This window comes from Parabacteroides acidifaciens (assembly GCF_003363715.1).
GTDB classification, from domain to species: Bacteria; Bacteroidota; Bacteroidia; order Bacteroidales; family Tannerellaceae; genus Parabacteroides; species Parabacteroides acidifaciens.
Genome location: NZ_QREV01000019.1, coordinates 1 through 57,671 on the forward strand (window position 1 = coordinate 1; position 57,671 = coordinate 57,671).

Sequence of the window (57,671 nt, forward strand, 5' to 3'; positions counted from 1 at the left end):
TAGCCCGAGACTTTCTTATCGCAAAGGAAAGGATTGATACGTCTGAAGGATTGATGATGAGAGTCATCAATAAGCTCAGAAATAAAAGTTACGAGACTCCAAAATGGAGTTGTCCAGTCAAAAATCTTAATATAAGGTATTAAGGTGGTTATAGCGTTGGGGATCCACCTCTTCCCATTCCGAACAGAGAAGTTAAGCCCAACCACGTCGATGGTACTGCGTAAAAGTGGGAGAGTAGATAGCCGCCGTTTTAAAAGTAAGCATATGCTGAAAAGAATGAAGGAATCAGTCGAAAGATTGGTTCCTTTTTCTGTTTATAGAAGTTAGCAAGTATGATTTTGAATCTTCTTTTGTGGATATTGTAGAATAATTCTACAATTGAGTTTTGTTGTGCTGGTAACGGACTCTTTTATTGTAATGTTATTGTGTTAATAATTAGCTATGTAATGTTTTTTAACGCCTTAATCGCAACAATGGTACGATTATTTCATTCTTATTTTAGAGATAGACGTATAGTAAGTTGAATAGTGAATTATAGATATTAGAAGATGGTAGGAGAAAGATTGGTTAAAGGGGCTGTGTCTTTACTGGCCTTAATGGTATTAACAACGGGATGTCGGCATAAGGATGAGCCTTTTAAACCACTTGTCATAGTGGATAAACCGGCGAAGGAAGATGTACAGATTTTTGGTGAATACGTGGGGCGCATCCGTGCTGCTCGTTTTGTGGAGGTACATGCCCGTGTAGAAGGTTATCTGGAAAAGATGTTGTTTGTGGAGGGGAAAGAAGTGACACAGAATGAGCCTCTTTTTATTATTAATTCGGCTCTTTATAAAGCTAAGGTGGAAAAGGCCAAAGCTCAGCTAAAGAAAAACGAAGCGCAGGCGGCGAAAGCTAAACGTGATGTGGAGCGTTTACAACCCTTGTATGAACAGCATGCTGCCAGCCAGTTGGATCTGGATAACGCATTGGCTTCTTTAGGAGATGCAGAAGCCAATATCGCAATGAGCAAGGCGGATCTGGACCAGGCGCAACTTGAATTGAGTTATACGACGGTCACATCTCCGTTGGCCGGATATATAAGTGAGCGTTTTGTCGATGTGGGTGCTTTGGTTGGACCCGGTGTTAACTCTAAGTTGGCGGCTGTTGTGAAAAGTGATACAGTGTTGGTCGACTTCAAGATGACAGCTTTAGACTATCTGCGTGCCGAACGTCGTAACGTCAAGTTCGGTGAGCAGGATTCTACCCGTTCCTGGCAGCCGACCGTAACTGTTACCTTAGCGGATGATTCCGAATATCCGGTGAAAGGTATTGTCGATTTTGCCGATCCGATCGTCGATCCGCAAACCGGAACCTTCGGTGTTCGTGCCGAACTTCCTAATCCGAACCGGAAGCTCCTTCCCGGTCAGTTTACCAAGGTCAAATTATTGTTGGATGTACGCGAACGTGCTATTGTTGTACCCCGTAAAGCGATTTCTATCGAAAAGGGAGGAGCTTTTATCTATGTGGTCCGCCGGGATAACGTTGCTGAGAAACGCTTTGTACAGACAGGGCCGGAAATCGGTAATAATATTGTTATAGAACGTGGTTTGGGAGAGAATGAGAAAGTCGTAATCGAAGGCTATCATAAGTTAGTCCCCGGAATGTTGGTACAACCGATACAGGCCGGTGACGATAAAGCTATTGAAGCATTAAGAGCAGAGGAGGAAGGAGAATGAAACCGGGATTCTTTATAGACCGCCCCGTTTTCTCGACAGTACTTTCATTGGTGATCGTTATTGTCGGGATAATCGGATTGGTGATGTTGCCGGTGGATCAGTATCCGCAGATCACACCGCCGGTAGTGAAGATTAGTGCGACTTATCCGGGAGCAAGTGCCATGACCGTCTCGCAAGCAGTTGCCACTCCTATCGAACAAGAGTTGAACGGTACGCCGGGAATGATTTATATGCAGAGTAGCAGCTCCAATTCCGGAGGTTTGACTATTACTGTAACCTTTGATGTGAATGCCAACCCTGACCTTTCGGCAGTGGAAATCCAGAACCGTGTGAAGCTGGCCGAATCCCGTTTGCCGGTCGACGTTGTTCAGAACGGTATTACGGTAGAGAAACAATCCGCCAGCCAGTTAATGACACTTAGCTTGCTATCTGACGATCCCCGTTTCGATGAAATATACTTGAGTAATTTTGCTACTATCAACGTATTGGATGTCCTTCGCCGTATTCCCGGTGTAGGTCGCGTCTCGAATATCGGTAGCCGCTACTATGGCATGCAGATTTGGGTGTATCCGGACAGGCTCGCCAATATGGGCCTGACAGTGAAGGATCTGCAGAATGCTTTGAAAGAACAAAACAGTGAATCCGCAGCTGGCGAGCTTGGTAAACAGCCCGTCTTGGATGTCGATATAACATTGCCGGTTACAGCCCGGGGGCGTCTCTCTACGGTCAAGGAGTTTGAGGATATTGTTGTGCGTGCCAATCCCGACGGTTCGATCGTCCGCATCCGTGATGTGGCACGTGTGTCGTTGGAGGCTTCTTCCTATTCGACTGAGAGCGGACTGAATGGAAAGAATGCGGCTATCCTCGGTATTTATATGCTGCCGGGAGCGAATGCCCTGGATGTGGCAAAGAATATCAAGGACGCCATGAAGGAAATCAGCCAGAATTTCCCGGAAGGGCTGGAGTACAAGTTTCCCTTCGATGCAACCGAATATATTTCCCAATCTATACATGAGGTCTATAAGACTTTGTTCGAAGCGTTGTTTCTTGTTGTCCTGGTTGTCTTCCTGTCCCTGCAGAACTGGCGCGCCGCATTGATTCCTACGATAGCCGTCCCGATCTCTCTGATCGGGACATTCGGTTTCATGCTGATAATGGGCTTCTCGCTCAATATGCTGACACTGTTAGGTTTGATCCTGGCAATCGGTATAGTGGTTGACGATGCGATCGTTGTCGTCGAGAATGTGGAACGCCTGATGAATGAAGAACACCTGACCGCACGGGAGGCGACACATAAGGCCATGCGCGAACTGTCGGGTGCCTTGATCGCAACTTCTATGGTGTTGGCAGCTGTCTTTGTTCCCGTTAGCTTCCTTAGTGGGATCACCGGAGCTTTGTACCGTCAGTTTTCAGTCACTATCGTGGTCTCTGTTTTGCTGTCGACAGTCGTGGCATTGACGTTAAGCCCGGCTATGTGTGCTATTATCTTGCGGCCGAGCAAGAAGAAAAAGAATATTGTCTTTCGTAAGATCAACATTTGCTTGGGTAAGGGAAACAATAAGTACGGCCATTTACTGGAAAAGGCTATTACCAATCCAAAGCGTATCCTCGCCGGCTTCGGCATGGTGATTGTCTTTATATTTGTCCTGAACAGGGTGATCCCGACCAGCTTTATTCCGGAAGAAGACCAGGGCTTCTTCACCGTCGAACTGGTCATGCCCGAAGGTGCTACGTTGGAACGTACCCGTAAAGTGACGGACCGCGCTATCGCTTTCCTCGAAAACCTGCCTGCCGTAGCCTATGTGCAGAATGTGACCGGAAGCAGTACCCGTGTCGGTACGTCACAAAGCCGTTCTACTCTGACGGTTATTCTGAAACCTTGGGAAGAGCGTAAATCCTCCGGCATGGGAGTAGAAGACGTCATGAAGCAATGCCGCAAGGAGTTTCTTTATTATCCCGAGATACTTGCCTATTTGAACCGTCCTCCCGTTATCCCGGGGTTGGGCGAGAGCGGCGGTCTCGAAATGCAGCTCGAAGCACGCGGTGATGCCAGTTGGGAGAACCTCGTGGCGGCGACAGACACATTTATGCTCTATGCCTCGAAAGCGCCCGAACTGACCGGTGTCTCCTCCGCTTTACAGTCGGAGATCCCGCAACTCTACTTCAATGTAGACCGCGATCGTGCCAAGTTCCTCGGCATCCCCCTGACGGATATCTTCTCGACCATGAAGGCCTATTTAGGTTCCGTCTATGTGAACGACTTCAATATGTTCAACCGTATATACAAGGTCTATATCCAGGCCGAAGCCCCTTACCGGGCTACGCGTGAGAATCTGGGCCTCTTTTTTGTCCGTGCGCAGAACGGTTCGATGGTGCCGCTGACCGCTCTCGGAACGACCAGCTACACAACAGGACCGGGTACGATCAAGCGTTTCAATATGTTCACCACTGCCGCCATCAGTGCTGTAGCCGCTCCCGGATACAGCTCCGGTGAAGCGATGGCCGCCATGCAACAGATTGCCCGTGATCACCTGCCAGAGAACATCGGCCTGGAATGGAGTGGACTCTCTTATCAGGAGAAGAAAGCCGGAGGTCAGACGGGATTCGTATTGGCATTGGTTTTCCTTTTCGTCTTCCTCTTTCTTGCCGCGCTGTATGAAAGTTGGATTGTGCCGGTTGCCGTCTTGCTCTCTTTGCCGGTAGCGACCTTGGGTGCTTACTTGGGAATATGGGTGACGGGGCTCCACAATGATGTGTATTTCCAGATCGGCTTAGTGACGCTGATCGGTCTGGCAGCAAAGAATGCAATCCTGATCGTCGAGTTTGCCAAGGTACAGGTCGATAGCGGTGTGGATGTCGTCAAAGCGGCCCTGCATGCAGCCCGGATGCGTTTCCGTCCGATCCTGATGACTTCGCTTGCCTTTGTCCTCGGTATGCTTCCGATGGTGCTTGCGAGTGGTCCCGGTTCCGCTTCCCGTCATAGCATTGGAACAGGTGTATTCTTCGGAATGCTTGTTGCCATTACAATCGGGATTGTTTTGGTTCCCTTCTTTTTCGTTCTTGTTTATAAGATGAAAGGTAAGGTGAGAATGGAACGTATCCTTCGTCGAACCAAGACCCTTCCGGTTTTGTTCGTTGTCTTCTTGCTGGCCTTCTCGTCCTGCAAGATCGGGAAGAAGTACGTTCGTCCGGAGCTGGACTTACCTGCTGAGATTGTGGCAGGAGCTGACACTGCCTCCATCGACGATATTCCCTGGCAGAGCCTCTATGCCGACAGCACTTTGCAGCATCTTATCACCGTTGCTCTTGAAAACAATAAAGATATGAAGATTGCAGCCGCTAAGATCAAAGAGATGATTGCCGCCAAACGCATCACCTTCGCCGACCAGTTTCCTGAGATCGGTGCCCGCATATACGGACAAAAGGAACGCCTGAATTACGGTGGAGACAATCCGAAGCCCGATCCCGAGTTCGGTGCCAAATTGACACTGTCGTGGGAACTGGATCTCTGGGGAAACCTCCGTTGGGCGAATGAGGCAGGGATCGCCGCCTATATGCAGTCTGTCGAGGCGCGTCGTGCCCTGCAGATGACTTTGGTTGCCGAGGTGGCTGCCGCTTACTATCAACTCTGCGCGCTCGACCAGGAGTTGGACATCGTCCGCCATACCCTTGCCGCTCGCCGCGAAGGTCTTCGTTTGGCGAAACTGCGTTTTGAGGGCGGTTTGACCTCCGAGACCTCTTATAGCCAGGCACAGGTGGAGTTGGCGCGTACCGAAACGTTGGTTCCTTCCCTTGAAGGCAAGATCAAGATCAAGGAGAGCGACCTTTCCTTCCTGCTCGGACAGTATGCAGGGGATATCCCCCGCGGATTGCCGTTGCGGGAACAACACTTGCCGGGAACCCTGCCCGTCGGATTGCCTTCCGCCCTGTTGGAACGCCGTCCGGATATGCGGGGGGCCGAACAACGCTTGCGCGAAGCAAACGCAAAGGTCGGCGTTGCCCAGACCGATCTTTTTCCGAAGATCAGTCTTACCGGAAACTTGGGTTTCGAGAGCGAGGAACTGGGGAACTTCATCAAGAGCCCTGCCTGGTTTCTTGCCGGCGACCTTTTGCAGCCTCTTTTTGCAATGGGAAAGAACAAAGCGAAGTTGAAAGCCGCCCGCGCCCGTTACGAACAGGAAGTGTATGCCTACCAGAAGAGCGTCCTCGGCGCCTTTAAGGAAGTCAACAACGCAATCGTCACGATCCGGACCGCCAAAGAGGTGCGCCAGTCTTACGAGAGACTCCTTACCTCCGCCAATACTTATGTAGAGTTGGCGCAACTGCAATATATCAACGGTGTCACCAGCTACATGGACGTTCTCGACGCCCAGCGTGGGCAACTCGACGCCCAGATTAGCCTTAACCGGGCCATGCTCGATGAACTGCTGTCGGCGGTGTATTTGTATAAGGCGTTAGGAGGCGGATATAATAACTAACGAACTATCTATTTAAGGTGATAAAAGGGCGGGCCTGTATAGGTCTGCCCTTTTTAAATATTATTCGTATCTTTGTCCTCAACTAACAAACAAGAATCGGATATGCCTTTAAACCTACAGAAGAATTTACCAGCCGTTGAGCTGTTGAAGAAGGAGCACATCTTTGTGATGGACTCTTTGCGTGCATCCGAACAGGACATCCGCCCGCTGAGGGTTGTCGTGCTGAACCTGATGCCGTTGAAGATTACGACGGAAACGGACCTTGTCCGCCTGTTGAGTAATACACCGTTGCAGGTGGAACTCGACTTTATGAAGATAAAAGGGCATACGCCCAAGAATACGCCGATCGAGCATATGCAGGAGTTTTACAAGGACTTCGACGAGATGAAGAACGATTTCTACGATGGCATGATCATTACGGGAGCGCCGGTGGAACAGATGCCTTTCGAGGAAGTGAGCTATTGGGACGAGGTGACCGAGATATTCGACTGGGCGCGTACGCATGTGACTTCTACTTTATATATCTGTTGGGCAGCGCAGGCGGGGTTGTACCATTTCTATGGCGTGCCTAAGTACGACTTGCCGGCTAAGATGTTCGGCGTGTTCCGTCATACCCTGCGTGAACCGTATGTGCCGATCTTCCGGGGTTTCGACGATGAGTTCTTTGTACCGCACAGCCGGCATACGGAGATACGCCGCGAAGACATCCGCAAAGTGCCTGAACTGACGCTGCTTTCCGAGAGTGAAGAATCGGGCGTCTATATGGCGATGGCGCGCGGAGGACGCGAGTTCTTCATTACCGGGCACTCCGAGTATTCGCCTTATACGTTGAACGACGAGTATATGCGTGATGTGAACAAGGGATTGCCGATCTCCGTTCCCCGTAACTATTACCGTAACAATAATCCGGCCCTCGGCCCGGTGGTGCGTTGGCGCGGGCATGCCAATCTGCTGTTCACCAACTGGCTGAACTATTACGTCTACCAGGAAACCCCGTTCCGGATTGAGGATATCGAACGATTAAAAGATTTATGAAACAATCTCCCCGAAGAATAGAACTCCTTTCTCCCGCCAAGGATCTGCAATGCGGTATCGAGGCAATCAATCATGGAGCCGACGCCGTCTATATCGGTGCCCCGAAGTTCGGCGCCCGGGCGGCTGCCGGCAACTCGCTCGAGGATATACGCGAGCTTTGCGAGTACGCACATCTCTATGGTGCCCGTATTTACGTTACGCTTAACACGATCCTGAAAGAGGAAGAGTTGCAGGAGGCCGAACAGATGATCTGGGATCTCTGGCGTGCCGGAACCGATGCCCTGATCGTTCAGGATATGGGGATTACCGGACTGAATCTGCCGCCTATCCCGCTTCATGCCAGTACGCAGACCGATAACCGCACGCCGGAGAAGGTGAAGTTTCTCGAGTCGGCCGGCTTCACGCAAGTGGTGCTGGCACGCGAACTCTCGCTGAACGAGATATGCCGGATTTCGGAAGCGGTGACTGTCCCGTTAGAGGTATTCGTGCATGGCGCCCTGTGTGTCAGCTATAGCGGACAATGTTATTTGAGTGCCGCCCTGAGCGGGCGAAGTGCCAATCGGGGAGAATGTGCCCAGTACTGCCGCCTTCCTTATACAATGGTGGATGCCGCCGGGACAGAGATTGTCAGCAATAAACACCTTCTTTCACTGAAAGATATGAATCGCGCCGACCAGTTGGAAGCCCTGCTGGATGCCGGCGTCTCTTCGCTGAAGATAGAAGGGCGGCTGAAAGATGTCGCCTACGTCAAGAATATTACGGCTTATTACCGCAAGAAATTAGACGCTGTCCTGGCACACCGTCCGGAATATAGCCGGGCTTCCGCCGGGCGGAGCACCTATACTTTCGAGCCGGTAGCCGAAAAGAGCTTTAATCGCGGTTTCACTCCTTTCCTTTTAGAGGGGCGAACAGCCGATATCACCGCTTTCGATACGCCTAAGTCATTGGGTGAACCTGTCGGAACGGTCAAGGAGATAAAAGGAAATTCGTTCACTGTCGCCGGACTGAAACAGTTGAACAACGGAGACGGACTTGTCTTCTTCAACCGGCGCGGCGAATTGGAAGGATTCCGTGTGAACAGGGTAGAGGCAAACCGGGTTTTCCCGTTGGAGATGCCCGCGTTGCTGCCTAAGACCCCGCTTTACCGCAATTTTGACCAGGTTTTCGAGAAAGAGCTTGCCAAGCCTTCCGCCGAACGGCGGTTGTCCGTGCGGATCGAGTTCTTAGACAATCCTTTCGGCTTTACGCTCTGCATGGAGGATGAGACAGGTGCCCGCATCATGCTGACCCAACCGTTTGAGAAAGAATTGGCACGCCGTGACCAGCAAGACAATATCCGTACGCAGCTTTCTAAGCTCGGGAATACGCCTTTCGAGGCATCTGAAGTGACGGTGAGTATGTCCGAAAACTGGTTTGTCCCTTCTTCCCTGTTGGCTGATATGCGCCGGGCAGGAGTGGAGAAGCTGTTGGAAGCCCGCCGTGTGCGTTATCCGCGTGAGCTTGTCCGTCGTGTGCAGCCGGCGGAGGTCGTACCTTTCCCGGAGCGGCAGTTGAGCTATTTAGGGAATGTCGCCAACGGGAAAGCCCGCTCTTTCTACCAGGATCATGGCGTGGAACAGGTGGAGGCTGCCTTTGAACTGGCCCCTCGGAAGGATGTCCCGTTGATGTTCACCAAACACTGCCTGCGCTACAGCATGGGTTGGTGTCCTACTTATCAGAAGAAGAGCTCTCCTTACCGCGAGCCCTATTATCTTCTTTATAAAGAGACGCGTCTCAGGCTGCACTTTGACTGTAAACGCTGTCAGATGCAGGTGTTTCAGGAAGTATGAATCAAAAGATATATGTTATGAAAACACAACTGCTTTTACTTTGTGTGGCTTTGTTAGCCTTGGTATCGTGTGCGGAAAAGCCGCTGGACCCGAATAAGCCGGTTTACGTGACGGTTAGTACTTCTATGGGCGATGTGACTGTCCTGCTGTATGACGATACGCCCCTTCACCGTGATAACTTCATCAAACTTTGCCAGTCCGGCGAGTACAAAGGGATGCTGTTCCATCGTATCATCAAGGACTTTGTCGTGCAAGGCGGCGATCCGGAGAGCAAGGCGCATGAGCCGGGTGTCCTTTATGGCGACGGTGACGGCGGCTATACGGTTCCGGCCGAGATATTGCCGAACCATTTCAACAAACGCGGCGCCCTGATTGATGCCAAGGAGACCGACGATGTGAACATTGAGCGCGCTTCCGCCGGAACACAGTTCTGCTTCGTGCAGGGGAAGAAGCTGACGGATGAAGAGCTGGCGCAGAAAGAAGCCCGCATCAACGAGATACGCCGCAACTGGCTATTTTATACTTTTCAGGACAGATTGAAGAAACAAGAGCCCGTGCTGGCTGCCGACTCGATGAAGGCGGAGTTGGAGAACCGTGCACTTGTCCTGCTGGAAGATACCCTCGATGTGCTGGGTTATTACACTATCCCTGCCGATCGGCGCGAGATATACAAGACAGTCGGAGGTGTTCCGCACTTGGACGGTTCGGTTACGATCTTCGGCGAAGTGGTGGACGGCTTCGATATTGTCGAGAAAATGTCGCTTGTCAAAACGGATAAGAACGACCGCCCCCTGAAAGACGTGATGATAAGATCGACTAAAGTGTTCCAGAAATAGCCTTTGTCAATATCTCCATATATGCCCTTACCGCTTCCGTCTCTTCCGGAGCCGGGCTCCAGGGTGCAAAATGATCCGCAGCGAGCGGGACGAAAGGACCTTCCTTGATCTCATAGATAACAGAACCGGATTCCAGGACCAGGAGGCTGTGCCAGGTTCCGGCCTTTATTTCCGCGCCATATATTCCTTCTTTGGGGTCGAGTATCTGCATTCCGCTGATATTTCCATCGTTCTCGAAAAGGAATACGGCTACCCGGCCGCGAAGCAAAAGGAATATCTCGTCCTTATCGGGGTCGAGGTGGCGGTGCGGCCTTATGTACGTATCCGGTTCCAGTGCATTAAGCATCCGGTTGACAGGGTCGTCCAGGCGCTCATGGAAATTATGGTTCATACGCAGGCGGGGCGATTGTTTCGCCCGCTCGGTCGTCTCGTTCAGTAAAGCTTCGTTTATGAGTATCATGTGAATAATTGATTTGTCGGACTGCTAATGTACGAAATAATTATTGGCTGGTATGCCATTTCTACGTACATTTGCACAAACCTGTAAACAAAAAACAATGAGACAAGCTCTTACTTATTACGTTTTGTTGCTCTTGCTTCTGGCATTCTGCTTTTCCTGCAGGACAGAGCCGAAGGAGAAGAAATACGTTATCGGCGTCTCGCAGTGTACGCTTGAAGGTTCGTGGCGCAGGTCTATGTTGCTGGATATGAAGGTGCAGGCTTCCGAATATCCGAACCTTTCCCTGTTGGTCGAGGATGCTGCGGACAGTAGTTTGTTGCAGGTGGAGCAGATCCGCAGCCTGGTCAAACGGAAAGTGGACCTGCTGATAATTTCAGCGAACGAATCTGAACCTATAACTCCTGCCGCCATAGAGGCCTATCGCGCCGGCATTCCGACTATTCTGGTAGACCGGAAGATCGATTCGGATGAATATACGACTTATATCGGTGGTAATAATTATGAGATCGGACGCCTGGCTGGTTTCTTCGTGAACCGGCTGGTGAGAGATCAGTGCCCGACTGTCTTGGAAATATTGGGCTTGAAAGGCTCTTCGCCGGCAAAAGACCGGCATCGGGGATTTCATGATGTTCTGGACCCTCGTATCAAGGTGAGGGAGATATACGGAAAGTGGAGGCCGGAAGTCGTAGAACAGAAAATTGCAGAGTTGGATTCTTTGGAAGAGGTGGATGTCGTGTTTGCCCACAACGATGTGATGGCCTTGTCTGCCCGTAAGGCTGTAGGCGACAGGGATCCGGAACTGATGAAACGGATTCGCTTTATGGGGATAGACGCCATGTCGGGACGGGGTTCCGGCTTGGAAGCTGTCGCTCACGGCGAATTGGCGGCTTCTATCCTTTATCCGACAGGCGGAAGCCTGGCTATCCGTATTGCCATGCAAATCCTGAATGGCCAGGAAGTTGCCCGCGAATATATATTATCTTCCGCTTTAATCGACAAAGAGAATGCCGGGACGTTGTTCATACAATCGGAGCAGGTGGTGGACTACCAGCACCAGATCGAGCAGCAACGGGATAACCTGGAAAAGATGCTCTCCAAATATACGTTCTTGCAGAATTCCGTCGGGATCATTCTTTTATTGATGGGCTTGCTGCTTTTGTTAGCTCTTTATGTCATTCATGTTTACAGGTCAGTACGCCGGAAGAACCGGGAACTGAAACGTACGAACCTGCAGGTCGAGCAGCAAAAGGAAGAGCTGGCCGAGGCGAATCGCTACATCGAAAAGTCCACAACGCAGAAACTACAGTTCTTCACGAATATAACGCATGAGATTAAAACGCCGCTGACGCTGATATTAGGACCGCTCGGCAAACTGTCGAAAGAGGCGCCCGAAGGTTCTCCGCTGGCAGATGACCTCCGCATTATCCGGAAAAACGCCGAACGTCTGAAGAGGGTGGTGGACCAGTTGCTCGACTTCCGGAAGGTGGAAAGCAACAAGATGAATATGCGTGTTTGCGAGGTCGATATGGTCGCTTTTGTTGCCGAGGTGAAGTCTTGCTTCGATACGATGGCGGCCGGCAAGCAGGTGCGGTTTACCTTCGAATACGACTGCCCTTCTGTCATGCTTTGGGTGGATCGGGACAAGATGGAAAAGATTCTCGCAAACCTGCTGTCCAATGCTTTCAAGTTTACGCTGGATGGCGGGGCAATCACGATCCGCCTTGCCGATAAAGGCGACCGGGTGGAGCTTTCCGTCGAGGATAACGGGAAAGGGATTCCGCCCGAAAACCTGGCTTCCGTATTCGACCGTTTCTTTACGGGCGACCAGAATTATGTGACCGGGACGGGGATCGGCCTGCATCTGACGCGTGAGTTTGTCCACATGCATAAAGGGACGATCCGTGTTGCGAGTACGCCGCTTGTGAGTACGGTCTTTACAGTCAGCCTGCCGAAGGGAAAATCCCATTTCGATGATGAGTACTGTACGTTCGATCCTTCCGTGACAGAGCTTTCCAGTGGTGTTGCTAATCTGAATACGGACGAAGTGCAGGAAACGTTGCGGCGCATCTACGATTACACGCTTCTGATCGTGGAAGACGATCCCGACATTCAAAGCTATCTGGTGGCAGAGCTGAAACAGAACTTCCATGTGTTGGTAGCCGATAACGGTGTGAAAGCATTGGGAATCCTGATGAATGAAGAAGTATCGCTGGTCGTCAGCGATGTGATGATGCCGGAGATGAACGGCTTCGATCTTTGCCGCAGGATCAAGTCGGATATTGTCCTGAGCCATATCCCGGTTATTTTGTTGACTGCCCTTTCCGACGACAAACAGCAGATGTACGGTATTGCGGGAGGTGCGGACGATTATATCCGGAAGCCGTTTAATATAGAAGTCGTCAAACTGCGTATTATCAAACTGCTCGAAGAGCGTGCCCGCTTACGTGAGGTATATGCACATGATGCCTCTTCGCCGGCTGTATCCGTGAAAGGGGAAAAGGCGGAAAGCATGGACGACCTCTTTATGAGCCGTTTCCTGAAACTGATCGAGGAATCATATGCCGATCCGGATTTCAGCATAGAGAAGGGCAGCGAGAAGTTAGGGCTGTCGCGCGTCCATCTCTACCGGAAAGTGAAAGAGCTTGCCGGAGTGACGCCAACCGATTTTCTCCGTAACTACAGATTGAAGAAAGCGGCTGCCATGCTTCGCCGGAAAGCCGGAAATGTGAATGAGGTAGCCTATGCGACCGGCTTCGGTTCGCCCGCCTATTTCTCGAAATGTTTTAAGGCGGTGTATAATATTACACCGACGGAATACCTGGAAAAGGAATGATACTTCCTCATTCGATAACGCTCGTTACATTCATGTAACATCCGTATAAGATACTTGAAAACAAAAGCTTTATGTAACGAGCGTTATCAATCTTGTAGCATCTGTTATCGTTGTATCCGTAATCTGTCCCTACATTTGCATCGTGAACAACGAGATTATCCTTGTCAATTAATCTATAATGAAACAGATGCAAAGCAACAACAAGAAACCGGTCGTAGTAGGTATAGGAGAGCTCCTTTGGGATATGCTTCCTACGGGGAAGAAAGCAGGCGGTGCTCCTATTAATTTCGTTTACCATGCTTCACGTTTAGGTGCGGAAGGATATGCTATCAGTGCAGTGGGTGACGATGAATTGGGGCATGAAATCTTGAAAGAACTGGATAATAATTCTATTCAGTATCTGATCGAGAAGGTCCCTTATCCGACCGGAACCGTACAGGTTACTTTGCAGAACGGGATTCCCGACTATGTGATTAATGAACGTGTAGCCTGGGATCACCTTTCACCGACATCGAATGCGATCGACTTGGCTGAACGGGCAGACGCCATTTGCTTCGGTACATTAGGACAACGCTCGGCACAGTCGAGAGAGACGATACAGGCGATCCTTTCTTTTGCACCGGATGAGGCTTACCGCTGTTTCGATATTAATTTGCGCCAGCATTATTATACGAAGGAGTTGATAGAAGAATCGCTCTATCTGGCGAATGTGTTTAAGATTAATGATGCAGAGCTGGCTGTCCTTAGGGATATGTTTCGTTTGGAAGGTACAGACAAGGAAGTGGCGAAGTGGTTCATCGAGCGTTACAACCTCCGTATGTTGGTGTTGACAGCCGGAGCTTCGTATAGTACGATCTATACCGTAAAGGAAGAATCTACTTTGCAAACGCCGGAAGTTCAGGTGGCCGATACGGTCGGAGCAGGTGATGCTTTTTCGGGAGCGCTGATCATCTCGCTGCTGAAAGGGGCTTCATTGAAAGAAGCACATGAGTTTGCAGTCAAGACTGCCGCTTATGTTTGCACGAAAGAAGGAGCATGGCCGGCTTATGAAAAGTAATTAATTGGGAAAATATATAATTTGGTAGATTAAGTTTTTAGGTAAAAAGATTGTTTGGTTAATTGGATGCCTTAACTCGTAGTATAACAAGAAGAAAAAGATGGTTGATGTTTAGGTTTTTAGGTTTTTTTGTTTTGGTTGATTGAATGGCTCGGAACTTCCGGGCCATTTCTGTTGTTGAATAGCTATAGAAACATAAAAAATGAATGAAAATGAACGAAGATCTTACCAAGATTACGGAAAATGCCGAATCGAAAGCATTAGACCGGGAAAAAGAACAATATCCCGTACAACAAATCGCTGTTACTGATCCGATAAGTGATAAAGAAGTAAAGGATGCAGTAAAGGAACTGAATCCGGATACGAGTAGTTTAGGAAGCAGAGGGTGATTATAAAGCACCCTCTATCTTGTATCTTAACTGGTCCAGCATCAGGGCCACTTCTGTCTCTTCGATGCCGGCAATCAACAGATCGGGAATGTCCTGGCCGAATTGTTCCTGGAACTTGCTGAAGTTGATGTTCTCTATCTGTACGGCTTGCTGGTAATGGGCAAGTGCACCTTTAATATTCTGCAATGCCCATTCTGTATGTCCGGCATTCAGAAAGTCTTGTGCATTCGGCTGGTTGTCCAATATCTTTTTGTAGTAGTTTCGTGCCTGGTCGTATTTGCCCGTAAGGAAGGAGCACCATGCGATCGGTCTCCAGGCTTTATGGCTTTTGCTGTCTAAATAGTCAACCTTGAAGAAACATTTTAATGCTTCATTATAGTCTTTCAGTTCGAGGTGGCAGTGGCCGATACTGATTTGAACCGACAAATTGTCCGGATTCAGTGCTTCATACCGGCGGTAATACTTCAACGCTTCCTCCGGTTGCTTAAGCGAACGGTAGCAGCCGGCGATCCGGCGGATCACCCATTTGCTTTCCGAATTCAGCAGGTCGGCATGCAGATAAGCGTCCAATGCCCCGTTCAGGTCTCCTTCCATTTGCTTGCAATAGCCGATCTTCTGGAACAGAATGTCGCTGTTCGGATCGATTTCAGCCAATTGGTTGAATATAGTCAGCGCGTCGCAGAAATAGTTCTTGCGCAGATAGTATTCGGCAATCGTCGTAAGACTTTCTTTATCCGATATGTAAGGACGCAGGATTTCCAGGTTATGGAAGTCGAGCGGCAGCGTAAAGATGTCCGTAAAATCCAGATGTCCCGGATAGAGCTTGAAGAAACGATAGAGGTCCTGTATGTATTGACTGATTATCGTATCCTGTTTGCCCCGCTTGCTGATCAGTTCCTCCTTGTTCTGTTGGATCATTTCCGATGCCTGGCTGTCAAACTGGTGCATCATCATCTTCCGTGCCTCTTTCGGCAACTGCATCATGCTGAAATAAAGCGAATACTTATCCGAGTTACACATGAATGCCGCTAAGGTCATCGAATCCAGCATCTGCTTTTCCGCTTCGTTGTCCTGGTTGAATTGATTATCGAAAGAGGAATGTTCGATCGTAAAAGGAAGCAACCAGTTACTTAATTCATGGAAAAACGGGTAATTCTTCAAATGGATAAAGGTCGAATGCATCACATCGGCTCCTTCCTGCTGGAGTTCCCCGAATTCTTCCATCTTTTTGCCCAAATTGCTGTCAGCGAAAAAGCTTTCCCATTCCGGGTTCATTTCTTCTCCAAGCTGTTCAGGGGTTAGGTCCTTCAGGTTGATCTTGTTACTGATCTTCGGGCTTAGCTTCATCATTTCCGGAATGATCTCATCCTGGAGTTTACGGGTGATCTTTTCCGTTTCACGAGCCAGGATGAAGCGCAAAGTGATAGTCCGGAGCGCTTTGGTAAAGCCCGGAACCTCGGCTAAGGCAGCCAGGCGGTTGGCTATTTGCGGATATAAAGCCGTACGTTTCCTGTATGTATATAACGTTATCAGGATTGATATTAAAGCCCGGACCTTGATTTCCTCGTTCGGATGACTGGCTGCGTCAAACAGCAAAAGCGCTTTTTCCTTGTCAAATACTTCCTGTAATCCTAAAAATAAAGCGGAAACGATTTGGCAGCCGGTAATGAATGGCAACGCCTCGTCCAGAAGCATATCGCGGATCTCGTTTGCCTCTTCCTGTTTGAGAAAGCCCGACACCCATATTTTACTGAATATACTGATGTTGAATGCATCACATTCCCGGTGCTTTCCGGCCTCATATTCCAGGATCAACTGGTTGTGAATCTGTTCGTAAGTAAACGGAGGCTGCACGGAGATGTTCCTGCGCCGGCTGTAATAGCTCAGGGGAGATTCGATGGCGAGCGCTTTTTGTCTGACCGAGTCCGCCAATTCGTAAGTGGAAGCCTGCAGATTGTTGTATATCTGTTCCTGCATCGGGTCTTTCGCGCCTTCGATCCGGTAACGTAACATATATTTGTAAGTATCCTGCAATTCGTTGAGCTTATCCTGAAAAGAATATTCCCGGCTTCCCGCAATAAGAGCCTGTAGGGAATCGAAAGCATTCTTCAATTCCTTACTGTCCAATGAACCGACTATGCGGTTATATGCTTTGTTTATTTCTTGTAGTGTCATATATTATTAACAACAAATGGTATGCCAAAAGTATAACAATTTAGGCTAAATTTCCTATCTTTGCGCACCTAAATAAATTTAGCAGATGAAGAATATCCGCAATTTCTGTATTATTGCTCATATTGACCATGGTAAAAGTACTTTGGCCGACCGTTTGCTTGAGTACACCAAGACAGTAGAAGGCAAAGACTTGCAAGCTCAGGTGCTGGATGATATGGACCTGGAGCGTGAACGAGGCATTACGATCAAGAGTCATGCCATCCAGATGAAGTATAACTATAAAGGAGAAGAATATATCCTGAATCTGATCGATACTCCGGGGCATGTCGACTTTTCGTATGAAGTTTCCCGTTCGATTGCAGCCTGCGAAGGCGCTTTGCTGATTGTCGATGCTGCTCAGGGCATTCAGGCACAGACCATTTCCAATTTGTATATGGCAATTGAAAATGATCTGGAGATCATTCCGGTAATGAATAAGATAGACCTGCCGAGCGCTATGCCGGATGAGGTGGAAGACCAGATTGTCGAACTCTTAGGTTGCCCGCGCGAAGATGTTCTCCGGGCCAGCGGTAAGACAGGAGAGGGTGTTTATGACATATTGAATACGATCGTAGAAAAAGTTCCGGCGCCTAAAGGGGATCCGGAAGCGCCTTTGCAGTGTTTGATTTTCGACTCTGTCTTTAATTCGTTCCGTGGTATTATCGCTTATTTCAAGGTTGTGAACGGTGTGATCCGGAAAGGGGACCATGTCAAGTTTATTGCAACCGGTAAAGAGTATGACGCCGATGAGGTGGGTGTATTGAAGTTGACAATGTCTCCCCGCGATGAGATTCGCACAGGGGATGTGGGATATATCATATCCGGTATCAAGACTTCCCGTGAAGTGCGTGTGGGAGATACGATTACCCATGTCGCCCGTCCTGCCAAAGAAGCGATTTCCGGATTTGAGGAAGTGAAGCCGATGGTGTTTGCCGGAGTCTATCCGATCGATAGTGAAGATTTCGAGAACTTGCGCGCTTCTTTGGAGAAGCTCCAGTTGAACGATGCCTCGTTGACTTTCCAGCCGGAAAGTTCAGCAGCATTGGGCTTTGGTTTCCGTTGCGGTTTCTTAGGATTGTTGCATATGGAGATTGTACAGGAGCGTCTGGATCGTGAGTTCAATATGGATGTGATCACGACTGTACCGAATGTGTCTTATAAGGTTTACGATAAGAAGGGCGTTTGTACGGAAGTGCATAATCCGAGCGGTTTGCCCGATCCTACGCTGATCGATCATATCGACGAACCGTATATCCGCGCGTCTGTCATTACCAATACCACTTTTATCGGTCCTATCATGACACTTTGTCTGGGTAAACGCGGTATATTGCTCAAGCAGGAATATATTTCCGGTGACCGTGTGGAGATCCATTACGATATGCCGTTGGGTGAGATTGTAATCGATTTTTATGATAAGCTGAAGAGTATTTCCAAAGGATATGCATCGTTTGATTATCATATCCATGACTTCCGTCCCAGTAAGCTGGTCAAGCTTGATATCCTGCTGAACGGCGAACCGGTGGATGCACTTTCCACGTTAACCCATGTGGACAACAGCGTTACGTTCGGCCGCCGTATGTGTGAAAAACTGAAAGAACTGATTCCACGACAGCAGTTCGATATTGCTATCCAGGCCGCTATCGGTGCTAAGATTATCGCCCGCGAAACCATCAAGGCGGTCCGGAAAGATGTGACGGCCAAATGTTATGGAGGTGATATTTCCCGTAAGCGAAAGTTGCTGGAAAAACAGAAAGAAGGAAAGAAACGAATGAAGCAAATCGGTACGGTCGAGGTCCCGCAGAAAGCATTCCTCGCTGTATTGAAATTGGATTAAAAATAGAAAGGGATGAATCTTGGATTCATCCCTTTTTTTACAATAACCCCCTGTTTTTCTATTTCACCTCAAAAAATGTACGATTTTAATTTGACTTTTCGCTACCGGAATTGCGCTTTTCGTGACAAACAATCCGGTGGCCTGCGCAGTCCGTCCCAAAAACATGACATTTGTCAAACCGGAACAGAGCCTTCCCCGCATTCTGATAAAGCTTAACTCCCGGAGAATCGAATATTTGAAACAACAAAGGGAAGGATATGGAAATATGGAAAGGAGCAGAAGGTGATTTCGGAAAGAGTCGGCACCTCATTTCCATGAAGTCGGACTTCATCGTGCTGACCCGGAACTTCGTTGCTCTGAAGTCAGACTTCATGGGTAACGAAGATAAACTTCAGAGCGATGAACCGAGACTTCAGGGAAATTTTCTGCGCACCTCGCAAAAACAGACTGGAAACTGACCTGTTTTTTACATCGGGCGCAAGCTTCGGTAAGGAACTTCATGGATGTCCTGCGAGAGGTTTTCAAGATGTTTTTTACAATAAGTACCCGTTAGATATGTGTTTAAGACGCTATGGGGTTAGCCTTTGTTTGTTAACCGGATTCCTTCCGGTTCAAGAAGAATTAATTTTTGTTTGTAAAGGGCCCCGATAGCCTGTTTGAATGCTTTCTTGCTGCAACGGAATAAAGAGTAAATAAGTTCCGGCTCGCTTTTATCATGTACGGCAATATATCCGCCTTGCGCTTTCAGTGATTCCAGGATTGTTTTGGCAATGCCGTCCACTTTCTGATATCCTAATGGAGTCAGACTGACATCTATCTTTTCGTCTTCCCGTACTTCTTTGATATACCCTTTGAGGTGTTCTCCTTTTTCAAGCCGTTGGAAAACTTCACTGTGGTAAACCAGTCCCCAATGTGTATTATTGATGATGACTTTATATCCTATTTCTGTCTCTTCCGCCACCAACAGGTCTACTTCCTGGTTCGGAGTGTAGTCAGGTATGACGTTATCCAGGTATTTGTCGATTCTTGCGGAAGCGACGATGCGTCCGGTCACATGGTCCAGGTGTACATAAACCAAATACCATTTCCCTTCGCGCATCGGCATTTTTTGTTCTTTAAAAGGAACCAGCAGGTCTTTCATCAATCCCCACTCCAGAAATGCGCCGGTATTATTGACAGACTTGACCTCCATGAACTGAAATTCTCCCACTTGCGCAAGCGGCTTAGCCGTTGTAGCAATCAGTCTTCCTTCATTATCATGGTAAATAAAAACTTCGACCTCATCTCCCGGCTTCACATTCTTAGGTACATAACGAGCCGGCAAAAGGATTTCCAAATCGTTCCCACCGTCCAGGTAAACCCCGAAATCCAAGTCCTTTACAATCTTAAGCGTATTATATTTTCCGATTTCTATCATCTTTCAATTTCTTTTGGGGCAAAAGTACGGGAAAATGGCTTAATATCCTATATTTTTTACTCTCTAAGCAGCAATATATCAAAATTTGCATCGTTATAGAAGTAACAGTTTTTATAAGGAGTTTTTAAGTAGAAGGTTCTTTAGAAAATTGTATCTTTGCAGTTCTAATTTAGAAATACTAATTAATAGCATGAGATTGAAATATTATTTGTTTGCCCTTTTTTGTGGATTGATGTGTGCGTGTTCGGCGCCAAAAGATGTGATTTATTTTCAGGGTATAGATGATTTGACACCTGAGCAATTGGCAAAAATGAGTCAATCGTACACGACTAAAATAACGAATGATGATCTTTTATCGATTAATGTGACAGCATGGGATCCTGCAGCAGTTACACCCTTTAATCCTCCGGTATATGCATATTCGGCCACTCCGCAAGGGGAACAACCAATCATCGCATCTCAAAACTTATATACATATTTGGTAGACCAGGATGGAAATATAAATTTCCCGGTTTTGGGCAAGATACATGCCGCAGGTCTGACGAGGCAGGAATTGGCAAATAAGATGGAAGAAATGATTTCCAAATATGTGGAGAACCCGTTGGTAAATGTGCAGTTGCTTAACTTTAAGATTACACTGATGGGAGATGTGTCGCGTCCGGGTGCATATACGATAAAGAATGACAGAATATCAATATTGGAAGCTATAGGATTGGGAGGTGATTTGCAATTGACCGCCAACCGGAAAAATATTTTGGTGATTCGTGACAATAATGGTATAAAAGAAAGCCATCGCTTGGATTTAACTGATCCTGCCATATTTGCCTCTCCTTATTTTTATTTGCAACAGAATGATATTGTTTACGCTGAACCGATAAAGAATAAACAGCGTTCACGGACCAGTGCGGACCGTTCTTTTACGATGTCGTTGCTGACTTCTGTGATAAGCTCAGTTTCAATTATAACGAGTATGGTCATTACAATTGTTAATTTAAAAAGAAAGTAATTATATATGGAATCTATTCAGCAAGATAATGAGACAATTAATCTGAAAAAGATTATCATTTATTATTTCCGTCATTGGCGATGTTTTGTAGTGGCAGGTATTATTTCGTTAATTCCAGCTTTATTATATTTGATTTTGGTTCCCCGTACCTATGAGATGATGACAAAGATTTTGTTGTTGGAAGATAAGGGTACTTCAAGTTCGGGGTTGAATATCGGTGATGCTTCGGGATTGATGAAGACATTCGGCTTAGGTGGCATTAGCGGCGGTAGCTTTAATATGGATGACGAAATGGCAAAGCTGATGTCTACGACTACTTTGCAGGATGTTGTTTTGAAGTTAGGTCTGAATGTCGCTTACTATAAGCCTAATGCCTATAAATATAAAATGTATGAAGATACTCCTTTATTATTGTCTGCTGATTCATTGACACAGAAGAATCTGGAATCTCCCATAACATTTAATGTCGATATAGATAAGACAGGAAAGGTTAAAGTCGTAGCCAAGAATGAGGACGGCAAGAAACATTTTGAATTTAACTCTTTACCGGCCGAAATAAAGATGGAAGAAGGTTCTTTCCTTTTATCGTTTCGGGAAGACGAGATAAAGCCTTTATCTTTGAAACTTGAAATTTCCCCGTCTATATGGGTTGCACAGGATTTGTCCGAGTCATTGCTGTTTGATGAATTTGCGAAGAATGCGAATGTGGTGGAGATTTCATGTACCGATTACGAAAAGAAGAGAGGGCTGGATCTGCTACGGACATTAGTGGATGTTTATAATTCGCAAGAAGACTCCATTAAAAAAGCGGAAGGTGGGAAAAGTGTCCGGTTTCTGGATGAACGTTTAAATGCTGTTGTTGCCGATCTGACGGATATTGAAGTAAACATTGAACGTTACAAACTCAAGAATAAGATGACGGATATTGAATATGACGTTCAGTTCTATGCTGATCAGATGAAAGAGCTGCAAATGAAGATCATAGAGTTGGAGGCTCAAACCCGTTTGGTGGATTTGTTGGATGCTTATGTGAAAGATCCTCAGAATAAATATAATCTGGTCCCTATTCTGTTGGCTTCCGGTGAGGGTGAGAATTCTTCTAAATCTGTTTCATCTTATAATGAAGCATTGTTGGAGCGTTTAAGACTCATGCAAAGTACGAAAGGTGATAATCCTCTGATAGGACAAATGAATAAGCAGGTGGATCAATTACGTGAAAGCGTTTTCCTGTCTATCGATAATGCTAAAAAAAGTTTGAACCTGACTCTGGATGATTTGAAAGGAAAAGAGAAAATCATCATGGATAAGATGGGAGTCGTTCCGACATTGGAGAGGGAATATGTCGACTTTCGCCGTCAACAGGAAATATACCAGGCTCTTTATCTGATCCTTTTGCAGAAGCGGGAAGATTTTATGCTCTCTATTGGAGAGAGTAAGGACCGGGCGCGTATTGTTGAGGCCGCATATGTCAAGAAGAAATCGATTGCCCCCAGAAAATTATATGCTCTTATCGGCATGATCATTTTTACAATGGTTGTTCCTGTTGCATTCCTGTTTGGAAAAGAGCAATTTGTGGCATTAAAGAAGGAATATAAAGAAACGAAGTAAGATATGCAAAAAGTATTGGTTACAGGTGCTGATGGTTTTATCGGTTCCCATTTGACTGAGATGTTATTGGAACAGGGTTATAAAGTCAAAGCGCTTTCATATTACAATTCTTTTAATGATTGGGGATGGTTGAATGATGTCAAACATCCTGATTTGGAGGTGGTGACAGGCGATGTGCGTGATCCGCATTTCTGCAAGCATATAACCCAGGATGTCGAGATTATTTTCCATTTGGCGGCATTGATTGCAATTCCCTATTCTTATGTTGCGCCGGATAGCTATGTGGACACGAATATAAAAGGAACTTTGAACATTTGCCAGGCTGCAAAAGAAAACGGAGTGAAAAGAGTACTCGTAACCTCTACTTCGGAAGTGTATGGTACAGCCCGTTATGTCCCGATTGACGAAAGCCATCCCAAGCAACCGCAGTCTCCTTATTCTGCAACGAAGATCGGAGCGGATGCGATTGCGATGAGTTTCTATAATGCTTTCGCTTTGCCGGTTGTGTTAGTCAGACCGTTCAATACATACGGTCCCCGCCAATCGGCCCGGGCTATTATCCCGACCATTATAACGCAAATTGCGAATGGAAAGAAAGAAATAAAGCTGGGAGATTTGACTCCGACCCGCGATTTTAATTTCGTGAAGGATACTTGTAAAGGGTTTATCGAATTGTCTAAATGTGACGCCGCAATAGGACAAGAGGTCAATATCTGCAGCAACAATGAAATTTCGATGCGTGATACTTTGAATTTAATAGCCCGTCTGATGAATTCGGACGTTAAGTTCATAGAGGATCAGGCCCGTATCCGTCCTAAAAACTCAGAAGTTTTCCGTTTATGGGGAGATAATGCGAAGATAAAATCTTTAACGGGATATGAGCCTTCTTATCCTTTGGAAGAAGGCCTGAAAGAGACAATAAACTGGTTTTTAGATAAAGATAATTTGAGAAAATATAAAGCTGATATATACAATGTATAAGCCTGTAGTTGATTTTATACATGGACTATATCATTCGGATGACTTCATTCCTCTTCATGCCCCTTGTTTTATCGGCAATGAAAAGAAATATCTGAATGAGTGCATCGATACGACATTTGTCTCGAGTGTCGGTAAGTTTGTGGATCGGTTTGAGGAGATGGTAGCTGAATATACAGGGGCGGCCAAGGCGGTTGTCTGTGTAAACGGAACGAACGCTCTTCATATGGCTTTGTTATTGGCGGGGGTAGAGCGTGAAGATGAGGTTATATCCCAGGCTTTGACATTTATTGCTACCGCAAATGCAATCAGTTATATAGGTGCTCATCCTGTTTTTATTGATGTAGACCGGGAAACGATGGGCTTATCTCCCGATAGTTTGAGGAAATGGCTTTCAACGTCTGCAGAAATAAAAGACGGGGTTTGTTATAATAAAGAGACAGGGCGGAGAATAAAAGCTTGTGTCCCGATGCACACGTTCGGGCATCCTGTCAGATTGGCGGAACTTGTACAAATATGTGAGCAATATCATATCGAGTTAATAGAAGATGCCGCTGAAAGTGTAGGCAGTTTGTATAAGGGCAGGCATACAGGTACTTTTGCAAAAATCAGTGCTTTAAGCTTTAACGGCAATAAAACGATTACGACCGGTGGAGGTGGTATGTTGTTGTTCCGGGATGCCGAATTGGGCGCTTATGCAAAACACTTGACGACGCAGGCAAAGGTGCCCCATCGTTGGGAATTTATGCATGACCATATAGGTTATAATTATCGTATGCCTAATATCAATGCGGCTTTAGGTTGCGCGCAGATGGAAAATCTGGATCGTTTTGTCGCTAATAAACGTGAGACTGCTGAAAAATATAAGCTGTTTTTCAAGGATATGCCGATTGAGTTTTTTCCCGAACCGGAAGATTGCCGTTCCAATTATTGGTTAAATGCGGTTTTATTGCCGGATAAGTCGGTGCGTGATGAATTTCTGACCTATACAAATGATCATGGAGTTATGACACGGCCGGTTTGGGGATTGATGAATAAACAACCGATGTTTGCAGGTTGCCAGACGGACGATCTGACAAATACTTACTGGTTTGAAGAACGTGTTGTAAATATTCCAAGCAGCGTTCGGTTATGAGTGATCCCGGTAATATAGTATTGGTCGGTGGCGGCGGACATTGTAAGTCGGTGATAGAAGCAGCCGAAAGTGCCGGTTATACGATACTCGGCATACTTGATATGCCGGAATTTGTCGGTACTACTGTTTTGGGATATCCGGTTGTCGGAACAGACGACAATTTGGCTGAATATGTAGACAAGGCCCTGTTCCTGGTGACGGTAGGGCATATAAAGGATGCAAGTCTGCGAATCAGACTGCATGAGCGCATTCAATCGGTTGGTGGTCGTTTGGCTACGGTTGTGGCTTCTACAGCCCGTGTTTCCCGTCATGCGTCCATTGGCGAAGGGAGTGTGGTATTACACCATGCAATGGTTAATGCAGACGCCCATGTCGGGAAAGGTTGCATAATTAATACATTTGCCAATATTGAGCATGATGCTGTTATTGGAGATTTCTGCCATATTTCGACCGGAGCCATGGTGAATGGCAATTGTACGGTTGGCCAGGGTGTCTTTTTAGGAAGTCAGTCTGTGATGGTGAACGGTGTCGGTATTATGGAATCTTGTGTGATTGCCGCCGGTAGTGTTGTGCGTAAAAATATAGTGAAAAAAGGCGTTTATTCCGGTAATCCGGCTTTATTAAAGATAAAATTGTAAGATATGAAGCATACTCTTGTTATAGCAGAAGCAGGTGTAAATCATAACGGCTCGCTTGAAATGGCGAAACAGTTGATTGATGTGGCGGCAGAGGCAGGAGTGGATTATGTTAAGTTTCAAACCTTTAAAGCTGAGTCACTGGTTTCAAAGAGCGCTGTCAAAGCTGAGTATCAACAAAGAAACCTGCATGATGGCAACAATTCCCAATACCAGATGCTGAAGCAACTGGAACTTACCCGGGAACAGCATTTGATCTTGACAGACTATTGTACAAAGAAAGGAGTGAAGTTTTTCTCTACTGCTTTTGATTTGGAAAGTATCGATTTTCTTGCAGAACTTCATTTGGGATTGTGGAAAATTCCTTCGGGAGAAATTACTAACTATCCTTATTTAAGGAAGATTGCCCGAATAGGAGAACCTGTAATCCTGTCTTCTGGAATGAGCGGATACCGGGAAATAGAAGAAGCGTTGGCTGTCCTGGTGGAAAATGGTGTCCGGCATGACGATATAATAGTGTTACATTGCAATACAGAATATCCGACTCCTATGGAAGATGTGAATTTGCGGGCTATGCAGTCTATAGCCGCGAGATTTCATGTCAAAGTCGGATATTCCGATCATACAAGAGGTATAGAGGTACCTGTCGCAGCTGTCGCATTAGGGGCTTCTGTCATAGAAAAACATTTTACTTTGGACCGGAACTTAGAGGGACCGGATCATAAAGCCTCTTTGGAGCCGGATGAACTGAAGAGAATGGTTTCATCGATTCGGAATATAGAAAAAGCTTTAGGGGATGCTGAAAAACGGGTAAGCCCTTCGGAAGCTAAAAATATAGAAGTTGCCCGGAAAAGCATTGTTGCTGCCTCCAAAATAGAGAAAGGTGAGATTTTTACAGAACAGAATCTGACTGTAAAACGTCCGGGAAACGGCATTTCTCCCATGAAATGGTTGGATGTGTTAGGGAAAGCGGCGACAAGAATATATGAACCGGATGATCTGATAGAATTATGAGAAAGATATGCGTTATAACCGGCAGTCGGGCTGAGTATGGTTTACTAAGTGGCCTTATGAAGCAAATAGATGAATCTGAAGATTTAAAACTACAGGTCATCGCAACCAATATGCACCTTTCTCCTGAATTTGGCTTGACATACAAAGAAATCGAGAAAGACGGTTTTGTTATCGATAAACGGGTTGAGATGCTGCTTTCGTCGGATACATCGAGTGCCACGGCTAAATCCGTAGGGTTAGGCATGATTGGTTTTGCCGATGCCTATGAAGACTTGCGTCCTGACTTGATTGTTGTTTTGGGCGATCGGTATGAAATATTGGCAGCCGTTTCTGCTGCCTTGTTTTTTAAGATTCCTGTGGCCCACCTGCACGGAGGGGAGATTACGGAAGGCGCCTATGACGATGCGATCCGCCATGCGATTACCAAGATGAGCCATTTGCATTTCACATCGACGGAAGAATATCGGAAAAGGGTGATCCAGTTGGGAGAAAGCCCGGATCGGGTGTTTAATGTAGGGGCTATCGGAGTTGAAAATATAAAAAAAGGTTCTTTCCTTTCGAAAGAGGAATTGGAGAATAGTTTGGGTTTTAAATTAGGCGACAAGTCTCTGCTTGTCACGTTCCATCCCGTGACTTTGGAAACGTGTACGGCGCGGGAACAATGCGACAATTTGTTGGAAGTCTTGGCAAGGCATCCGGAATATCGGATTCTTTTTACACTCCCGAATTCGGATACGGACGGGCGTGTCATAATAGACTGCATAAAAGATTTTGTAGCAAAGAATGAAGACCGGGCAATCGCTTTTAAGTCTTTAGGCAAGCTTCGTTATCTTTCCGCATTGAAATATGTCTCTGCTGCGATTGGTAATTCTTCGAGCGGCATTTTGGAAGTTTCGAGTTTCGGAATACCGACTCTGGATATCGGAGACCGTCAAAAGGGGCGTATTGCTGCAAAAAGCGTGGTGCACTGCGGAACGTCGACGGAAGAAATAGAACAGGGTTTTAGATTAATTTTCTCTGAAACTATTCAATCAGCTTCAAAATTGCGGAGTAATCCGTATGAAAAGGAGGGGACTACAGACATGATTGTTTCTCAGTTGAAAACTTATCCATTGGAAAACCTGATTCAAAAATCATTTTATAATTTGTAATATGGATGCAAACTCAAAATATATTATAGATGAAAATCTAAATATCGGGGAGGCTTTAGTTTCATTGAATCAACTATCCAATGATATCTTAACTCTGTTTGTCGTAGACGGTCAGGGGAGAATGGTCGGTTCGTTGACAGATGGAGATATTCGCCGGTGCCTGATTAAAGGGGTTACATTGGATGCTCCTGTTTCTTTGGCCATGAATCGAAATTTCCATTATTTACAATATGGCAATATTTCTATTGATGAAATAAAAACGCTAAAATCGAAGAAGATAGTCTTATTGCCCTATTTGGATTGTGATAAGCATATAATTAAAATATATAACCTTCAGAAACAGAAGTCTATTTTACCGGTAGATGCGGTTTTAATGGCGGGAGGAAAAGGATTGCGTTTACGTCCGTTGACGGAGACAGTCCCCAAGCCATTGTTGAAGGTTGGCAATAAACCGATTATCGATTATAATATAGATCGTTTGATCGAATACGGTGTCGATCATATTTCAATAACCGTAAATTATTTAAAGGAACAGATTGAGTCGTATATAGCCGAATCCCGTGTGGATTCCAACATACGTTGTGTTCGCGAACCACAGTATTTAGGAACGATAGGGTCGATCAGGTTTGTAGAACATTTTCATCATGATACGGTATTGGTGATGAATTCGGATTTATTTACAAATATAAATTACGAAGATTTCTTCTCTCATTTTTCAGAGCATCAGGCTGATATGTCTGTGGCTGCAGTGCCTTACTCTGTTTCGGTTCCGTATGGGATATTTGATTTGGAAGGGCGGGAGATTAGAGGCATAAAAGAAAAGCCGACATTCAATTATTATGCTAATGCAGGCATATACTTGATAAAGAAAGATTTATTGGAACTTATTCCTTCAAATACGTTTTTTGATGCGACGGATTTCCTTAATCTGTTAATCTCGAAGGGCTATAAAGTCATACGTTATCCTATTACCGGCTATTGGCTGGATATCGGTAAGTTTGAAGATTTTGATAAAGCTCAGGAATTAGTAAACCATTTATAATTGAATAATGAGATTGTTGTATTTGATACCGGCGAGAGGGGGAAGTAAAGGTATTCCTCATAAAAATATAAAACAGTTATCGGGAAAGCCTTTAATTGCCTATTCGATTGATGTGGCCCGTCAGTTGACGGACGACAGTAATATCTGTGTCTCGACCGACGACGATGAAATTATACGGGTTGTTACATCTTATGGTCTGGCAGTTCCGTTTAAAAGACCTGATTATCTTGCGACAGATTCAGCCGGTACATACGAGGTCATTTTGCATGCAATCGATTTTTATGAGAACTTAGGGGTTCACTATGATGCGGTAGTCCTTTTGCAACCGACTTCTCCACTGCGGACTGCCCGGCAGGTAACGGAAGCTATCGGGTTATATGATAAATCTGTTGATGCCGTTGTTTCCGTATGCGAATCCCCTCAAAATCCATATTATAATTTATTCGAGGAAAACAGGGATGGGTATCTTCGTATCTCAAAGGGCGATGGCGCTTTTAGAAGACGCCAGGATACTCCTTCTGTCTGGATGTTTAACGGGGCTATTTATGTTTTTAATGTAGAATCATTGCGTAAGGGGTATTTCGATAGTTTTAAGAAAATACGTAAATATGTTATGCCACTGGATATGTCAGTCGATTTAGATACCCTTACAGATTGGATGTATCTGGAAGCTGTAATGAATAAAGGAAAGTAGCATGTCTTTTGCTTTGATAAATAAGATACGGACTAATACATTGTTCAGGAACGGAACGTTATTCGCTTTCTTCTCTTTTCTGAATAGTGGCATCGGCTTCTTACTGTTATTGGTATTAGCCAGCTTTATCCCCCCTTCCGAATATGGGGAGCTGAACCTGTTTAATACGTTTGTGACATTGTTGGCTATTTTTATTTCATTGAATGCGACGGGTATTATCGCTGTCGATTTTTTTTCTGCAGAGAAAACGCAACTTCGGCGGATGTTAAGTACGGTTTTATGCCTGTCTTCCGCTTCATTTCTTGTTTTTTCATTACTGCTCTTGTCCTTTTCCTCTTTTTTTGAACGGATAATCGGATTGTCTGCTGAGTATCAATGGTTGGGGCTGTTGGTTTGCTATATGCAAGTCTTTTCCACTGTTAATCTGGATATTTGGCGTTTGGAAGAAAATCCTCTTTCCTATGGAATATATAGTGTCTCAACAGTTCTTGCAAACTTTATCTTGACTTTAATTCTGGTTATTGGCTTCCATTGGGGGTGGTTGGGACGAGTGTACGCACAGGTTGCCGTCAGTATGCTGTTCTTTTTCGTCAGTATCTATTTCCTGATAAGAAGGGGCTATCTCCAAAGGCTGATACCAAATAAAGAAACCGTAAAGTCTGCTTTGGCTTTCGGTATCCCATTGATCCCTCATAGCGCTTCCGCCTGGATTCGTCAAGGCTTGGATCGGTATGTGATTAATTACTTTTATATGGCTGCCCAAGTCGGAATATACAGCTTCGCTTATAATTTTGCTAATATTATTCAGATTATAGGCTTGGCTTTTAATGCGACAAACTCGGTATATATATATAAGAACCTTGCCAATATAGAGGCGGATACATCCAGCCGTTTATTGAAGCAGACTAAAGTCATGACTTTGTTTTTTGCAATTGTTACATTATGTGTTTATGTCGGAACTTCTATCTTTATACCGGTATTTGTTCCTAAATATAAAGATGCAGTACCCTATCTGTTCCCGTTATGCATGGGCGCTTTTTTCCAATGTGTATATTATTTGTTTGTGAATTATCTGTTCTATTATAAGAAGACAAAAAAACTAATGTATATAACATTTTCAATGTCTCTCTTTCATGTGCTGCTATCCGTGTTGCTAACGCGGTATTCGGTGATGTACACGGCTTATGTAACGATGATTGTAAACATGATGATTACTTTAGGCGTATTTTTATACAGTCGTCGTATATATAAACTGATATGATTTGTTGAATTTAATATAATATTCTATGCATAAATATTCTACCCCCCGTTTTTCGAGGGTTTGTATAGTCGATACGGTTTATTCATTGTTTATTTATTTGTTGATCAGTAGTAAAGAAGAAACGGATCATACATTTTTCTTCTTTTCGGATGGGATCGATGCCTCGATAAGAAATAGGTTCCCTAACCATTATTACATCCCTTCCAAAGATTTCCCAAAGCGTAACTTTATATCAAGGCTTTGGCTTCGTCTGAAGTTGAGATTGGTCGCCCCTTTTAAGTGGCCTTTTTTATCATCAGCTGATTTATATGGGCATGACCATCTTTGTTTTACCCCCTCCTTGACCGGAAATAGAAAAATGACTGTCTTGGAGGATGGCATGGGCAATTATTGTGATAATCCTTTTGGATTTGTCGAGTATTCGGGTATCGAACTTTTAATCAGGAATCTCTTATTTGGCCCATTGTCGACAAAGAGGCCGTTAGGTAAATCCTCCTATGCGGAGAAGGTTATCCTGACAGGAATGAAAAGTATTCCGGAAGAATTAAAACAAAAAGCAATTCTTATCGATCTGCCTCAGATGTGGGACGCTTTGGAGGAAAGTGAAAAAGGGCGGATTTGCTGTCTTTTTTCCATTGACTTTGCGATGCTGAAAGAGCTTTCTCAGAAAGATACAGTTCTTTTCACACAGCCCTTTGCAGATGAAATAACGCTTGACGAGCTCATTGGTATTTATCGTAAGATGCTGGAGAATGTGGACAAAGACAAACTTCTCATCAAGAGACATCCTCGTGATATGGTTGATTATAAGACCGCTTTTCCCGGTGTGTGTGTATTTGATAAACCGATACCGATGGAACTGTTGACGTTATTAGGTGTGCGGTTTAAGGATGCCTATACAATAAGTTCAACCGCAGTACTTTTACTGCCTCCAACTGTTAAGATTCATTTTTCCGGTCATGCCGTGCATCCGGGACTATTGGAAAAATATGGAGATATTCAGATCGGGAATTTGAAAGGTAATAAATGATTTCCAATCCTAAAGAGTCGTTGCTTTTGTTGCGGGAGTCCCGATAAAGTAGTACATTTGTCAACAGGCAGTAATCGAATCATTGCTGTTTAAGACGAAAGTGGAGGCGCTCTAAATATAAATCATTCTTTTGGCAAAGAGATTAAAACAACTATCATAGCATTATGTACGATATTTTATTAACCTCGTTGATCCTTTTGTTTTTGTTATTCGCGGCTTTGTGGCAAAGTAGAAGTGGTGATGAGAAGAATTTCTTCTCTAAAGATTATACAAATACATTGAAGGGTTTGTGTGCGATTGTGGTACTGCTCGTACATGTAGATCCGTCCTATCAGAATCCCCTTCAGGACGGTGTCGGAAGTTTTGCTTATGTCGCAGTTACTTTATTCTTTTTCATTTCTGCTTATGGCATGCAGTTAAGTGTGGAAGGGAAGCCCGGATATTTAAAGCATTTTTGGCGGAACAGGTTGGTGAGCCTTCTTATACCCTGTTTTCTGATTAATTTGTTTGCGTTCGCATATCAAATGGGAATCTTGAATAATAAGAGTTTAGCTGTCCTTGTTGAAATCAATGGATATGTAAAGGTTTTACTTCAATATTGTTTGTTATTCTATTGTGTGATGATGCTTGGCAAATGGTTAAAGGTGGAGAAGACTTGGATTACGGACGGTTTGCTTATTGCTGGCGTAGTAGGTTCGAGCCTGTATCTTTATTTTAGCGAAGGAGGTGATGGCGCAAATGTTTCGGGATGGTGCTATGAACGCTATGGGCTGGTATGGGGATTGTTGTTATATCGCTTTTTCCCTCGGGCTTTAACTTGGTTCAATGCGCAACGGCTTGTCAAAATTATAGCCTTTTCGTTCTTGAGCGCTCTCCTGGGCTTACTTTATCTGAAGTTCAAAACCGATTGGTTTTATGGAGAGTATCTGTTGAAAGTGCTTCTTGGCATATCTATAATTACTCTTTTGTTTTTGGTCTCTCAAAAAAGAATTTTCGGCAATAGAGTAGGGAGATTCCTGGGCGATATATCTTTTGAGATTTATTTATCGCATGGGCTTATAATGGGGATATTGGCCTATTTCTGTCCATCGTTAAGGAGCGGAACCTTTCTCATCCTCTCGGTTGTTATGACGGTTCTTTTCAGTTGGCTGGTTCATGAGATTGCAAAACGGCTTGTTTCGTTGTTAAGAGCCAAAGAAATAGGGCGTAAAGCATAATAAATAGATAAGAAAAACGTTTTTGTAACAAACTGGATATAATGGTACAAGACTTTATAAATAAAAACTTTAGCCGGTTACTAATATTCACTCTCATATTCGGAGTGATTCTGTATGATACAATTGGATTTGATTACACGGATGAGCTGTGTTCTTTATTGCTGTTTGTCTTATTTCTCAAATATGTTTTTTCCACTCCGCATTGGGAAGTAAACAAGATGTTTTTGGTGACTACGGCTGTCTTTCTTTTTTATCTGTGCTATTCTTTTTATATAGGGAGTAATAGCAAAGCCGCTATAATTACTGATTTTGTCGTACAATACAAACCCTATCTCGGCTTTTTCTGTGTTTATGCAATCAAACCTGTAGTATCTCCAACCTACAAGAAATTGATATGCGAAATATGTATTGTTCTTGGCATTTACCTGTTAGGGGTGGGAATTGCATATCAAATATCTCCAACCAATCTTAATTACATATCGATGCATCCATCCCGGTTGGCGACTTCAGTTTCGATTATCAGTCTTTTGTATCTGTATTGCAGTGACTTCACCCAAAGGGATAAAGCAATATTTATATTATTGATGGTGGTCGGATTATTATCCGAGCGTTCCAAATTTTATGGATTCTTTATTATTTGTGTTGCAATGATCCTATTTGTAAAGCCGTCATTTAAGTTTAAGCTGAATATAAAAAATATCATTTTGTGCTCTATTGTCCTTGCACTGGTTTTATTTTTTACTTACAAAAAGATGAATATCTATTTTATTAGCGGAGGAGACTTTTTGGGTGATGATGAAAAGATACAAGACTCTATTGCACGGGCGGCACTCTATTTCTATGCGCCTGATATTTTGTCCGACTATTTCCCTTTTGGGTCCGGATTCGGATCTTATGCGACTTACGCGTCCAGTGTATATTATTCGCCATTATATAATCACTATGGGATGGATGGAATATATGGATTAAGTAAACATTTTGGCTCTTTTATCGCAGATACATATTATCCGGCATTGGCTCAGTTTGGATATGTCGGTATTTGTTTATTTTTCCTGTTTTGGGGAAACTTGGCGCTAAAAGCATTGAGGAGCCATAAATTTGCGTATAAAGAGGCATTAATGGCGTTGATGATTATTCTCTTTTTCATGATCGAATGTACTACCGATTCTACAATAACACACAATCGTGGATTATTTATGATGGTGCTCTTGGGGCTTTTGTTCTCAGACATAAGGCATATAGTAGCGCAAGATAAGAATAAAAAAATATTGTCCTCAAAATAATTCTTATGGCAAGAATACTTGTAGCGAATAAATTCTATTATCCAAGAGGGGGAGATTGTATTTATACGATCGACTTGGTTGGATTATTACAATCCCATGGTCATGATGTCGCGGTTTTTGCCATGCAGCATCCGGAGACATTGCAAACGCCATGGAATAAATATTTTCCGGAAGAGGTTAAGTTCGGGATGGGAGTGAGCTCTTTTAAAGCGGTTATGCGTCCATTCGGAACGGCTGATGTCATACAAAAATTCAATGCCTTATTGGATGACTTCAAACCGGATATTGTCCATTTGAATAATATTCATTCGCAGCTTTCTCCTGTTATTGCGGAACTGGCGCATAGCCGGGGAATCAAAGTCTTTTGGACATTGCATGATTATAAATTGCTTTGTCCTCGTTATGACTGTTTACAAAATGGAACGATTTGCGAACAGTGTTTGGATAATCTGCATAATGTGGTAAAATATAAATGTCTTAAACATTCATATATAGCGAGTTCTATTGCGTATCTGGAAGCCAGGAAATGGAACCGGGACAGGCTGGAGAAATGTACGGACCAGTTTATTGCTCCGAGCCAGTTCATGTTGGGAAAAATGAAGTCAGGAGGATTTTCCTCTTCAAAGATTACCCAGCTCTATCATTTTGTGGATAAAAAGAAATACGTGAATGTTGATTATAACAAAGAGGACTACTATTGTTATGTCGGACGTTTGTCTTCCGAAAAGGGAGTTACGACTTTAATAGAAGCAGCCAATCAGTTGCCATATAAATTAAAAATCGTAGGAGATGGCCCTTTGAAAGACGAACTGGCTGCTAAGGTAAATAAGGATGCACCGATTGACTTTTTGGGCTTTAAATCATGGGAGGAAGTAAAAACGATTGTAAGTAAAGCTCGTTTTATAGTTGTTCCTTCGGAATGGTATGAAGTTTTAGGACTTGTAATCATAGAAGCGGAATGTGTAGGAACTCCGATATTGGGAGCACGCATTGGTGCGATTCCGGAACTGATAGAAGAAAATGTAAACGGTATGCATTTTGAAAGTCGGAACGTTTCTGATTTATCAGGGAAAATAACCGAGATGTTCAATGCTTCCTTTGACTACCAGGCTATTGCAGAGAGAGCACAAAAAAAATTAAGCGCAGAAACATATTATGAGCATCTCATAAAAGTGTATGGTTTATAAACTGTACACAAGAAGTTTTTTTAATTAACTTGTCTTACAATACAGAATAGATTATCTTCGTTTTGTAAGAAAGAAACAATAAAAGCAAATGACTAATCAACAAAGTAAAATACAAAGTCCCACCGATATGTGTATCATTACAACCTATCGGTGCCCCATGCAGTGTAAAATGTGTGACATTTGGCAGAATCCTACGGAGAAAAGTAAAGAAATCCAGCCAAAGGAATTGGAACTGTTGCCTAATGTGAAGTTTGTCAATATTACAGGAGGAGAGCCTTTCATACGGGAAGACCTGGATGAAATTGTAGAAGTCCTTTTCAAGAAGTCGCCGCGTGTGGTTATTTCTACATCCGGCTGGTTTGAAGACCGTGTTATCAAATTGGCTGAAAAATATCCGAATATAGGTGTCAGGATAAGCATTGAAGGATTATCTCAGAAGAATGATGAATTGAGAGGCCGTAAAGGTGGATTTGATAAAGGCCTGAGAACGCTTCTTGCATTACGTGAAATGGGGGTTAAGGATATCGGATTTGGCATAACCGTATCGAATAATAATTCTGAGGATATGCTATCCTTATATCATTTGGCCAAACAATTGAATCTTGAATTTGCTACGGCTGCGTTTCATAATTCATACTATTTTCACAAGTATGACAATGTCATAACCAATAAGACGGAGGTTATTTCCAATTTTGAGAAACTTATTTCTTTGCAGATGCAAGAGTCGTCTCCCAAATCCTGGTTCAGGGCATTTTTTAATAACGGATTGATCAATTATATCGAAGGAAACCGGAGAATGCTGCCTTGTGAGGCTGGTTTGGTTAACTTCTTTGTCGATCCTTACGGCGAGGTGTATCCATGCAATGGCCTTGAAGAGAAGTATTGGAAAGAAAGTATGGGGAATATCCGTAATGTGACTGATTTTCAGGAAATCTGGCAAAGCGAACAGGCTCAAAGAGTCAGAGAACAAGTTCGCAAATGTCCTAAAAACTGCTGGATGGTAGGTACTGCGTCTCCTGTTATGAAAAAGTATATTCGCTATCCGTTGCAATGGGTTATAAAGAACAAAATGAATAGCCTGTTGAATAAGCCTTTGTGTTTGGAGAAGAAATGGTATGATGTGGGTCAGGATCCGGAGCAAGGTTCTTTAAAAGAAAAATTATGAGAATAGTGGTCGTCGGGCTAAGAGGCTTTCCTAATATACAAGGTGGAGTAGAGACACATTGTGAGGAGTTATTTCCCAGAATAGCAAAGATGGGACATGAAATCATAGTGGTCAGAAGGAAGAACTTTGTGAAAGAGAATCCTCCCCGCTCTGAATATAGAGGTGTTAAATTCAAGGATATTCCAAGCCCTTCCATATCGGGCTTGGAAGCCGCTGTTCATACCGCCTTCGGTATTTTGTATGCCAAAAAAGTGCGTGCAGACATTCTTCACGTTCAGGCAATAGGCCCTTCTGTTATGATCCCTTTGGCCAGGCTGTTGGGCCTCCGGGTTGTTATGACGCATCACGGTCCGGATTATGATCGGGACAAATGGGGAATATTTGCAAAATTCATACTTCGGTTAGGGGAACGTTTTGCTGCAATGGGGGCAAAGGATATTATATCCATATCCACTGTTATTTCGGATATTCTGAAAGAAAAATATAAGCGGGTAAAGCGGGTACACCTTATCTTTAATGGAATTACGTCTTTTGATGGAATCACTGATTCTACGGATTATTTGGATAGTATCCATTTATCTCCCGGTAAATATATATTGGCAGTCGGCCGGTTTGTGGAAGAAAAAAGATTTGACAAACTGATTGAGGCATATATAAAACTTCATCTTAAAGATTATAAATTAATAATTGCCGGGGATACGGATTATCCTACATCGTATGCACATTTTCTCAAGACATTCGCCCTTGAGAATGAAGTAATCATTCCGGGCATTGTCAAGGGGGAAAAGTTGTATCAATTATATAAACATGCAGCATTGTTTGTCCTTCCTTCTTCTCATGAAGGTTTGCCGATCACCTTGTTAGAGGCAATGGCCTGCCGGCAAAAAGTATTGGTCAGTGATATTCCGGCAAACAAAGCTGTCGGTTTGCCGGAAAAGAATTATTTCAAATTGGATGATATAGAAGATATGATGCATCATATTAAGGATTTGTTGAACAATGGACAGACGAATCAGACATATGATCTGTCAAAATACGATTGGGATAATATCGCAAAAGAGACAGAGAAGGTCTATTTGACAAAATAAAGGGCTGTGTCAGCAAGCGTGAAGGTCCTGACTCGTCAGGACCGGTTGTAAAATGGTATTGCAGTACTTCATGGGGCTATAGTGCCGTAAAGGAATGAATAACCCGGCAGATAGAATGAACGATGCGGAATGTGTGCCTCCTCCATACCTACCCGCTATTCATGTCACAGCCGTGAAACGAAAGAAATCCAATTGTAACATAGAAGGAAGACAGTTGTGACATGAAAGGAATACAGCCGTAACATGCAATAGAGGACCGATGTTTACCCGTTATTGATTCATTTTTTCTTGGAACTGCATCTGTATAAACTTAATATCCGAGGTGCTTCTTTAAAAACTCGGCAATCTGTCTTCCCATAGCATATCGGGAAAAATTTTCCAAATACATTTTTCTCGCATTTTCACCTATCTCATTTCGTCTCTTATCATCTGATAGAAACTCACATACCTGTTGTGCAAATAAATCTATATCTTTTGCGATTGCGACACCGTTATATCCATCTTTTATGTACATCTCTTGCAATGTGCTTGGCGTTGTAACAATAGTGGTTCTTTTCAACATCATGCTATTAAGCAAGACGGTGTCTCCGGAGCATATAGTTCCATCGTTAATCGGGATTATTACCAAATCAGCATTGGCAATCCAAGGAAATTGTTCATCTCCTGTGATATCGTTCCTTAAGATGATATTCTTGGGCAATTCCTTTTTAGGAATGTAGGTATCACTGATAATTACCAATCTGTGTTTTTCCAGACAGGGAGTACCCCAAACCGATACCAGAAAATCGAAATCCCTGTTTGAGCGTCCAATAGTCAAACTATAGTCGGAACAATCGACCTTTGATTGTTTCCAATTATCAAATAAGTCAGGAACACCAAACCCTCTTACGATGAATTTGCTTTTATCGACACCCAGTTCTTCGCTACAGCTTTCAACATAGTTATAGCTTGGCACATGCATAAAATCCAAATAGATATTATCTACGCAGTACTTCATGTATTTATAGTAAATGGAACCTAAGAATCCTTTCTTTCTTTTGTAAGTGAAATTCAGAGCAACGATTTTAGTGGATTTCTTGACTTTAAACAGTCTGCAATAGAAAGCCATGTTTAAAGCATAAAATTGTTGCCATCCCAACAACAGGTCGCATTTTTCCCTACTTAAAAAGAATAGTAAGGGAGCCATAAAGTATTTGATATAGCGGAATATATTGATAAGTTTATTTTTTTGTCCATAATCACTGCGTGCAACTTTGATTGTGCAATCTTCTTTCAAAACAGAAGAGATGGCTTCTGAAAAGGTTTGTACTTCTTCTCTATCACAATCAACAAATAAAATACATTTCATACTCTTAATGCTTATGATTATTTATTACGACTTGGAATTCAATAGTTTATTAAATAAATTCTCCCATTGTCCCATGACCTGTTCAACGGAATAGCGCATGATGTTGGATCTGGCTTTTTCTCCCATCCGGCAACGGAGAGGCTCGTCACCCATAAGAAGAGACAGCTTTTCTGATAAAGCTTGAATATCACCGACCGGTGTAATAAAGCCATCTTCTCCCTGTGATATAATTTCTGAAGGACCACAAGGTGCCGCAAAGCTTATGCATGGCAAACCGCATGCCATTGCTTCCGGTAGAACCATTGGAAAACCTTCGTAGCGAGAACTCATTACATAAATAGAGGCATTCAAGTACTTGTCGGCAATGTCACGTGTCGGTGGAAAAATATGTACGGAATCGCCAATCGCATATTGCTGGATAATTGATTGTAATTTTCCGTAATCTTCCCCTTGTCCATAGATGGCAAGCTGCCAGTCCGGATGCTTTTGAACCACTTTGTTCCAAGCTTCCAGTAGCATGTCATATCCTTTTTGCACGGTTAGCCGTCCTACGCTGATTACTTGTTTGTTCAGGCAAGTGGAACTTTTTTCAGGTATGAAGGATATTGCATTGGTGATTACATGTAGATTTCGGATATTTTTCCAATCTTTCGCATCTTCTTTTGTCAATACTACAAATGCATCATAATGGTTGATAAATGATTGTTTACGCCATTCTTTCGTTAAAGCAAACCACTTCTGATATGTAGGGGCTCCGTTATATTTGAGTTCAATAGCACGCGAATAGCGGGAAAAATGATATTGCAATATTTTCAGGCTTCCGTCTTTTAACGAGTGAAGAAAAGAGAGTTCGTGATCAAATAGGGAGATTGTAAAATCCGGTCGCAATACATGCAAGAGTTCATTTAACTTGCGTTTATGCTCCTTTCCTTTCCGTATCCGATTCCATATCTTCACCGGAGACATGGAGTTATTAACTGCCTCGTAACATATGTTGAGATTATGGAAATTAATTTTATCGGAGAATTCGAATGCCGGCTTTTCCCGTTGAGGAATCTCTGTTGTCACAATATGTACGTCATGTCCATGTTCTGCAAAATGATTTGCTTGGATGGAGAGTGTTCGTTCTGTTCCTCCAGCCCGTGAATGGTCGGAAATACAATATACAATTTTCATGATACGATAATTTAAATAGAATGGTGTATCTTTAGTTTTGACATATCTGCTTAATATTTTGTATACACCAATTTTAAGCTGCCCAGCCCCATTTTTTCCTTTTCAGCTATACTATATAAGATAAGCATTTCATTTGCTGATAAAAATTCAATGGCAGGATAACAAGCTGAATATCCTTTTTTATTTTCAAGGATGGACTTTCTTTTCCAGCTTTGGCCTTCATCCATAGATCCTGCAACACAGAGAGGCATCCGCTCTTCATTACTCATATTCCAAACAGCGACAAGAGCATCCGTGTATGGATTTCTGGCAATTGAAGCTGGCGACAAAGGTGATTGGAGGGTACTGGATGTTACTTTGCTCCAGGAATACCCTTTGTCTTTCGAATATGAATAGTATTGCCATCCCCAATTTGTCCTGATATACATCAGGACATTTCCATTTAGCAATTCTATGATTCCCGGTTCTTGAAAAATCAAACCTTTTTGAGCAAAAGGAACAGAGTTACCTTGATGCCAGGTTTTTCCTAAGTCATCAGAATAGTAACAGTAGATTGTGCCGTTCCCTTGAAATACTCCATCCTTAAAAGAATGTTTGGATACAGGGATTACAATTCTTCCCGTCGATAATTGAATTGCCCGGCTATTATTCATTACGAAATATCCACTTTCCGGCTTGATACATGCTATCGGCTCAGACCAGGTTTCAGCGTCGTCATTGGAAAACCTGACAACAGGATAGCAATCCGTATTACTGTTTTTTACAAGATAGAACAAGGCGATCGTATTGTTGCTTAACTTCAACAGGGAGGCCGACATGACGTTTAAACTATTTTCCCGGTTTATAAATTCAGTTTCCTCAGACCAACTTTTTCCTCTGTCTGTAGAAATACGCTTAACTAACGTTGCCGGGCTATGATCATAAAAATCTCCGTGAAATTTTGTGTACACTAATAGAAGGAGATTTTCTCTGATCTGTATAATATCCCCTTCGCTTCTTCTTGGTATGTCCAATGATGATTCGATAAATAGTGATTCTGATTTTAATGCATAGGTTAAGATTTCTTCTTCTATTTCTTCCGAAGAACAACTAATGAAACAACAAACGAGGATAAAATAAATCCAGTTGAAATTTACATTCTTAGCCATATCGAACCGTTAATTATTGTTTCGTAAAGATATAACAATTACTCTATAAATCTTGCTCTTATAGTATTTTTAACATGTCCTTTGATTCTTGATTTTTTTTACATCCTTGAGGTTACATCCCGTACATCCGCAACACGGATCACCGGCTTTGGGAGGATGGGCTAACTGCTTGTATATTTTCCTGCCTATATACAAGAGGACGATGAGACCAATGATGATAATTGCTATTTCTTGCCACATGGTGAAATGTTTTGTTGTTTATCCGAATAAATTCATAAAGAAATGTCCTGTCTGGTAGACAAGGCATGAGACAACCCATGCCAGCGTACAAGTATAAGCAATCACGAAGAGCCCCCATTTCCAGGAACCCGATTCGTTCACTATCGCAGAAATGGTTGCGATACAGGGGAAATAGATCAGAACAAAGAGCATGAAACTCAACGCGATCAGAGGCGTGAACACAGGTTCGCCCTCTGCATTCCGGTCTTGTTTCAGGCGTTCGGTAAGAACCTGTTCGTCGTCTGATTCTCCGGTATATAAAACGCTTAATGTGCTGACAACAACCTCCTTGGCTGCCATGCCAGTCAGCAGGCTGACGCTCATTTTCCAATCGAAGCCTAACGGATGAAGTATGGGCTGTATCGTTTGGCCGATACGTCCGATATAGGAATTTTGCTGATGCTCCATCGACTTCAGACGTTCCAGTTCGGCTATCGCTTCTGTTCTCTTTTCCTCGTTTGTTTCGGTTTGTTCTATTTCTGCAATTTGTTTGTCGAAAATGTCTCCGCCTTCCGAGTGGCGCGGGAAATAGCCGAGGAACCAGATGAGGATGGATGCGATCAGGATGATGCCTCCCATCTTATGCAAGTATTGTTTGGCTTTTTCCCACATATGGATCACGATAGACTTTCCTGTCGGCATACGATAGGGGGGAAGCTCCATTACGAACGGCACGTCTTCCTCGTTAAAAAGGAAACGCTTGAATAAACGCGCCATCAGGACAGCCAGCAAGATACCCGAAGAGTAGAGGATTAACATCACTGTTCCTGCCGTTTGTGGGAAGAAAGCTCCCGTCAGAAGGACGTAAACCGGAAGACGGGCGCTACAACTCATTAACGGATTGACCAGCATGGTTATCATCCGGCTATTCCGGCTTTCGATCGTACGGGATGCCATGATGGCCGGAACGTTACAACCGAACCCCATTACAAGCGGAATAAACGATTTTCCGTGCAGCCCCATCTTATGCATGATTTTATCCATGATGAAAGCGGCACGTGCCATGTAGCCCGAATCTTCCATAAAGGAGATGAATGCATAGAGTATCAGGATGTTGGGCAGGAATACGATAACACCTCCCACACCTCCGATTATGCCGTCTACCAACAGGTCTTTCAGCGGTCCTTCGCTCATGTTGCCTCGTACAAACTCACTGATCCAGCCTACGAGCGACTCGATCCATCCCATCGGGTATTCGCCGACACGGAAAGTCGCTTCAAACATAACCCACATGAAGAGGATAAAGATCGGGAAACCTAAGACTTTGTGGGTGACAAAAAGGTCGATGATCTGTGTGCTGGTTGCTTCATGTATCTTGTTTGGCTCGTATGTCTCGCGCAGCGCACCGGAGATGAATCCGTAACGGGCGTTCGTGAAAGCTGTTTCGCAGTCTTCTTTCAGAAGCGCTTCGATCTGTGCTGCGCAGCGGTCACGTTCCTGTATGACGGTTTCGGATCCGGGTAATGCCTTTACAAACGATTCGACTTCGGGATCGCCTTCAAGGAGTTTGATAGAAAGGTATCGTTTGGAAAGGCTTTTTGAGACGTTCCCATTCAGTTTCAATTCGTGTCTTACACTGTAAATGGCCTTTTCCAACACATCGCCATAGTTGATATGGATATGGCGGAGCACCGGGTCTTCCTCTTCATACACTTTGATAACCCGATTAAAAAGATCTTCTATGCCAAAACCGGTTTTACTGACTGTCGGGACGATCGGAGTACCGATCATGCGTGCGAGCGATTCATGATCGAACTTATTGCCATGGCGTTCCAGCTCGTCGTACATATTGAGAGCGATTACCATACGCATATCCATGTCGATCAGTTGGCAGGTCAGGTACAGGTTGCGTTCGAGGTTGGATGCATCGACTACGTTGATGACTACGTCCGGCTGCTCTTCGTTCAGATGTTTGCGGACGTAAAGTTCTTCCGGCGTGTAAGCCGACAACGAATAAGTCCCCGGCAGGTCTACAATCTTAAACGTATATCCGTTTTGATGGAATGTTCCGGCTTTTGCATCGACTGTCACGCCACTGTAGTTTCCGACATGTTCGTGCGCGCCGGAAGCAAAGTTGAATAATGATGTTTTGCCGCAATTGGGATTACCCACCAATGCGACATTGATCGTCTTTCCTTTGTGCATGGCCATGGCCTGCAAGCTTTTGTTGGATGGCAGGATATAGGAATCGGCCGAACGGTTTTCCGGTTGAAGCGTGTCGGCTTCTGCAAATTCGGCAGCACTGACCACCTCTATCATCTTTGCGTCATTTCGTCTTAAAGAGACGTCATAACCCATTACACGATAGTGGATTGGGTCTTTAAGTGGAGCGTTTTGTATGACATCGACTTCTTTCCCCCTGATAAATCCCATTTCGATAATGCGTTTGCGGAAGGCTCCGCGTCCCATTACCTTGACTATAACCCCTTTTTCGCCTGTGCGAAGTTCCGATAATCTCATCTTTTTTTAATCTTGCGCAAAGGTAGTATGAAATGGTAATATGGTCAATACCGTATTGTAGGTATTTTTTGTTAGTTTTGCGTTTGAAAAGGCTTTAATATACACTATGCGAAATAGAGCGATATTATGTTTAGGGTCCAATTGGGATTGCGAATCGAATATACATTCGGCGGGTGAGTTGTTGCGGGGATATTTCTGCCCGATACACTTCTCGGAGCCTGTTTATACGGAACCTGTCGGGTTGCCTGCCTCGGGGTTATTCCTGAATCAGGCGGTTGTAGCCTATACAGACTGTTGTCTGGAGGAGGTGAGGCGATCTCTAAAGGAGATGGAAAAGGTTTTGGGCCGTATGCCGGATAGCAAGGAAAAGGGGCAGATCCCGATTGATATAGACCTGCTCCTTTGGAATAACGAAATATTGAAGCCTGCCGACTGGGAAAAGGAGTATGTGCAATTACTCGTGTCTTCTGCTTTTGAATCCGGCCAAAATGATATAAGGAGAGAGGCGGTATCTGAAAAAATCAATATGGTCGAGTAGAAAGTTCGCCATCCGGGCCAACATTCTTGCCAAAGGATTCTTCCGGGAAGTATAATAATGACCGGTACAAACAGCAAGAGTATGACCATGAGGCCGCAAGTATTGGGCATATTCTTCAAAAGGAAGGATTCGTTCCATATAATTGCCTGTTTCCGGGTCGCATGTGTTATGCTTGTCTTGGAGGGAAGGAATTGTGTACGAACCTGTTCCTTCCATATTGTTTGATTGTATGAAGTATTTGATGTCGTCGTAGATCATCCCCCGTGTGAGGGCGGCATATTCACGGGCTTTCTCAGCCGGCATATCCGGATAGGTCCGGGTAATGAATTCCAAACGTTTGGTGTAATAATTGGGAGTGATGATATTCCCTTTTTCATACATATCCATCTCTTTATATAGTTGTCTCTTTTTCCGGATATTCATCGGATTGGAGCCGGTTGTGAATACCATGCCCAGCTCTTCGTTGATGGATGTCAGGTCTGCAAAGAAGCGGCGAAGATTGTATATATGTTCGATTACGTCGATCGCGATCAACAGTTCGGGTTTTGCCTGATTCTCTTTACACCACTTTACCAGGTCGGGGGAATCGCCGCAAATAATCACGTCCGGTCCAGCCAGGTCCAATGCACGACTGATCTCTCTGACCGCGATAACAGATTGCGGATTTCGGTCGATATATATGACTTGTTTGACATTGATAGCTTTCAGTAGCAGACTTAAAAAGCCACATCCGCCCCCATAGTCGACTATAGTCAAATCTTTATGGTCTTTTTTGAGGGCTAAAACACTGATGAATAAAGTCCTGATGTAAATGTCTTTATAATAGGATATAACAGGCGTTATGTGTGCAAGATATTGCTTATTGTAGTCACTGATAGGCAATTTGTTAAAATCATAATTGAGTACCTTCTCAATGAACTTTTCCATTATATTTTTAAATTCTTCAATTTCCATAAATAAAGTTGTTTAGACGTTCGCCTTGATATTGATTGGAGTAGGTCGGATACAGAGCGTTGCTCCGTTGTTCGACCGATTCCGGGTTTATTTCCGTCTGCATCAATTTCCCGCAGGTACGGATCATCTCCTCCGGTGTATTGGCTATATGGCAAAGTTGTTCCAGGCCGCTACCGGTTACCATCAGGCTGTTTACCATCGTATGCCGTCCGGCAAAAAGGCTGTTCAGCAGTTTCAGCTTCAAGCCGGTTGCCTGGAAAGTAACCAATGCATGCACTTGTGCTTCGTGTATCAGTTCGCCCATCCGTTCTTCCGTCGGGTTGGCTTCGATATGGATATTCGGGAACGGTGCGGCTGCTTTCAATAAGGAAGAGGGCGGATTCATACCGGCGATAATACAGCGGTTATTCAGTTTGCTGAATACGTTTTGGATCAGGAACAGGGCAGCCTGCGTGTTTTCGATAACCGACAACTTGCCGTGATACAGGATGAAATCGGATGAACCGGGCTTTACCGTAATCCGGTCATTCGTGTGAAAACAAGGCATAAATTCGATCCGCTTGTCCGGAAACTGGCGGCGCAGATAATCCGTGTCGGTTGTCGATACGGCGATCACCAAGTCGGCATGTCTCACTACTTTTTGGTATCGTTTGAAGCGCCAAGCCTCTATCCGGAAGAAACATTTCCGGACCGGATGACTTTCTGCTTGTGCCAGATGATTGTAATAATCATGCTCTATATTTGCTTCCCGATATATCTTTATCCGGTTTTTCAGCCGGGGATCACTCATGTAATAACAGCAATGAAGCCCTTCGAACAGGATCGGGTAATCGTTTTTCAGCAGATTGGCGATCAATTGCGGTTCTTTGCGGCTGTACACATTGTAGGGCAGCAGGCTGATGTTGGTACGTAATCCCGTATGTCGTTTGTAATAATATACCTTTTCACACATCGCCTCCAATTCAGGTGAATGTGGCCGTTCATATTCGAAGCAGTGCAGGATGATTTTTACACCACACTGGCGTAATGCCTTCATCTTATAGTACACATCGATAATCCCCCCGTAATTGGCCGGCCAGGGGATATTGAATGCGATTATGTTCAGGTATTTCTCCATGTCTGTCATTTGCTGTTCAGGCGGGTAAAGATACGCATAAATTGCTCCGCTTGTCTTTTACGGGAGAAATGTTCGATTGCTTCCCGGTCCACCTCTATGTGCGTATATCCCTTTTCCTGCCAGAAGAGATAGTGTTGCAAGATAAATTGGTAAACTTCATCTGCTGTCCGGGCTGCTAAGCCGGTATGGGTTTTGTTGATGGCGGATTCCAGGCAACTTTCGTCACTCTTTACGCAAAGCAAGGGTTTCTCGACAGCCATTGCTTCAAAAAGTTTGGTAGTCATAAAACCTTTGGGGCCATCGGAAGAAAACTTATTGGCCAGTTGCAGCAAAATAGAACTGCGGTTCAGGATGCCGGGGATCTCGGATGCCGGGACATAATCGGAGAAATCCATGTACCGTTCGATCGGATAGGATGCTGCCGCCTGCTTTATCATGGTTGCCGATTCGGAATCGACATACCATTGTATCCGGAACTGTTCCGGTGAAATGCGCTTTTCCCGGTCGAGCCGGTCGATGGCTTCAAAGAGAAGGCGCGGGTCACGGGTTGCCAGACTGATCAGACGGCCGGTATAGGTTATGACGAAACAGGATGTCCGGTGTTGTTCGGGAAAAAAGATTTCCGGATCGTAGCCGTTATAAATAAGTTCCGTTTGCAGGTTGTATGCCTTAAGTTTCTCTACGTGCCAGGGGGAAACGGTCGTGACGCAATCCGCTTTCTTCAATGCTTCATTCCTGTCCCGTAGCAGTTTGTTACGGAAAGCAGTGGTAACTTTCTTATCCAGCCAGGGGAATAGCCGGAAGCTGTGAGCAATATATTCGGTAGCGGCATATTGCTCGATGATATCACGCAAGTCGGCAACAAACGGAAGATGGTATTTCTCGGCCAGTGCTTTGGCTGCCGGTAGAGGAAAGGCCCGGTAAGTACTGCAAAGTATTCCGTCGTAACCGCCCTCTTCCAGTAAACGTGAAGCCGCTTTTGCTATCTTTTTATCTTTATAGTGAAAAAGGAAGTCCAGAATAAGCACGAATATCCATTCCAGTTTTCGCAGGATTCCTCCTTTCGAATGGAAAAAGTTGATGTAAGTGACCGGAATGTCACCTTGCAGGAAGGAAAAAGTCTTGTCGTCGATCTGCTCGGTGACCACGACAGGAGTCCATCCGGCCCGTTTCATGTATTTGCATAAATACCCCATTCGAGGACCGAAAGCGGGGGGAAACATATCACATAATATCAGTATCTTCATGCTTTCTTTAGTTCTTCAATGATGGCGGCAAATAGCTTGCGTTGCCAGTCGACGGAAACATTTGGTTTGATTCGGTCGGTAATGGAATCGTTATGCCAGAGTAAAACCAACTCACCGTTGCTCTCTGCTACTTGTCCGGCCAATTGTAGGGAGTAGGCCAAGGCTTCCTCATAGCTGAGATTCATGTACACCGGTTCGTTCAGGCTGCATTCCATAATGGTCAGCGGGTGGAGGAGGAGCGACGAGATCCGTTTGTTTTCCGGATTGATCCAATGTACGGGGCGGCAGGTTCCGAGACGAAAACCGGCCACATCGGGATAACCCATTGTGAAATCGTCTGTTATTCCGGCTTTTTCCAACCAGTCCATATCTTCCGGTTCGCATGAAGCCAGATAATGGTGGCGGTTGTAGTTAACCGCTCCTCCGACCTGTTTCTCCAACAGTTCCTTTTCAGCAGCAATAAGCGCCGGGGTCTTGCCGGCATCGTAGCTGGCGTGCAGGCCGATTCGGCCGTTTTCAGCTTTGCAGAGGAGCAATAACTCTTGCAGCTCTTTTGAATGCAATTTATAATAAGGCCTGTCGTAAACGGATGATCCGCCCGATTTGATAAAGAAAACAGATTTACAACGTTCTTTACTGATGGCCTTTTTCAGTTCATTTCCTTGTTCCAATAGCCAGGGAAACGTGTAGAACGGGTCTTCCCGCAACGGGCCGCAGAATATTTTCCACGCTTGTGCGAATCCGATGCCTTTGACCGTTTCCCGTATCAGATTGCGGAAAGTCCGGCAATAGAAAGGGGCGTCCACATCATGTGTCAGCCATACTTTTTGTATCTGTGGGGTCGGATCGGTTGCCGATTGCACGCGCGCCTGGCGTAACCAGCGGCGCAGCAGTTTCCCGTATTCATCAACGATCGGGCGATGGATGAATCCGGCTTTATAGGGTAAAGACTCTTTTCCGGGGAAGCGGCCGTGTATGTCCCGCACATTCCGTTTCCGTATCTCTTCATATCGTGTCAGGAGGAAGTAGGCGCTGGCAACGATGTCGGCATGCACCACCCATGTATCGCCGTACCATTCCACCTTTGGGGAACCGAATAATAAGGGAACACCTTCAATTTCGTTTAGTGGCAGTCCGGGCATGGACTCGGCTGTCCCGTAGACTTCATCCCGGAAGAAAGGAGAGGGGATGATGACCACGCGATAGTGGGAGAACTTGTTCGGGTCCGAAGTGTAGCCCACCAGGCTGCTCAACGTACCGGCTCTTTCTCCCCCGATCAGAAATTTGATGATGTATTTGATAAAGTCCCTCATGATCAATTTACTGTTTACAGGAACAGGCGAACGACTTCGAACGCTTCGGCATAAGGGCAACCGGCTTGTACGCCGCGTGCCTTAGCCAGCGAAAAGATAAACTCTTCGGAGAGATAGTCGCGTGCTCCCTGCGATTCGTATGCTTTCAATGCTTTCACTTTGGCCTGGATGTGTTCCCGGCTCAGTTCGACGAAGCATTGCGTGTTGAATGTCAGATTGTTCCAAATTAGTTCGTAGCCTAATAAGGTTGTGTTTTTGAAAGCCCGCAAGCCTTCCTGGGCGATTGTCGTATGATCCTGGTGGATGTCGTGCAGGCTCGGGATAAAGACCAGATCAAAGTTATTCGCTTTTTTGAGGCGGATCAGTTCTTCCAGTATTTCTTGTCGGGCATATCCTAATTTGCGCACTTCGTAATTGTAAATGATAAGATTTTCCGGTAATATGCCTAACAGAGTGGTTGCCTTTTTTACTTCCGTTTTCAGGACATCCTTCGGGAAACCTTCGGGAACGGACTGTTGGGCGGTAGAGAAAGCGACATAGGTTACTTTCTTTCCCAATCCTACCAATTTGCTTATCGTTCCTCCCAATCCTAATTCCCCGTCATCGGTGTGGGGGGCTAAGACCAGTATGTTGTTGTAGCTGTTTAACATGCTAATTCTGACTTATGAATTATGAGTTATAACTCTTTTCATTTTTAAATAGACTCTATTTAATAAACTTAGTTTTCCTTTGGTTATTGTGAAGAAAGGCGTTTGAATTGCACCAAATTCTCGGAAAAAGCGTTCGACTCCTGGTATCATGGATCCTTCAAAGTCGAATATGTCTGTAAATTGTGAGACGTAACGGATACATTCCCATAATATTAGGCTATGCGCACCGGATTCCCGTAATGCCGGATCGCCTCCGCCTGCCAGATACCAAGCCGAACTTTCTTGCCAGACGATAAAAACGGCTGCGTGCAAACGTCCCTGATCGTCGTATCCTCCCCATAAGTCTCCCTGGTTTCGTTCCCGACAGACGTTGATCAGTTTTACCAGTATTTCCGTATCTTCCTTATTCGTAGTATGCTGACGTTCGAATGTCTGTGCCTGTACTTTCAAGAATTCTTCGATGGAAATACCTCTCTTAACAGTGATATGATATTTGTCTTTTGCTTTTGTGATGTTCCGGCGGATATTGGGACTCATGTTTTCCCGGAGTGCGTCTGCATCCTGAATACCTTTCAGCAGGTATGTATAACGCGTAGTTTGTTGGTAACCCTCCCAATAGAAAGGCAGCCAATCGGTAATATCATAATGGAAGTTTTGCAGGAAATGCGGATAAGGTTTCAAGTTTTCCAGTAATTGTTTGCATAAAGCCTGCCGCCTGCCTAATGCCTTCGTGTATTTGGTGTCGTCGGATTCGGGTGCGAACCAGGGACCCATCGTCTGTGTACAGGAAGGCATCGAAATAATATTCCGTTGCGGAATGTAAAGCGGCATGGCTGCCATGATTTTCCCTTTTTCTTCCACCAACAAGACCTCCCATCTGTCTTTGCCGCAAACCGTATCGAGCCACCAGTCACGAGAGAAAATAGGAATGCTTTTCTCAGTGCTGCAAAGTTGATGGTATTTGTCTTTCATTTTTAATGTATGATTTAACTGTTACTTTTGGCTTGATCCAAAAGTAACCAAAAGATCAAGGCCGAACCCGCTTCGCTACTCCGTTTTCCTTCGTTCGCTGTCGCGTCTGAAACTCGCTTCGCTCAGACAGCAGACGCTCCGGGCGCTCACTGCGGTCACTGTGCTTAACGCTCACCGGCTTAGGCCGGAGGTAGAGCCTGACGGCTCTGTTGAGGATTGTGATACCGGTAGTTCCTTTGCGATCCCGCATCGAGTGCGGGAACAGGGAGCATCCTTGTCCCCGTGCTTGACACGGGGCCGCAGAGGAACAGACGGTTCGGCCTTGACCTTTTGGTTACTTTTGGGTCAAGCCAAAAGTAATTGAATGATCTTATCCTTTCAATGCCTCGAATATCAAACCCGACAGCTCTTCTGCCAGTTCCGGGTTATCAGCAATGCACTGTTTGGCGGCATCGCGTCCTTGACCTAACTTCGTATCGTTGTAGCTGTACCATGAGCCGCTTTTCTTGATGATGTTCAACTCGGCTGCCAGGTCGATGATTTCACCGGCTTTGGAGATGCCTTCACCAAACATGATGTCGAACTCAGCCTTGCGGAAAGGAGGTGCCACCTTGTTCTTTACCACTTTGACGCGTACCTGGTTTCCCTTGATTTCGTCTCCGTCTTTCAACTTGCCGATGCTGCGGATATCCAGACGTACGGAAGCATAGAACTTCAGGGCATTACCGCCGGTAGTCGTTTCGGGATTACCGAACATCACACCGATCTTGTCACGCAACTGGTTGATAAAGATACAAGTCGTATTTGTCTTGTTGATGGCCGCCGTCAGTTTACGCAATGCCTGAGACATCAAACGCGCCTGCAAACCCATCTTGCTGTCACCCATATCGCCTTCGATTTCAGCTTTTGGCGTCAGGGCGGCAACAGAGTCGATAACCACGATGTCTACAGCAGATGAACGGATCAACTGTTCCGCGATTTCCAATGCCTGTTCACCGTTGTCCGGCTGCGAGATCCAGAGGTTTTCCACGTCTACTCCCAATTTCTCGGCATAGAAACGGTCAAAAGCATGCTCTGCATCGATAAATGCAGCGATACCGCCTGCTTTCTGTGCTTCGGCTATCGCATGGATGGCCAGGGTTGTCTTACCGGACGATTCCGGACCGTAGATTTCGATCACACGGCCTCTCGGATAACCGCCTACGCCTAAAGCAGCGTTCAAAGCGATAGAACCGGTTGGGATCACTTCAATATTTTCAATACTTTCGTCGCCCAACTTCATGATAGAACCTTTTCCGTAGTTCTTCTCAATCTTGTCCATTGCTGCGCGAAGCGCTTTCAACTTGTCTGTGTTCACAGCCGCTTTTTCGGCTGCAGGCTGCTTGCCTTCTTCGAATAAATCTTCTTTTGCCATTTCCTTTTTATAGATTAAGGATTTGATTTGCATGGTCTTTAGTCTTCACCTCTTTCGGGCCGATGATGTTGGTAACGATACCTTCTTCATTGATTATAAAGGTGGTACGGAGAGTCCCCATGTATGAACGTCCGTACAGTTTCTTTTCTGCCCAGACCCCGAACTGCTGTTGCAGGGTCGTATCCGTATCAGCGATGAGGCTGAAAGGAAGTTCCTGTTTTGCGATAAATCCCTGGTGAGACTTGGCGCTGTCTTTGCTGACACCGATCACTTCGTAGCCTGCCGCCCGCAATTCTTCGTAACCGTCACGAAGGCTGCAAGCCTCGGCCGTACAACCGCTGGTGTTGTCTTTCGGATAGAAATAGAGGGCTAACTTCTTTCCTTTGAAATCGCTTAGCTTTATCTCTTTTCCGTTCTGGTCAAGTCCCAATACTTCGGGTGCTTTATCTCCTATTTGTATTGCCATATACTTGTTTTACTTGATGTTATAATTCATTTTACGTGTCACATCCGCTTTCTTACGAGCTTTCCGTCCGAAGACTTTGCCTAAAAGTTGCCGCCCCATGTGATGGCTGGCGGCATACGATTCGAATGTCTCCGTCCGGTAGTCGAAATCATCCTGCCAGCACTCCTGGGGAGAGACGTAACAGTAAGTGATCTTTTCGATACTGTTATCGTCCGCCTCGTTTTCTTCCAGCACAATGATGTTCTGCTTCTCAGGCACCAGGCAGGTGATCTGTCTGCGGCGGCACTCTTCGATTAGCGGAACCAGTACGGCGTCATACCGGGCATATATCTTTGCCAGATCGAAATCCTTGTATTCGCTTTCCCCGATTTTCTGGATCGGGCGGAGTTGCAGGATATCCAGTTCGTCGCCGACCACTTCCCAGATACGGCTCAGTTCTTCCAGGTTGTCGTTGTTGATCGTATAATTGATGCGCAACTTGAACTCCGGATGTTGTCTCTTCACCTCTGCGACATTGGCGAGCAACTGTCGGAACAGGTCGAAACGGCCGTTCGTCATCAGATACTCGTATGTCTCGCGTGTAAAGCCGTGTGCCGAAAGCGTCAGTTCGTCCAAGCCGTTCTCTACGGCAGCGGTCAGTTGCTCTTTTGTCAACAGATTGCCGTTGGTCGTAAGCGAAACGTATGGGACCCGATATTTCTTTCCTAATGCAATGACCTTTACCAGGTCCTTGTGCAACGTCGGTTCAGCCCCGCATCCGACCTGAAGTTTCAGGGCACGGTGGAAGAGGCTGCCGGCGATGGCTTCCATCTCTTCGTATTTCAAGGAACCCCGCAGGCTTTTCCGTTTCTCCTCGTCACTGAAATAACACATCTTGCAACGGAAGTTACAGGCCAGCACCGGATCGAGAAAGACTCCGATATACCGTTTACCCAATACATGAAACAGCCAAAGTCCCAATAGCTTGAGCCTTCTGCTCTTGATTCGCGTACCGAGGCGCAGTATGTTATAAATGTTCATTTAGAGTTCCAGGTCCACATTGAACAGTTCGTGCCAAGGCAATCCCTGTTCGTTCAGTTCCTTCATGAATGGATCGGGATCAAACTCTTCTACGTTCCACACGCCCGGTTTCTTCCAAACGCCCTGCATGAACAGTTTGGCGCCGATCATGGCCGGAACACCTGTCGTATAGCTAACGCCCTGTGCACCGGTTTCCAGGTAAGCGGCGTGGTGGCTACAGTTATTATATACGTAATAAGTCAGCTCCTTGCCATCCTTGATACCGCGGATACGGCAACCGATGGACGTTTCGCCCGTATAGTTCTCTCCCAGATCACCCGGATTCGGCAATACGGCTTTCAAGAACTGGATCGGAACAATTTCCTGTCCGTTATACATAATCGGGTCGATGCGGGCCATGCCGATATTCTGGATCACACGCAGGTGAGTCAGGTATTCCTGTCCGAAAGTCATCCAGAAGCGGGCACGCTTGATTGTCGGGAAGTTCTTCGTCAGGCTTTCCAACTCTTCGTGATACATCAGGTAGGATTCTTTCGGGCCTACGTTCGGATAGTTCAACGGCTTGTGTACGGACAGCGGATCTGTTTCCTTCCATTCTCCGTCTTCGTAATACTTACCGCGCTGGGTAATCTCGCGGATATTGATTTCCGGATTGAAGTTGGTTGCGAATGCTTTATGGTGGTCACCTGCATTGCAGTCCACGATATCCAGATATTGTATCTCGTCGAAATGATGCTTGGCAGCATAAGCCGTATATACACCTGTCACGCCCGGATCGAATCCGCAGCCCAGGATAGCGGTCAGGCCGGCATCCTCGAAACGCTTCTTGTATGCCCACTGCCAGCTGTATTGGTATTTAGCTTCGTCCAGCGGTTCGTAATTGGCCGTGTCGAGATAGCTGACACCGTATGCCAGGCAGGCATCCATGATATGAAGGTCCTGATAGGGCAAAGCCAGGTTTACTACTAAGTCCGGTTTAAAGGCGTTGAACAGGGCAACCAGTTCTTCCACGTTGTCCGCGTCTACCTGTGCTGTCTGCACCTTTACATTTTTGATATCGGCAGCAATCTTGTCGCACTTGCTTTTCGTACGGCTGGCAACCATGATATCGGTAAAGACATCCGCGTTCATCGCGATCTTCTTAACAGCAACGGTACTAACGCCCCCTGCACCAATCACTAATACTCTTCCCATTTACTAATAGAATTAATCTTGTTAATATACAGTTTACAAGGTTTTAAACCTAACCACAAATATACGATGATTCTTTGAATAATCGGGTAAGGTCGGAAATAAAAAGATTTCCCTGCGGATGACACAAAAGTTTCTCCCTGATGGAACTAAAGTTTCTTGCCGGTGAAACAAAAGTTTCCTGCCGATGAAACTTTAGTTTCATGCTGTTGAAAAAGGTGAAACAAAAGTTTCAGAGCATTAGGGATGGTGAAACAAAAGTGCAGGCATGCCGGATACGGCAATTCTTAGAACTTAATGCTGCCGGTAACAGCCTGCTCGATTTCAGTGAAAAGTTCGGGGAAAGGTTTTGCTTTCGCCGGAATTGGGTCGTGGATGATCAGTTCGATGCAGTTGCCGAGCCCTAAAGGGAAGTAGCCCCATTTTGTTATTTTCCATGCGTTGTTGATAGTGATTGGTACGACGTAGGCCGACGGAGCATACTTGGTGAGGATTTTCAGTCCGTTTTCGGCAAAAGGACGGGGTTTGCCTGTTTTGCTTCGTGTCCCTTCCGGGAATATGACTGCCGAACGTTTGTTTGTTTCAATATATTCAGCCATTACACGGATGGCAGTCAGTGCCTGTTTGGGGTCTTTCCGGTTGATAAGCACAGAACCGCCGTGGTTGAGGTTGTATGAAATGCTGGGAATACCTTTACCTAATTCGATTTTACTGATAAACTTGGGATGTACCTTGCGCATGAACCAGCAAATGGTGGTGATGTCGTACATGCTCTGGTGGTTCGAGGCAATTATAAGAGGCAAGCCGGTCGGGAGCTTTTCTAATCCGCTCACTTTGTATCTTGTGCCTAATATGCGTGTGTTAGCGACTAAGAAGAAATTCATGACATCCACACTCTTTTTATGTGCTTTATAACCAAAGAGGTTGAAGCATACCCACTGTACCGCGTGGAAGCATCCCAGTGTAATTCCGAATAACAAATAGTAGATAGCTGAAAGCGGATACGAAATGATTTTTTCCATTTTATCCTTTAAATTGTATTTTGTAAATTTGACTTTATCCTCATTAACGAAGTAACAAAAGTATAAAAAAAATTCTACTTTTGAACCTCCGGTTTCTCTCAGAGGCTTTCTTTTTTTATCTTACATTATAATAAGGTCCATATATTTCCTATCTTTGCGGCGGTTTACATATCATTTTATTTGTTTGTGACCAAATTGATTTTATAATAGTTTAAAATATAAATATAATGTATAGAACAAGAACTTGTGGCGACCTGCGCCTTGCTGACGAAGGCCTGGTGATTACGCTGGCCGGCTGGGTGCAGAAAACCCGTAAAATGGGTGGTATGACGTTCGTGGATATCCGCGACCGCTATGGTATTACGCAATTGGTGTTTAACCAGGAAGTGGATGCTGCTCTTTGTGAGAAAGCGAATAAACTGGGACGCGAATATGTTATCCAGGTAACAGGAACCGTTCGCGAACGTTCCAGCAAGAATCCGAACATTCCTACCGGTGAGATCGAAATTATCGTTTCAGACTTGAATATCCTGAATGCAGCCGTAACTCCTCCCTTCACGATTGAAGACGAGACGGACGGAGGTGACGACCTGCGTATGAAATACCGTTATCTGGACTTGCGTCGTAACGCTGTCCGCAAGAACCTGGAACTGCGTCATAAGATGGCTTTCGAGGTGCGTAACTATCTGGACAAGCAGGGTTTCCTGGAAGTGGAAACTCCGGTGCTTGTAAACTCCACTCCGGAAGGGGCCCGCGACTTTGTGGTGCCTTCCCGCATGAATCCCGGACAGTTCTATGCATTGCCGCAGTCTCCGCAGACATTGAAGCAATTGCTGATGGTTTCCGGTTTCGACCGCTATTTCCAGATCGTTAAATGTTTCCGCGATGAAGACCTGCGCGCAGACCGCCAGCCGGAATTTACACAGATCGACTGCGAGATGAGCTTCGTGGAACAGGAAGATGTGTTGAATATTTTCGAAGGAATGGCCAAACACCTGTTCAAGACCATTCGTGGTGTCGAGATAAAGGAAGCGTTCCCGCGTATGACTTGGCACGATGCCATGAAATATTACGGAAGCGATAAGCCGGACTTGCGTTTCGGCATGAAGTTCGTCGAGTTGATGGACATCATGAAGGGACACGGTTTCTCCGTATTCGACGGTGCTGCCTATATCGGTGGTATCTGTGCGGAAGGTGCAGCGACTTACACCCGCAAACAGCTGGATGCGCTGACGGAATTTGTAAAACGTCCGCAGATCGGCGCGAAAGGCATGGTTTATGCCCGCGTGGAAGCAGACGGCAACGTGAAATCGAGCGTAGATAAATTCTATACACAGGAAGTGTTGCAGCAGATGAAGGAAGCCTTCGGTGCAAAACCGGGCGACCTGATCCTGATCCTTTCCGGTGACGATGCGATGAAGACCCGCAAACAGCTTTGCGAATTGCGTCTGGAAGTGGCCGGTCAGTTGGGACTGCGCGACAAGAACAAGTTTGCTTGCCTGTGGGTGATCGACTTCCCGCTGTTCGAGTGGAGCGAAGAAGACCAGCGTTTCTATGCTATGCATCACCCGTTCACATCTCCCAAACCCGAAGATATCCCGTTGCTGGATAGCGATACGGGAGCCGTTCGTGCGAATGCGTACGATATGGTTATCAATGGCGTTGAAGTGGGTGGCGGTTCTATCCGTATCCATGACAGCAAATTGCAGGATAAGATGTTCCAGTTGTTGGGCTTCACCGAAGAAAAGGCGCAGGAGCGTTT

General features: G+C 45.0%; 46 protein-coding genes and 1 rRNA gene (1 of these 47 running past the window's edge). 29 read left to right on the forward strand and 18 right to left on the reverse strand.

Annotated features, from left to right (window positions below):
- Positions 1-140: 140 nt before the first annotated feature.
- The 6 genes from rrf (at position 141) to DWU89_RS09725 (ending at position 9,896) form a co-directional block, all read left to right on the forward strand.
- A 5S ribosomal RNA gene (gene rrf / locus DWU89_RS09700) occupies positions 141-251 on the forward strand.
- A gap of 297 nt (positions 252-548) precedes the next feature.
- The gene (locus tag DWU89_RS09705) at positions 549-1,718 is read left to right on the forward strand and encodes an efflux RND transporter periplasmic adaptor subunit (RefSeq protein ID WP_115499449.1); all 1,170 of its coding nucleotides are present in this window, start codon (positions 549-551) and stop codon (positions 1,716-1,718) included.
- Positions 1,715-6,196 carry a multidrug efflux RND transporter permease subunit gene (locus DWU89_RS09710; RefSeq protein ID WP_115499450.1) on the forward strand — a complete coding sequence of 1,494 codons (4,482 nt, stop codon included), beginning with the start codon at positions 1,715-1,717 and terminating at the stop codon, positions 6,194-6,196. Before DWU89_RS09705 ends, DWU89_RS09710 begins: the two co-directional genes overlap by 4 nt.
- A 102-nt stretch (positions 6,197-6,298) precedes the next feature.
- Entirely contained in the window at positions 6,299-7,231 is a 933-nt protein-coding gene (gene metA / locus DWU89_RS09715) for a homoserine O-acetyltransferase MetA (RefSeq protein WP_115499451.1), read from the forward strand.
- Positions 7,228-9,060, forward strand: a complete 1,833-nt coding sequence (locus tag DWU89_RS09720) for a peptidase U32 family protein (RefSeq protein ID WP_115499452.1) — start codon at positions 7,228-7,230, stop codon at positions 9,058-9,060. Before metA ends, DWU89_RS09720 begins: the two co-directional genes overlap by 4 nt.
- Before the next feature lie 17 nt (positions 9,061-9,077).
- A complete protein-coding gene (locus DWU89_RS09725) occupies positions 9,078-9,896 on the forward strand; it encodes a peptidylprolyl isomerase (RefSeq protein ID WP_115499453.1) in 819 nt (272 codons plus the stop codon).
- On the opposite strand, the gene DWU89_RS09730 is transcribed toward DWU89_RS09725, so the two are convergent.
- Positions 9,877-10,356 (reverse strand): WbuC family cupin fold metalloprotein, encoded by a 480-nt coding sequence (locus DWU89_RS09730; RefSeq protein ID WP_115499454.1) that lies wholly within the window; start codon positions 10,354-10,356, stop codon positions 9,877-9,879. The two genes, DWU89_RS09725 and DWU89_RS09730, sit on opposite strands and share 20 nt — an antisense overlap.
- Before the next feature lie 97 nt (positions 10,357-10,453).
- Between DWU89_RS09730 and DWU89_RS09735 the strand changes: the two genes are divergently transcribed.
- The 3 genes from DWU89_RS09735 to DWU89_RS20775 all read left to right on the forward strand — a co-directional run bounded on the left by DWU89_RS09735 (position 10,454) and on the right by DWU89_RS20775 (position 14,635).
- Positions 10,454-13,189, forward strand: coding sequence for a hybrid sensor histidine kinase/response regulator transcription factor (locus DWU89_RS09735; protein WP_115499455.1), 2,736 nt, complete (start codon positions 10,454-10,456; stop codon positions 13,187-13,189).
- 187 nt (positions 13,190-13,376) lie between these two features.
- On the forward strand, positions 13,377-14,246 hold the full coding sequence (locus DWU89_RS09740) for a carbohydrate kinase family protein (protein ID WP_392391926.1): 870 nt from the start codon (positions 13,377-13,379) through the stop codon (positions 14,244-14,246).
- 212 nt (positions 14,247-14,458) lie between these two features.
- Entirely contained in the window at positions 14,459-14,635 is a 177-nt protein-coding gene (locus tag DWU89_RS20775; protein ID WP_167451654.1) for a hypothetical protein, read from the forward strand.
- On the opposite strand, the gene DWU89_RS09750 is transcribed toward DWU89_RS20775, so the two are convergent.
- Positions 14,636-16,810 (reverse strand): tetratricopeptide repeat protein, encoded by a 2,175-nt coding sequence (locus tag DWU89_RS09750; protein WP_115499458.1) that lies wholly within the window; start codon positions 16,808-16,810, stop codon positions 14,636-14,638. It abuts the gene before it with no gap.
- Between the two features lie 85 nt (positions 16,811-16,895).
- Here DWU89_RS09750 and lepA point away from each other — a divergent pair, with 85 nt between their 5' ends.
- On the forward strand, positions 16,896-18,683 hold the full coding sequence (lepA, locus tag DWU89_RS09755; RefSeq protein WP_115499459.1) for a translation elongation factor 4: 1,788 nt from the start codon (positions 16,896-16,898) through the stop codon (positions 18,681-18,683).
- A 257-nt stretch (positions 18,684-18,940) separates the two neighbouring features.
- On the forward strand, positions 18,941-19,141 hold the full coding sequence (locus DWU89_RS09760; protein WP_115499460.1) for a hypothetical protein: 201 nt from the start codon (positions 18,941-18,943) through the stop codon (positions 19,139-19,141).
- Between the two features lie 119 nt (positions 19,142-19,260).
- Here DWU89_RS09760 and DWU89_RS09765 read toward each other — a convergent pair whose 3' ends face one another.
- The gene (locus DWU89_RS09765; protein ID WP_115499461.1) at positions 19,261-20,100 is read right to left on the reverse strand and encodes a CvfB family protein; all 840 of its coding nucleotides are present in this window, start codon (positions 20,098-20,100) and stop codon (positions 19,261-19,263) included.
- 190 nt (positions 20,101-20,290) lie between these two features.
- Here DWU89_RS09765 and DWU89_RS09770 point away from each other — a divergent pair, with 190 nt between their 5' ends.
- The 16 genes from DWU89_RS09770 to DWU89_RS09845 all read left to right on the forward strand — a co-directional run bounded on the left by DWU89_RS09770 (position 20,291) and on the right by DWU89_RS09845 (position 37,594).
- Positions 20,291-21,106: a polysaccharide biosynthesis/export family protein gene (locus DWU89_RS09770; RefSeq protein ID WP_115499462.1), complete on the forward strand. Its 816-nt coding sequence runs from the start codon at positions 20,291-20,293 to the stop codon at positions 21,104-21,106.
- Between the two features lie 6 nt (positions 21,107-21,112).
- Positions 21,113-22,714: a GumC family protein gene (locus DWU89_RS09775; protein ID WP_115499463.1), complete on the forward strand. Its 1,602-nt coding sequence runs from the start codon at positions 21,113-21,115 to the stop codon at positions 22,712-22,714.
- A 3-nt stretch (positions 22,715-22,717) separates the two neighbouring features.
- The gene (locus tag DWU89_RS09780; protein ID WP_115499464.1) at positions 22,718-23,695 is read left to right on the forward strand and encodes an NAD-dependent 4,6-dehydratase LegB; all 978 of its coding nucleotides are present in this window, start codon (positions 22,718-22,720) and stop codon (positions 23,693-23,695) included.
- A complete protein-coding gene (locus tag DWU89_RS09785) occupies positions 23,688-24,827 on the forward strand; it encodes a LegC family aminotransferase (RefSeq protein ID WP_115499465.1) in 1,140 nt (379 codons plus the stop codon). The genes DWU89_RS09780 and DWU89_RS09785 overlap by 8 nt, the downstream gene beginning before the upstream one ends.
- Positions 24,824-25,465, forward strand: a complete 642-nt coding sequence (locus DWU89_RS09790; protein ID WP_115499466.1) for an acetyltransferase — start codon at positions 24,824-24,826, stop codon at positions 25,463-25,465. Before DWU89_RS09785 ends, DWU89_RS09790 begins: the two co-directional genes overlap by 4 nt.
- 3 nt (positions 25,466-25,468) lie before the next feature.
- Positions 25,469-26,476, forward strand: a complete 1,008-nt coding sequence (gene neuB / locus DWU89_RS09795; RefSeq protein ID WP_115499467.1) for an N-acetylneuraminate synthase — start codon at positions 25,469-25,471, stop codon at positions 26,474-26,476.
- Positions 26,473-27,627 carry a UDP-N-acetylglucosamine 2-epimerase gene (gene neuC, locus DWU89_RS09800; protein ID WP_115499468.1) on the forward strand — a complete coding sequence of 385 codons (1,155 nt, stop codon included), beginning with the start codon at positions 26,473-26,475 and terminating at the stop codon, positions 27,625-27,627. Before neuB ends, neuC begins: the two co-directional genes overlap by 4 nt.
- Before the next feature lies 1 nt (position 27,628).
- Positions 27,629-28,669, forward strand: a complete 1,041-nt coding sequence (locus tag DWU89_RS09805; protein WP_115499469.1) for a nucleotidyltransferase family protein — start codon at positions 27,629-27,631, stop codon at positions 28,667-28,669.
- A 7-nt stretch (positions 28,670-28,676) separates the two neighbouring features.
- Positions 28,677-29,363: an acylneuraminate cytidylyltransferase family protein gene (locus DWU89_RS09810; RefSeq protein WP_115499470.1), complete on the forward strand. Its 687-nt coding sequence runs from the start codon at positions 28,677-28,679 to the stop codon at positions 29,361-29,363.
- 1 nt (position 29,364) lies between these two features.
- Complete coding sequence (locus DWU89_RS09815; RefSeq protein ID WP_115499471.1) at positions 29,365-30,624, forward strand: oligosaccharide flippase family protein; 1,260 nt, start codon at positions 29,365-29,367, stop codon at positions 30,622-30,624.
- Between the two features lie 25 nt (positions 30,625-30,649).
- Entirely contained in the window at positions 30,650-31,654 is a 1,005-nt protein-coding gene (locus DWU89_RS09820; RefSeq protein WP_115499472.1) for a glycosyltransferase family 52, read from the forward strand.
- Between the two features lie 164 nt (positions 31,655-31,818).
- Positions 31,819-32,871: an acyltransferase family protein gene (locus tag DWU89_RS09825; protein ID WP_115499473.1), complete on the forward strand. Its 1,053-nt coding sequence runs from the start codon at positions 31,819-31,821 to the stop codon at positions 32,869-32,871.
- A gap of 41 nt (positions 32,872-32,912) precedes the next feature.
- Positions 32,913-34,154 carry an O-antigen ligase family protein gene (locus DWU89_RS09830; protein ID WP_115499474.1) on the forward strand — a complete coding sequence of 414 codons (1,242 nt, stop codon included), beginning with the start codon at positions 32,913-32,915 and terminating at the stop codon, positions 34,152-34,154.
- A 5-nt stretch (positions 34,155-34,159) separates the two neighbouring features.
- Positions 34,160-35,341 carry a glycosyltransferase gene (locus DWU89_RS09835; RefSeq protein WP_115499475.1) on the forward strand — a complete coding sequence of 394 codons (1,182 nt, stop codon included), beginning with the start codon at positions 34,160-34,162 and terminating at the stop codon, positions 35,339-35,341.
- 88 nt (positions 35,342-35,429) lie between these two features.
- The gene (locus DWU89_RS09840) at positions 35,430-36,506 is read left to right on the forward strand and encodes a radical SAM protein (RefSeq protein ID WP_115499476.1); all 1,077 of its coding nucleotides are present in this window, start codon (positions 35,430-35,432) and stop codon (positions 36,504-36,506) included.
- Complete coding sequence (locus tag DWU89_RS09845) at positions 36,503-37,594, forward strand: glycosyltransferase family 4 protein (RefSeq protein ID WP_115499477.1); 1,092 nt, start codon at positions 36,503-36,505, stop codon at positions 37,592-37,594. The genes DWU89_RS09840 and DWU89_RS09845 overlap by 4 nt, the downstream gene beginning before the upstream one ends.
- Positions 37,595-37,904: 310 nt before the next feature.
- Here the strand turns inward: DWU89_RS09845 and DWU89_RS09850 are convergent, their stop codons facing one another.
- The 4 genes from DWU89_RS09850 to feoB all read right to left on the reverse strand — a co-directional run bounded on the left by DWU89_RS09850 (position 37,905) and on the right by feoB (position 44,005).
- Complete coding sequence (locus DWU89_RS09850) at positions 37,905-38,942, reverse strand: glycosyltransferase (RefSeq protein WP_115499478.1); 1,038 nt, start codon at positions 38,940-38,942, stop codon at positions 37,905-37,907.
- A gap of 24 nt (positions 38,943-38,966) precedes the next feature.
- Positions 38,967-40,118 (reverse strand): glycosyltransferase family 4 protein, encoded by a 1,152-nt coding sequence (locus tag DWU89_RS09855; RefSeq protein WP_115499479.1) that lies wholly within the window; start codon positions 40,116-40,118, stop codon positions 38,967-38,969.
- Positions 40,119-40,168: 50 nt separating this feature from the next.
- Positions 40,169-41,266, reverse strand: coding sequence for a sialidase family protein (locus tag DWU89_RS09860; protein WP_115499480.1), 1,098 nt, complete (start codon positions 41,264-41,266; stop codon positions 40,169-40,171).
- Positions 41,267-41,524: 258 nt separating this feature from the next.
- Positions 41,525-44,005 carry a ferrous iron transport protein B gene (gene feoB, locus DWU89_RS09870; RefSeq protein WP_115499482.1) on the reverse strand — a complete coding sequence of 827 codons (2,481 nt, stop codon included), beginning with the start codon at positions 44,003-44,005 and terminating at the stop codon, positions 41,525-41,527.
- 106 nt (positions 44,006-44,111) lie between these two features.
- Between feoB and DWU89_RS09875 the strand changes: the two genes are divergently transcribed.
- Positions 44,112-44,543 carry a 2-amino-4-hydroxy-6-hydroxymethyldihydropteridine diphosphokinase gene (locus tag DWU89_RS09875; protein WP_115499483.1) on the forward strand — a complete coding sequence of 144 codons (432 nt, stop codon included), beginning with the start codon at positions 44,112-44,114 and terminating at the stop codon, positions 44,541-44,543.
- Here DWU89_RS09875 and DWU89_RS09880 read toward each other — a convergent pair.
- The 11 genes from DWU89_RS09880 to DWU89_RS09935 all read right to left on the reverse strand — a co-directional run bounded on the left by DWU89_RS09880 (position 44,460) and on the right by DWU89_RS09935 (position 55,909).
- Positions 44,460-45,470: a methyltransferase domain-containing protein gene (locus tag DWU89_RS09880; protein ID WP_158543361.1), complete on the reverse strand. Its 1,011-nt coding sequence runs from the start codon at positions 45,468-45,470 to the stop codon at positions 44,460-44,462. The genes DWU89_RS09875 and DWU89_RS09880 overlap by 84 nt on opposite strands.
- Positions 45,471-45,486: 16 nt before the next feature.
- Complete coding sequence (locus DWU89_RS09885; protein ID WP_115499509.1) at positions 45,487-46,614, reverse strand: glycosyltransferase family protein; 1,128 nt, start codon at positions 46,612-46,614, stop codon at positions 45,487-45,489.
- 5 nt (positions 46,615-46,619) lie between these two features.
- Entirely contained in the window at positions 46,620-47,861 is a 1,242-nt protein-coding gene (locus DWU89_RS09890; protein ID WP_115499485.1) for a glycosyltransferase, read from the reverse strand.
- Positions 47,858-49,174, reverse strand: a complete 1,317-nt coding sequence (locus DWU89_RS09895; protein WP_115499486.1) for a polysaccharide deacetylase family protein — start codon at positions 49,172-49,174, stop codon at positions 47,858-47,860. The genes DWU89_RS09890 and DWU89_RS09895 overlap by 4 nt, the downstream gene beginning before the upstream one ends.
- A gap of 14 nt (positions 49,175-49,188) precedes the next feature.
- A complete protein-coding gene (locus DWU89_RS09900) occupies positions 49,189-49,824 on the reverse strand; it encodes a PIG-L deacetylase family protein (RefSeq protein WP_115499487.1) in 636 nt (211 codons plus the stop codon).
- 12 nt (positions 49,825-49,836) lie between these two features.
- Complete coding sequence (locus DWU89_RS09905; RefSeq protein ID WP_115499488.1) at positions 49,837-50,796, reverse strand: GNAT family N-acetyltransferase; 960 nt, start codon at positions 50,794-50,796, stop codon at positions 49,837-49,839.
- A gap of 370 nt (positions 50,797-51,166) precedes the next feature.
- Positions 51,167-52,210, reverse strand: a complete 1,044-nt coding sequence (gene recA / locus DWU89_RS09915; protein WP_115499510.1) for a recombinase RecA — start codon at positions 52,208-52,210, stop codon at positions 51,167-51,169.
- A gap of 7 nt (positions 52,211-52,217) precedes the next feature.
- Entirely contained in the window at positions 52,218-52,676 is a 459-nt protein-coding gene (bcp, locus tag DWU89_RS09920) for a thioredoxin-dependent thiol peroxidase (protein WP_115499490.1), read from the reverse strand.
- Between the two features lie 9 nt (positions 52,677-52,685).
- Complete coding sequence (locus tag DWU89_RS09925; protein ID WP_115499491.1) at positions 52,686-53,696, reverse strand: radical SAM protein; 1,011 nt, start codon at positions 53,694-53,696, stop codon at positions 52,686-52,688.
- The gene (locus DWU89_RS09930) at positions 53,697-54,890 is read right to left on the reverse strand and encodes a saccharopine dehydrogenase family protein (RefSeq protein WP_115499492.1); all 1,194 of its coding nucleotides are present in this window, start codon (positions 54,888-54,890) and stop codon (positions 53,697-53,699) included.
- A gap of 284 nt (positions 54,891-55,174) precedes the next feature.
- Complete coding sequence (locus DWU89_RS09935; protein WP_115499493.1) at positions 55,175-55,909, reverse strand: lysophospholipid acyltransferase family protein; 735 nt, start codon at positions 55,907-55,909, stop codon at positions 55,175-55,177.
- Between the two features lie 227 nt (positions 55,910-56,136).
- Between DWU89_RS09935 and aspS the strand changes: the two genes are divergently transcribed.
- On the forward strand, positions 56,137-57,671 hold the 5' portion of the coding sequence (gene aspS, locus DWU89_RS09940) for an aspartate--tRNA ligase (protein WP_115499494.1). It continues 223 nt past the right edge of the window; the window shows 1,535 of its 1,758 coding nt (coding positions 1-1,535); the start codon lies at positions 56,137-56,139; its stop codon lies beyond the right edge, outside the window.

What these genes read in the sequence shown, in the direction of transcription:
- DWU89_RS09705 (WP_115499449.1), top strand. Translation starts at nt 549, where the DNA reads ATGGTAGGAGAAAGATTGGTTAAAGGGGCTGTGTCTTTACTGGCCTTA.
- DWU89_RS09710 (WP_115499450.1), top strand. Translation starts at nt 1,715, where the DNA reads ATGAAACCGGGATTCTTTATAGACCGCCCCGTTTTCTCGACAGTACTT.
- metA (WP_115499451.1), top strand. Translation starts at nt 6,299, where the DNA reads ATGCCTTTAAACCTACAGAAGAATTTACCAGCCGTTGAGCTGTTGAAG.
- DWU89_RS09720 (WP_115499452.1), top strand. Translation starts at nt 7,228, where the DNA reads ATGAAACAATCTCCCCGAAGAATAGAACTCCTTTCTCCCGCCAAGGAT.
- DWU89_RS09725 (WP_115499453.1), top strand. Translation starts at nt 9,078, where the DNA reads ATGAAAACACAACTGCTTTTACTTTGTGTGGCTTTGTTAGCCTTGGTA.
- DWU89_RS09730 (WP_115499454.1), bottom strand. Translation starts at nt 10,356, where the DNA reads ATGATACTCATAAACGAAGCTTTACTGAACGAGACGACCGAGCGGGCG.
- DWU89_RS09735 (WP_115499455.1), top strand. Translation starts at nt 10,454, where the DNA reads ATGAGACAAGCTCTTACTTATTACGTTTTGTTGCTCTTGCTTCTGGCA.
- DWU89_RS09740 (WP_392391926.1), top strand. Translation starts at nt 13,377, where the DNA reads ATGCAAAGCAACAACAAGAAACCGGTCGTAGTAGGTATAGGAGAGCTC.
- DWU89_RS20775 (WP_167451654.1), top strand. Translation starts at nt 14,459, where the DNA reads ATGAACGAAGATCTTACCAAGATTACGGAAAATGCCGAATCGAAAGCA.
- DWU89_RS09750 (WP_115499458.1), bottom strand. Translation starts at nt 16,810, where the DNA reads ATGACACTACAAGAAATAAACAAAGCATATAACCGCATAGTCGGTTCA.
- lepA (WP_115499459.1), top strand. Translation starts at nt 16,896, where the DNA reads ATGAAGAATATCCGCAATTTCTGTATTATTGCTCATATTGACCATGGT.
- DWU89_RS09760 (WP_115499460.1), top strand. Translation starts at nt 18,941, where the DNA reads ATGGAAATATGGAAAGGAGCAGAAGGTGATTTCGGAAAGAGTCGGCAC.
- DWU89_RS09765 (WP_115499461.1), bottom strand. Translation starts at nt 20,100, where the DNA reads ATGATAGAAATCGGAAAATATAATACGCTTAAGATTGTAAAGGACTTG.
- DWU89_RS09770 (WP_115499462.1), top strand. Translation starts at nt 20,291, where the DNA reads ATGAGATTGAAATATTATTTGTTTGCCCTTTTTTGTGGATTGATGTGT.
- DWU89_RS09775 (WP_115499463.1), top strand. Translation starts at nt 21,113, where the DNA reads ATGGAATCTATTCAGCAAGATAATGAGACAATTAATCTGAAAAAGATT.
- DWU89_RS09780 (WP_115499464.1), top strand. Translation starts at nt 22,718, where the DNA reads ATGCAAAAAGTATTGGTTACAGGTGCTGATGGTTTTATCGGTTCCCAT.
- DWU89_RS09785 (WP_115499465.1), top strand. Translation starts at nt 23,688, where the DNA reads ATGTATAAGCCTGTAGTTGATTTTATACATGGACTATATCATTCGGAT.
- DWU89_RS09790 (WP_115499466.1), top strand. Translation starts at nt 24,824, where the DNA reads ATGAGTGATCCCGGTAATATAGTATTGGTCGGTGGCGGCGGACATTGT.
- neuB (WP_115499467.1), top strand. Translation starts at nt 25,469, where the DNA reads ATGAAGCATACTCTTGTTATAGCAGAAGCAGGTGTAAATCATAACGGC.
- neuC (WP_115499468.1), top strand. Translation starts at nt 26,473, where the DNA reads ATGAGAAAGATATGCGTTATAACCGGCAGTCGGGCTGAGTATGGTTTA.
- DWU89_RS09805 (WP_115499469.1), top strand. Translation starts at nt 27,629, where the DNA reads ATGGATGCAAACTCAAAATATATTATAGATGAAAATCTAAATATCGGG.
- DWU89_RS09810 (WP_115499470.1), top strand. Translation starts at nt 28,677, where the DNA reads ATGAGATTGTTGTATTTGATACCGGCGAGAGGGGGAAGTAAAGGTATT.
- DWU89_RS09815 (WP_115499471.1), top strand. Translation starts at nt 29,365, where the DNA reads ATGTCTTTTGCTTTGATAAATAAGATACGGACTAATACATTGTTCAGG.
- DWU89_RS09820 (WP_115499472.1), top strand. Translation starts at nt 30,650, where the DNA reads ATGCATAAATATTCTACCCCCCGTTTTTCGAGGGTTTGTATAGTCGAT.
- DWU89_RS09825 (WP_115499473.1), top strand. Translation starts at nt 31,819, where the DNA reads ATGTACGATATTTTATTAACCTCGTTGATCCTTTTGTTTTTGTTATTC.
- DWU89_RS09830 (WP_115499474.1), top strand. Translation starts at nt 32,913, where the DNA reads ATGGTACAAGACTTTATAAATAAAAACTTTAGCCGGTTACTAATATTC.
- DWU89_RS09835 (WP_115499475.1), top strand. Translation starts at nt 34,160, where the DNA reads ATGGCAAGAATACTTGTAGCGAATAAATTCTATTATCCAAGAGGGGGA.
- DWU89_RS09840 (WP_115499476.1), top strand. Translation starts at nt 35,430, where the DNA reads ATGACTAATCAACAAAGTAAAATACAAAGTCCCACCGATATGTGTATC.
- DWU89_RS09845 (WP_115499477.1), top strand. Translation starts at nt 36,503, where the DNA reads ATGAGAATAGTGGTCGTCGGGCTAAGAGGCTTTCCTAATATACAAGGT.
- DWU89_RS09850 (WP_115499478.1), bottom strand. Translation starts at nt 38,942, where the DNA reads ATGAAATGTATTTTATTTGTTGATTGTGATAGAGAAGAAGTACAAACC.
- DWU89_RS09855 (WP_115499479.1), bottom strand. Translation starts at nt 40,118, where the DNA reads ATGAAAATTGTATATTGTATTTCCGACCATTCACGGGCTGGAGGAACA.
- DWU89_RS09860 (WP_115499480.1), bottom strand. Translation starts at nt 41,266, where the DNA reads ATGGCTAAGAATGTAAATTTCAACTGGATTTATTTTATCCTCGTTTGT.
- feoB (WP_115499482.1), bottom strand. Translation starts at nt 44,005, where the DNA reads ATGAGATTATCGGAACTTCGCACAGGCGAAAAAGGGGTTATAGTCAAG.
- DWU89_RS09875 (WP_115499483.1), top strand. Translation starts at nt 44,112, where the DNA reads ATGCGAAATAGAGCGATATTATGTTTAGGGTCCAATTGGGATTGCGAA.
- DWU89_RS09880 (WP_158543361.1), bottom strand. Translation starts at nt 45,470, where the DNA reads ATGGAAAAGTTCATTGAGAAGGTACTCAATTATGATTTTAACAAATTG.
- DWU89_RS09885 (WP_115499509.1), bottom strand. Translation starts at nt 46,614, where the DNA reads ATGGAGAAATACCTGAACATAATCGCATTCAATATCCCCTGGCCGGCC.
- DWU89_RS09890 (WP_115499485.1), bottom strand. Translation starts at nt 47,861, where the DNA reads ATGAAGATACTGATATTATGTGATATGTTTCCCCCCGCTTTCGGTCCT.
- DWU89_RS09895 (WP_115499486.1), bottom strand. Translation starts at nt 49,174, where the DNA reads ATGAGGGACTTTATCAAATACATCATCAAATTTCTGATCGGGGGAGAA.
- DWU89_RS09900 (WP_115499487.1), bottom strand. Translation starts at nt 49,824, where the DNA reads ATGTTAAACAGCTACAACAACATACTGGTCTTAGCCCCCCACACCGAT.
- DWU89_RS09905 (WP_115499488.1), bottom strand. Translation starts at nt 50,796, where the DNA reads ATGAAAGACAAATACCATCAACTTTGCAGCACTGAGAAAAGCATTCCT.
- recA (WP_115499510.1), bottom strand. Translation starts at nt 52,210, where the DNA reads ATGGCAAAAGAAGATTTATTCGAAGAAGGCAAGCAGCCTGCAGCCGAA.
- bcp (WP_115499490.1), bottom strand. Translation starts at nt 52,676, where the DNA reads ATGGCAATACAAATAGGAGATAAAGCACCCGAAGTATTGGGACTTGAC.
- DWU89_RS09925 (WP_115499491.1), bottom strand. Translation starts at nt 53,696, where the DNA reads ATGAACATTTATAACATACTGCGCCTCGGTACGCGAATCAAGAGCAGA.
- DWU89_RS09930 (WP_115499492.1), bottom strand. Translation starts at nt 54,890, where the DNA reads ATGGGAAGAGTATTAGTGATTGGTGCAGGGGGCGTTAGTACCGTTGCT.
- DWU89_RS09935 (WP_115499493.1), bottom strand. Translation starts at nt 55,909, where the DNA reads ATGGAAAAAATCATTTCGTATCCGCTTTCAGCTATCTACTATTTGTTA.